This is a genomic window from Faecalicatena contorta (assembly GCF_021531895.1).
GTDB lineage: Bacteria > Bacillota > Clostridia > Lachnospirales > Lachnospiraceae > JAFBIX01.
On the sequence record NZ_JAFBIX010000006.1, the window covers coordinates 57,672 to 108,814 of the forward strand.

Consider the following 51,143-nt stretch of genomic DNA (forward strand, 5'->3'; position numbering starts at 1 on the left):
GAGATCTGTTTCCAGGATTTCAAACAGTTTACGGTAAATGATACAGTGTTTGGAGTGGGTCAGATCAATTCTATGAATAAAGAAGAATTGGCAGAAATCCGGGAAATTATAGAGCCACATCTGCCGAAGGTGTTAGAAGAACAGAATCTGCAGATGATTTATTTTATGCTGACGGATATTCTGGATGAATCTACGGAATTAATCTGCTGTGGCAACAATGCCAAAGAGTATATTATTGATGCATTTGATTTAAAAGAGGGTACAGACAAGATTATATTAAAAGGAGTGGTATCCAGAAAGAAGCAGTTGATTCCAACGTTGGTAGGTGCTTTGCAGCAATAAAACAGAACTCAAAACTAAAAACAGTGAGGGATGAGATATGGGAAGACAGATATGGAGACCTGGCAATATGTTATATCCCCTTCCGGCAGTCATGGTAAGTGCGGCAGACCGTGAAGGAAATTCTAATATCCTGACGGTTGCATGGACAGGAACCATCTGCTCAGATCCTGCGATGTTATATATATCCGTAAGGCCGGAACGCTATTCATACCACATGATCAAAGAAACCGGAGAGTTTGTAGTGAATCTGACTACGGAGAAACTGGCCTATGCTACAGACTGGTGTGGGGTGAGATCAGGAAGAGATGTGGACAAATGGAAAGAAATGAAGCTCACAAAAGGGAAGGCAGAAAAGCTGGAGTATGCTCCGATCATTCAGGAAAGCCCGGTCAATATTGAGTGTAAAGTAACGGAAGTAAAGGAACTGGGATCACATCATATGTTTCTGGCAGAAGTGAAGGCTGTCCAGGTGGATGAAAAATATATGAAGAAAAATGGAAAGTTTGAATTGAATTCTACAGGACTTCTGACATATTCACATGGAGAATACTTGAGTCTGGGAGCATCTTTGGGAACATTTGGATGGAGTGTCAGGAAAAAAGAAATGAAGAAAAAGAAATAAAATACAGGAACGGGACGATAGAGATACATATCGTCCCGTTTGGTGTCTATTCATCTAAAGGTTTGATTTTCTGAAGATAGATATGGCGAAGCAGGATTGTAGACAGAATGACGGAGACAATCTCTGCAATCGGAATCGCCCACCATATTGCAGAAAGCCCGAATAATCTTGCAAATGTATAAGCGACCGGAAGAATCACAAAAAGTTGTCTGGCCGCAGATACGATCAAACTATAGATTCCATTTCCCAGTGCCTGGAATACGGAACCTGCAATGATACAATATCCGGCAAACAGGAAGCTGAGGCTGATAATCCGAAGCGCCGGTACACCGATTGCCAGCATATTTTCTGAGGCATCAAACAGATTCCTAAGCAGAAAATCAGGAAGTGTCTGGAAGATTATGAGTCCAATCAGCATAATGGATATGGCAATCAGAACACTGAGTTGAATTGTCCGAATGATTCTTTTCTTATTTCTGGCACCATAATTATAGGCAATGATCGGAATCATGCCGTTATTCAGACCAAAGACAGGCATGAAAATAAAACTTTGTAATTTAAAATATACACCGAATACAGCAGCTGCTGTTGAAGAGAAGATCAAAAGGATTTTATTCATGCCAAAAGTCATGACAGAACCGATTGCCTGCATGATAATAGAAGGGATTCCGACTTCGTAGATGGTCTTAATGGTCTGTAGATGCGGACGAAATCCTTTCAGGCTTATATTAATTTCCTTATTTTTTCTGATATTAAAGTAAAAAGACATGAATACAGCTGTAATCTGTCCGATAATTGTAGCAATGGCAGCACCTGCAACTTCTAATCTTGGGAATCCAAACCAGCCGAAGATCAGAATTGGATCCAAAATGATATTGATAATAGCTCCAGTGCCCTGGGTCATCATATTGTAAATGGTCTTCCCGGTAGACTGCAATAGCCGCTCTGAAGTAATCTGAAGGAAAATGCCGGCGGAACATAACGTAATAATGGTCAGGTATTGTGTACCATAGGTAATGATCTTTGGGTTATCTGTCTGAATTGTGAAGAAAAAGTGTGAGCCAATTCCGCCAAGCATGGCAAAGATGATACAACTTACGATACCAAGGAAAAGTCCGTTTTTGGCGGCATTATTAGCCCCAGTATAATTCTTTTCGCCGAGATTTCTGGAAAGAAGGGCATTGATTCCCACACCAGTTCCAGATGCAACAGCAATCATCAGAGACTGGATTGGGAAAGCGAGAGATACAGCAGTCAGAGCCTCTTCATTTAACTGCGCTACGAACATACTGTCAATTACATTATAAAGTGCCTGCACCAGCATAGAGATCATCATGGGCAGCGACATGTTGATTAATAATTTTGGAACCGCCATGGTTCCCATCTTGTTCTCCTGTACGGGAGTATCTTTTGTCTTAGTGTCTGACATTATAGAACCTCCTTGTAGACCTGAAACGTAGTGCTTATAGCATAGCATTAACATATATAGAATGCAATGAATTACATACCAGTTTCTGCTGAAACATATAAATAAAGAAAGAATAGATAAACGGGGGAAGGTTTGGTGAAGAAAACCGGATGTAATAAGATAAAGATGTTGTGTGGATTGTTCTATACCTTGTGCCTGCTTCAGGTATTGGGAATATCTGTATATCAGAATCAGAAAGATGAAGAGGAAGAAGAAACGAATAAAGTGGATGATGCAATTGCCTTTGTTAGTTCCTCTATGGTAGAAGAGCCGCCGAAGATAGCGATTACATTTGACGATGGCCCAAGCAGTCAATGTACGGGAAGATTGCTAGACGGATTAAAGGAGAGAAATGTAAAGGCTACATTTTTCCTGATCGGAGAGAATGCCAAAGAGAATCCTGAACTGGTGAAACGACTGGATGAAGAGGGGCATCTGATTGGGAATCATACGTATCATCATGTAGAGATTACAAAGGTTTCTGATGAAGAAGCAAAAAAGGAAATTCTGGATACAAATAAAGTAATCACATCAATTACTGGAAAATCAGTGGAATATATGCGGCCGCCGTTTGGCCTGTGGCAACGTAATCTGGAGATGGAGATCGAGGTTCTTCCGGTCATGTGGACCATAGATCCTCTGGACTGGACGACGGAAAACGTAGATGAAATAGTAAATAAAGTAGTGACGGAAGCAGAAGAAAATGATATTATTTTGTTACATGATTGTTATGATTCCAGTGTGGATGCTGCACTTCGAATCATTGATATCCTGCAGAAAAAAGGATTTGAATTTGTAACAGTGGATCAATTAATTATGAATTAAAAGATCTGTCAGACCAAAGAATAAGAATATAAAAAACAGACGGAACAGGAAGAAGAATATGGCGGTTCATGAATTTTCCAGAACGGAATTATTAATAGGAGAAGAAGGATTACAGAGATTAAGACATGCAACGGTGATGATACTCGGCGTCGGCGGGGTCGGATCCCATTGTATCGAGGCGCTTGCAAGAAGCGGTGTGGGAAAGCTGATCCTGGTGGACAATGATACGGTGTCTCTGACCAATATTAACCGACAGTCCATTGCATATCACAGCACAGTCGGACGATATAAAACCCGTGTGATGAAAGAGAGGATTGCAGATATCTGTCCACAGACGGAAGTGATTACTTATGAAATGTTCGTATTGCCTGAGAATATGGAGCAGATCTTTGAACAGAGACCAGATTATATTATTGATGCGATTGATACGGTCACAGCTAAGATCGCTCTGGTTGAAAAAGCTCTGGAATTGGATATTCCGATTATCAGCAGTATGGGAACAGGAAATAAACTCCATGGGGAGCTGTTTGAGATTACGGATATCAGCAAGACCAGTGTCTGTCCATTATGCAAAGTAATGCGTAAAGAATTGCGTGCCAGAGGGATTTATCATCTGAAAGTCGTGTATTCCAGGGAGAAGCCGATAGATGTGTCACAAAGAACGACGGACGAAGAGAAAGGAAGCAGAAGGTCATTGCCGGGAAGTGTGTCATTTGTTCCTCCAATCGCAGGACTTCTGCTTGCCGGTGAAGTGATCCGAGAGCTGATGGAAGAGGTGGAATAGATGGATTTATTTGATTATGTCAGAGAAAAAAATATGGATAAGGAAGCACCGCTTGCTTCCAGAATGCGTCCCACAACTTTGGAAGAAGTAGTGGGACAACAGCATATTATCGGAAAAGGGAAGCTTTTATATCGTGCGATTAAGGCAGATAAGTTAAGTTCCATTATATTTTATGGTCCTCCGGGAACCGGCAAGACAACACTTGCAAAGGTGATTGCACATACGACCAGTGCAGAATTTACCCAGATCAATGCCACAGTAGCCGGAAAAAAAGATATGGAAGAAGTTGTACTTAAAGCAAAAGAGATGCTGGGCATGTATCAGAGAAAGACGATTCTGTTTGTAGATGAGATTCATCGTTTTAACAAAGGGCAGCAGGATTATCTACTTCCGTTTGTGGAAGACGGAACGATTATTCTCATTGGAGCAACGACAGAGAATCCATATTTTGAGGTAAATGGAGCGTTGATTTCCAGGTCAAGTATCTTTGAGTTATATCCGCTGGAGAAAGAAGATATTAAGACATTACTGCGCCGGGCAGTCTATGATGTAGAAAAAGGAATGGGAAGCTACGAGGCGGTAATTGAGGAGGATGCTTTGGAATTCCTGGCAGATGTCTCCGGGGGAGACGCAAGAAACGCACTGAATGCAGTGGAGTTGGGAATCTTGACGACGGAGAGAAATGGCGACGGAAAGATCCATCTTACACTGGATGTGGCTTCGGAATGTATCCAGAAGCGTGTGGTACGTTATGATAAGACGGGAGATAATCATTACGATACGATTTCCGCATTTATTAAAAGTATGCGGGGATCTGATCCGGATGCCGCGGTGTATTATCTGGCCAAAATGCTGTATGCAGGAGAAGATATTAAATTTATTGCAAGAAGGATTATGATCTGCGCTTCGGAAGATGTGGGAAATGCAGATCCTATGGCGCTCACTGTGGCAGTATCTGCAGCCCAGGCTGTGGAACGGGTTGGAATGCCGGAGGCCCAGATTATTCTGTCTCAGGCAGTGTTGTATGTGGCAACGGCACCGAAAAGTAATTCTGCCTGCAATGCCATCTTCAGTGCAATGGAGAATGTAAAATCCCACAAGACAACGGTTCCGCCGCATTTGCAGGATGCTCACTATAAAGGCTCTCAAAACCTTGGACATGGAATCGGATATAAATATGCACATGATTATCCGGATCATTATGTAAAGCAGCAATATCTTCCAGATGAGATTCAGGATGCAAAATTCTATGAGCCAAGCGATAATGGACATGAAAAAGAGATTAAAGACTGGATGAAGTACCTTCGAAAGGAATGAGAAATAATGATACAAGATGAATATACAGATTCCCAGAGTTTGATTTCCAGCAGGGAAGAGATAGACCATGCATATCTTCATGAGCATGGAATAGAACATTGCCATGAACATAGTCATAGCCATGAGCATATGCATGACCATATGCACGAACATGGTCATGTTCATAGCCCGGAAGAGAAAAAAGCAGTAATAAACCGTCTGTCAAAAGCCATTGGACATCTGGAAGCAGTCAAGCGCATGGTTGAAAAGGATGCAGACTGCAGTGATGTTCTGATCCAATTGGCAGCAGTACGTTCTGCCATCAATAATACCGGAAAAGTAGTACTGAAAAACCACTTGAACCACTGTATTGTAGAAGCGGTAGAAGAAAATGATATGGAAGCCATTGAACGCCTGAATCAGGCAATCGATAAATTTATGAAGTAGAGTCGTTTTGTAGTTGGCGAAAACGGTTGATGACGGTGCGGAGGAATCCTTCTTGGTTGGAAAAGTTTGGCGATTGGGAATGTCAGGCGCAGGGATAGAATCAATCTATCCCTGCGCCTGACATTCCCAATCACAAAACCTACTCAACCAGATTCCCATCAATCCCAATGGTCACGACTTGCCAGGGGATGAATTTTCCGCTTGATTTCAGTGCTTCGGTTGCTGCCCGTTCAATTCCGCCGCAGCAGGGGACTTCCATACGGACGATAGTAAGGCTTTTGATGGAATTGTTTTTTATGATCGCTGTTAATTTCTCTGTATAATCGCCTTCGTCTAATTTGGGACAGCCTATTAAGGTGATGCGGTTTTTGATGAAGCGATTATGAAAATCCCCATAGGCATATGCGGTACAGTCTGCTGCAATTAACAGGTCTGCATTTTCAAAATAAGGTGCATTGACCGGAACCAGTTTGATCTGGACAGGCCACTGACCAAGCTGGCTTGGCGAAGGAGTGCAGGCTGTATTATCAGAGGTGGATGCACTGGAATCGGATGCGGATGGTTCGCTCTGGCGGTTACGGATATTTTGTACCTTTTGACCGGGGCATCCTGCGAATTCTGTTGGCTTTTGCCCTTTTTGTTCCTTCATTTCTGCAATCATTTTCTTGATATTCAGATGCTTTTGTACTGCTTCTTCATCGTATGCTGCGGCCTCTCGTTCTTCCAAAGTGATTGCATTGGTCGGGCATACCGGAAGACAATTGCCGAGACCATCGCAATAGTCATCACGGATCAGCTTTGCTTTCCCGTCTATCATAGCAATGGCGCCCTCATGGCAGGCGGCAGCACAGGCTCCACATCCATTACATTTTTCTTCGTCTATATGAACCATTGTTCTTATCATATAAGTACCTCCTTGATTTGTTGTACCTAATTTACTACAATTATAAAATAAAATATGTTGTTTTTCCAACGATTGGAGGAGCTTATGAAAATAGATATTGATATTTTAAAAAAATCTCCGTTATTTATGGGAATTGAGAAGGAAGAGATAGAGAAGATAATGCCTGTTTTAGAAAGTAAGATGAAAGTATATCAGAAAAATGAGATGATACTGGGAGAGGAGGAGCCGGTAGAGAATCTTGGGGTAATTCTAGAGGGATGTGTACAGATAATATGTGAAGATGTATTTGGCAATCGTTCAATATTGGAACAACTTAGTCAAGGAGAACTATTTGGGGCAGCATTTTCTTGTGCAGGAATCAAAAAAAGTCCAGTCAGCGTTGTGACAGTGACGGATTGTACTGTTTTACAGGTTCCTGTGAAGAAAATATTTGAATTGTCTGCTGAGGGTTCTCTATTACAGCAGAAGTTCTTTATAAATATGGTACAAATATTTGCGAGAAAAAATGTGATGCTGGGAGAAAAGATCCGTCACATTTCAAAACGAACTACTAGAGATAAATTATTATCTTATCTGTCCGAACAATCAAAAAGAGCAGGAAGCAGGCATTTTACCATTCCATTTAATCGACAGGAACTGGCAGATTATCTTTGTGTGGAGCGGAGTGCGATGTCAACGGAACTGGGGAAACTAAAAAAAGAAGGTATTCTTGATATGTGCAGAAGTGAGTTTTGGCTAAAGTAGAAAAAACATTGAGTTTTTATTATTTAAAATGTATAATCAGTTATAGAACGAATTGGGGAATGCTTCACTGGAAGATTCCTAATTTACTTTTTTAGGAGGGAATATCATGAAAGTTTACGATTCAGTAAAAAAGGAAGAATTAGAAGTGGATGGAACAAAAGGATTGATCCAGATCATGAAGGATGGACGTCAGGTAGATTTATATCTGAAAGAAAAGAAATCTGACGCAGATGGTTATATGAGCTGGGATGTAGAACACTGGTCCAGTATCGATCCAAAGAGATTTATCCGTTGCTACTCATTAGAAGGAAGAGTATTGGGTGAATCTACCGGACATAATATCTATGACCTTGAAAATGAGTTTAAGCCAGAAGAAGCAGAAAAAATCGAGCTTAGTTAGGATTTTTGATAATACTTTTCTACTTTTCATCATGCGCAGAATCTCCCTGATGAGGAAGATTAGTGGTTTGGAATGTCAGGCGAGAAGATGGATGGAATGGCTGGCATTCGTTGGACAAGCACTAGAAGCCGTTATAGGAAAAGAAGCAGATATTTTGTGCGAAGATTTGGTTTCCAGCCAAATCTGAGAAGGCTGCTGAGCCTCGAAATCATCAAGATTTCGGGGCGAATCAGCCTGGTCGCCAAATATCTGCTTCTTTTCCTGTTATGGATTCTTAGCGAAGGACTCCGTAATGCCAGCCATTCCATCCATCTTCTCGCCGTCCACATTCCAATCATAACCATTCTCATCTAAATTCATTTTATAAAAAATATGTAAACTATGTTGACAAATGAAAACCATAGTGATACATTAATAGTCGAAGATGTTAGCACTCCTTAAATTCGAGTGCTAACAGGAAATCCGAAAGGAGGAGTACAGATGATAGCGGATCATGGACTTAGTGATCGTAAATTAAAAATTCTGCATGCAATCATTCAGAATTATCTTGAGACCGGCGAGCCTGTTGGTTCCAGAACGATTTCAAAATATACGGATTTGAATCTGAGTTCTGCAACGATTCGTAATGAGATGGCTGATCTGGAAGAACTTGGTTACATTATACAGCCACATACGTCTGCTGGACGAATTCCTTCGGATAAGGGCTATAGACTTTATGTTGATATGTTGATGGAAGAGAAGGAACAGGAACTGAATGAGATGCAGGAGCAGATGCTGGATAAGGCAGACAAGATGGAACAGCTTCTGAAGCAGGCAGCGAAAGTTCTTGCCAGTAATACGAATTACGCAACAATGGTCTCTACACCAATGAATAGCGCGAATAAAATTAAGTTCATTCAGTTGTCTATGGTAGATGAGGAACAGATTATTGCGGTGATCGTACTTGGCGGTAATGTGATTAAGAACAAGATTATTAATATAGATGAACCACTCAGTAATGAAAATTTATTGAAGTTGAATATGCTTCTTAACACAACGTTAAATGGTATGTCTATTGAAGAGATTAATCTTGGATTGATTGCAAGGCTGAAAGAGCAGGCTGGAATACACAGTGCAGTGATTGGAAATGTTCTGGATGCAGTAGCGGATGCCATTCAGATCGATGAAGATATGCAGATCTATACAAGTGGTGCTACGAACATATTTAAGTACCCGGAATTGAGTGATAATCAGAGTGCTCAGGAAATTATCAGTGCTTTTGAAGAAAAGCAGCAATTGACTGAACTAGTGACACAGACGCTGGCAAAAGAAGATAATACAGGGATTCAGGTATATATTGGTGATGAGACACCGGTACAGACTATGAAGGATTGTAGTGTTGTCACCGCAACTTATGAATTGGGAGATGGCATGAAGGGAACCATAGGTATTATCGGACCAAAAAGAATGGATTATGAACATGTATTGAAATCTATGAAACGGCTTCAGAATGAGCTGGATCGGATGTTTCATAAAAAAGAATAAGAAAGGTGGAATAACCCTTGGAAAATAATCAGGAGAAGAGCCAGGAAGAGATGGTAAAAGAAGCAGTTGAGGAGGCAAAGAAAGCTGCTGCAGAGCAGACAGAAGCCGACGAAAAAGCTGCAGAAGAAACTGGCGACGAAAGAGATAATGAAGTAGAATCAGAAGCGGACGCTGCTACAAAAGAAGATGCTGAATCAGATGAAATTGCTGACGAAGCAGAAGCCAAGAACAGTGATGAATCCAAATCTGAAAAAAAGATATTTGGCAAGAAGAATAAAAAAGATAAAAAGGACGAGAAGATCGAAGAACTGACAGACAGACTTACTCGTCAGATGGCTGAGTTTGATAACTTCCGCAAGCGTACAGAAAAGGAAAAATCCCAGATGTATGAAATAGGAGCGAAAGATATCATAGATAAGATTCTTCCGGTAGTTGATAATTTTGAGCGAGGGCTTAATGGTGTCAAGGAAGAAGAAAAAAACGATCCCTTTATCCAAGGAATGGAGATGGTGTATAAACAGTTGATGACTACACTGGAAGGAGTTGGGGTCAAACCTATCGAAGCGGTAGGACAGGAATTCAATCCTGATTTTCATAATGCAGTGATGCATGTGGAAGATGAAAACTTTGGTGAGAATATTGTAGCCGAAGAATTCCAAAAAGGTTATATGTACCGTGACTCAGTAGTGAGACACAGTATGGTAAAAGTAGCAAACTAATCGAACTACATCGAACTATTAAAAAATAAATTAGGAGGTCTTTATAATGGGCAAAATAATAGGTATTGACTTAGGAACAACAAACAGTTGTGTAGCTGTTATGGAAGGTGGCCAGCCAACGGTCATCGCAAATACAGAAGGTGCAAGAACAACACCATCTGTTGTAGCATTTTCAAAAACAGGAGAGCGTCTGGTAGGTGAACCTGCAAAACGTCAGGCAGTAACAAATGCTGAGAGAACAATCTCTTCTATTAAGAGAGAAATGGGCAGCGATTACAAGGTAACAATTGATGATAAGAAATATTCTCCTCAGGAGATTTCTGCTATGATTCTTCAGAAATTGAAAGCAGACGCAGAAGGATATCTTGGAGAAAAGGTAACAGAAGCTGTTATCACAGTACCTGCTTACTTTAATGATGCTCAGCGTCAGGCAACAAAAGATGCTGGTAAGATTGCAGGTCTTGATGTAAAACGTATCATCAACGAGCCTACAGCAGCAGCCCTGGCATACGGTCTTGACAACGAAAAAGAACAGAAGATCATGGTATATGATTTAGGTGGTGGTACATTTGATGTATCTATCATCGAGATTGGTGACGGTGTTATCGAAGTATTGTCTACAGCTGGTAATAACAGACTTGGCGGTGATGATTTCGACCAGAAGATCACAGATTATATGATTGATGAATTCAAGAAACAGGAAGGTGTAGATTTATCTACAGATAAGATGGCACTTCAGAGACTAAAAGAAGCTGCTGAGAAGGCTAAAAAAGAATTGTCTTCCGCAACAACAACGAATATTAACCTTCCATTCATCACAGCAACAGCAGAAGGTCCAAAGCACTTTGATATGAATCTGACAAGAGCAAAATTTGATGAATTGACACATGATCTCGTGCTGAAGACATCTGAGCCTGTACAGAGAGCACTTTCAGATGCAGGCATCACAGCATCTGAATTAGGTCAGGTTCTGTTGGTTGGTGGTTCTACACGTATCCCGGCTGTACAGGAAGAAGTAAAACGTCTGACTGGCAAAGAGCCAAGCAAATCTCTGAATCCGGATGAATGTGTAGCACTTGGTGCTTCTGTTCAGGGTGGTAAACTTGCCGGAGATGCAGGTGCCGGAGACATTCTTCTTCTTGATGTAACTCCATTGTCACTGTCTATTGAGACTATGGGTGGTGTTGCTACAAGACTGATCGAGAGAAATACGACAATTCCTACTAAGAAGAGTCAGATATTCTCTACTGCAGCGGACAATCAGACAGCTGTTGATATCAATGTTGTACAAGGGGAAAGACAGTTCGCAAGAGATAACAAGTCCCTCGGACAGTTCAGACTGGATGGAATTGCACCAGCTCCACGTGGAGTACCGCAGATTGAAGTTACATTTGATATCGATGCTAATGGTATCGTAAATGTATCAGCAAAAGATCTTGGAACAGGAAAAGAACAGCATATTACCATTACTGCTGGTTCTAATATGTCCGATGAAGATATCGAAAAAGCTGTAAAAGAAGCAGCGGCATTCGAAGCACAGGATAAGAAGCGTAAAGAAGGAATCGATGCTAAGAACGATGCAGATGCATTACTTTTCCAGACTGAGAAAGCACTTGGCGAAGTCGGGGATAAGATTGATGCAGCAGATAAAGCAGCGGTAGAAGCTGACTGCAAGGCATTGAAAGAAGTTCTTGATAAAGTAAATATGGATGATATCTCAGATGCGCAGGTTGCAGAGATGAAAGCAGCAAAAGAAAAACTGATGGAAAGTGCACAGAAAGTATTTACAAAGATGTATGAGCAGGCTGGAGCTGCAGCAGGTGCAGGCCCGAATCCGGGAGCAGGCGCAGGTCCAAACCCAGGAGCAGGTCCGGCACCGGATGGTTTCCAGGGAGATGACGTTGTAGACGGAGATTATAAAGAAGTCTAATACACTTGGCAAGATTCTTGCAAGCCTGGTGTGAAGGCTGTTCCGCGGAACTCAGCAATACCAGACAGAGCTGAGCTTCGCGGAACTTCCTTATGTCTTGAAATAAATCTTAAGATTAGAGAAGAAAGGGATAGACGATGGCAGAATCAAAGAGAGATTACTATGAAGTGCTTGGCGTCAGCAGAGATGCGGACGAAGCGACTTTAAAAAAAGCATACAGACAGGTTGCCAAGAAATATCATCCTGATATGAATCCCGGTGATGCAGAGGCTGAAAAGAAGTTTAAAGAAGCTTCGGAAGCTTATGCAATTCTGAGTGATCCGGAAAAGCGTCGTCAGTATGACCAGTTCGGCCATGCGGCTTTTGAAGGCGGTGCCGGCGGAGCTGGTGGTTTTGGTGGATTTGATTTTAATGGAGCAGATTTCAGCGATATTTTCGGTGATATATTTGGCGATTTATTCGGGGGCGGCGGACGCAGAGGCCGTGCCAGCCAGGGCCCAATGAAGGGTATGAATATCCGTAAGAGCGTAAGGATTACGTTTGAAGAGGCAGTGTTCGGATGTGAGAAAGAATTAGAAGTTGTATTGAAAGATCCATGTCCAAAATGTGGCGGTACCGGTGCAAAAGCGGGCACTTCGCCAGAGACTTGTCCAAAATGTGGCGGAAAGGGTCAGGTTGTATATACGCAGCAATCCTTCTTTGGAACTGTTCAGAATGTGCAGACTTGTCCGGATTGTGGTGGAACAGGAAAAATCATTCGTGAAAAATGTCCGGATTGTGGTGGAACAGGATATATTTCCAGCAAGAAAAAGATATCTGTTACTATTCCGGCAGGTATTGATAATGGTCAGAGTGTTCGCATTCGTGATAAGGGTGAGCCTGGAACAAATGGCGGACCAAGAGGAGATCTGTTGGTAGAAGTGGTTGTATCCAGACATCCAATCTTCCAACGCCAGGATATGCATATCTTTTCAACTGTTCCAATTTCATTTGCACAGGCAGCGCTTGGAGCAGATATCCGAATTAAGACAGTGGATGGAGAAGTCATCTATAACGTGAAGCCAGGAACTAAAACGGATACCAAAGTACGCCTGAGAGGAAAGGGTGTTCCATCCGTACGGAATTCACAGGTTCGTGGAGATCATTATGTAACGCTGGTCATCCAGACACCAGAACACTTAAGTGCTGAAGCCAAAGAAGCACTCCGCAAGTTCGATGAGCTGTCAGGAAATTCACTTCATGTAGCAGAGGATCATTCGGAACATAAAGGAACCAAAAAGAAAAAAGGATTTATGGATAAAGTTAAGGAAGCCTTTGATGAATAAGTCATCAAGGGCTTCCTTTTTCTATATTTGCCGTCTGTGGCGTCCAATTACCAGTGCGGCAACGAGGAAGGCTGCCGCAAAGAGAAGCTGGATACCATAACCGGTCAGAAGTGAATGGAACTGACTTTGACTCAGATGCCCATTGGAAGCGAGGAGACTATTGTTGATTTCATACCAGTATGCTGGAAGGAAATGTGCCACTGTTTTAATCCCTTTGCTTAAGATGTCCATACTTACGAAGACACCGCAGAGAAAGGACATGCCCAATGTCAATACATTGACAACGGCGCTTACGGTCTCTTCCCGGTGTACCAGTGTTCCTACAAGAAACGCCATTGTCAATGAGACAAGAGTCATGATCAGGCTGTTGATCAGGTAGTAGGGCAGGTGTGCGTCCTGAAGAAATGCATCACGATATACCAGAACCGGAAGAAATGCACAGATAGCCCACACAGCGAGGCCGATCACCATAAACCCAAGAACCAGCTGAAGATTCTGACTGTTGCTGGAGACAGCAGAACAGAGCATTCGTCTTCGGATATCGGGTTTATTGAAAGCAATCATGATAAAGCTTAATGCATAGCAGAGGATGCTCATCAATATATATGGCATATACTGGAACATAAATGCATGACCAGGCATCTGTCCACCAAGTCCGTTCTTATCTATCATAGAGACGTCTGATTCGATAGAAGCATTGTCCTGGACTTCGCTGATTGCCTCTGTTAATGAAAATCCACTGAATGTCAGAATGCGCACATCATTTAAAAATGTATTGATCTGTTGGTCTACATAATATCCGCTGTTACTTCCGGGAACCTTTGTGACAGAAAGTTTTTCGTCACCGTTTAGACAGAGTTCTTCAAAATTATCCGGAATGGTAACCACATAATAGACTTCCCGGTAGAATAGTCTTTCCTGTAGGATACCCTTATCATCCGGTAATTCCTTAATATTATGATAATGAGACAGGTACTCGGTAAGTCCTTGGGCAAGTGCTTTGCCGTCATGGTCAATGACAGCTATGTCCAGTCTTTCTGCTTCAAAAGTAGTCTGAGTGTCTCCACCGGTTATTTCCTGAATGGTCAGGCAGATGGTCAGAAAGATGGCAAGATACATAACGAGCATGCCGATATTTTGTTTTGCAACGGTTAGAAATCCTTTAAATACTGTCATAACGTTCCCTCCTGACACTGAAAAATGCAACCGCCAAAAGCAGAATACTCATAACGGCAAGTATGAGAATACAGCGAGTAAAACGCTGCATATCGTTGTAGATTCCCATGCAATAGAAGGCATCACTCAATACAGCGGCCGGATTGATGCGGTTTATGATTGGACAGTGAAGTTCGATGATATTCTTCATATTTCCAAACATCAGACCTGCCAGGAATCCCGGGAATAAAGTAATGGCGACTGTGAGCCCGTATTTCAGGTCTATGGATAGCCGGCTGACACATCCCAGTGTAATTCCAATACATACACCAATGATACTTCCCATCAGGTTCACCAAAAGAAGTGCTGGCAGATTATCCCCCAGGCTGATTCCCAGAACTTTTATGATATAGAGATTCAGAATCAGCATATTGATAAAGTGGATGGCAACCAGTACAAACATATCAATGCATATTAATGTCAGGCGATGGGTGGGTGTGATGCTCCGGCGCATACCGAGCGGACTTAAGTTTGCCTGGGAGTCAAAGCTTGACCGGATTCCCAGAAATGCGCCTGACAGGCATGCATAGGCGATTAAAGCAAAGAAATACTGGACAGATGGGTTCATAGATTTACCGCCTAATGAGGTCTCCTTTGTCATCTCTTTGTAGTCACTCATTACTTCTAGTGCGTGTTCTAGATGTTCTGGATGTGAGGAGGTGATTTTCTGAAGCATGGCAGCGCTCTGGTTATAATTATCCAGAAGTGCAGTCAGGATACTTTCATTGATTCCGCTCTTGCTGACCGTCAGTGCAGGTGTTTCGCGTACGTAGAAGATCCCTGTGATATCCCCTTCATTCAATGCATGGAGAGCAGCTGATTCTGATGAAATGTCCTGGATATTCAGTGTTTCCGGATCCAGTTGCTCTAAAAAGGAAAGGAACACAGAAGCATTCTCGGATGAGGAATCTTCTTCAATCACTGCGACTTTCACAGGTTCCCACTCGGCTTCTCCTGTAGATGCAAGACCGGAAGATGCAAAAGCAAAATAGAAAAAGGTTCCAAGAATAATCGGGAAAGCCAGTGCCCAGAACATAGAACTTATATCTCTTAGATTCTGTTTGAATCGATATTTGATCAAATGCAGCATAAAGTACCTCCTAATCTCTGAGTTCTTTGCCGGTGATTTCCAGGAAGACGTCATTCAGCGTCGGTAGTTCGGAAAAAACACGCCCAAAAGAAATGTCTCGTTCTTGCAGGTAATTTAATATACGTACAAGATTGTGCTTGGCGCCGCTTAAACGGATTTTCAGTACCTGGTTATCATAAATCACATCAAATACATGTGGAAGTGTACGGATATCCGTCAGAAGTTCTTCGTCCAATGCAATCGCTTCTATGGTAATCGTCTCTCCTGTCTTAATCATTTTCTTTAATTCTTCGGTTGTTCCGGTTGCCAGAACCCGTCCGTGGTCGATAATTGCTATCCGTGAGCAGATTTGTTCCACTTCTTCCATGTAATGAGAAGTATAAATGATGGTGGAGCCCTGACGATTCAGAGAGAGGATTCCTTCCAGAATCTTGTTACGGCTCTGTGGATCTACGGCGACAGTTGGCTCATCCATGATGATAAGCCGAGGTTTGTGGACGATTCCGCAGGCGATATTCAGCCTTCTTAAAAGACCGCCGGATAGTTTTTTGGGGCGCATTTTCTGGAAATCTTCCAGTCCTGCGAATTCGATGGCTTCTTCTACCAGTTCTTTCCTTTTGGATTTATCTTTGACATAAAGCCCGCAAAAATAATCGATATTTTCACGGACAGTCATCTGGTCAAAGACTGCTACATTTTGCATGACGACACCGATATTTTTCTTGATGTCATAGCTGTTCGGCTGCATCTCTTTTCCGAAAATCGTGATAGTTCCCTTGTCGTATTTCAGTAGGGCAAGCATGCAGTTGATTGCGGTTGTCTTACCGGAGCCATTCGGTCCTAACAGTCCGAAGATCTCGCCCTCTTCAATGTCCAGATTTAAGTGATCTAATGCTACCAGATTCCCGTAACGTTTTACAAGATTTTCAATATGAATCATGGCAATGCCTCCATTTCTCAATGTTTTTCGGATACTTGTAGTATAAGAAAAACTTGTTTATAATGATAGTGTCAAGTGTCAGAAATGACATGTGACAAATGTCATATTATGAATGGAGAAAAGGATGAGACGAATTGTTGATCAGACCTTGTTAATCATATATTGCTTTGTGATACTTCTTCTGGTTCCGGTCAATACGGCATATATCAGCGCGTTTCTTATATCAGTTATCTTCGCCTGTGCCAATGAGTATCTATTTTCAAAGAAATGGAACGGAGTTTTGACGATATTGTATATAGCTGCTTCCTTTTTCTGGCCAGAGTTTCTGTTTTTTACTCCAGTCATCTTGTATGGGGTGTTGAGGGTATCCAATTATTTTCTTGGCATAATATTGATGCTATTATCTATGTATACATATTTCCCTGGGCAGATCAAGATTCTGTGTGTGCTGGGGATTGGCTATGGGATGGCAGGGATATTGCAGGAATATGCGAAAAGACATGAGGCGTTGGAAGAGAAGCTAAAGATGACGCAGGATAGCAGTACTGAGTTGAACATTCTCTTGAAAGAGAAGAACCAGAGTCTTCTGAAGCGACAGGATTATGAGATCTATACGGCTACGTTGCGAGAACGCAATCGGATTGCAAGAGAGATTCACGACCATGTTGGACATATGTTGTCCCGGGCAATTTTGATGGTAGGGGCAATGAAAGCAATTTCAAAAGAAGAGAATATGAAAGAACCGTTAGACCATCTGGAAGACACGTTAAATGTTGCTATGACAAATGTACGTGAAAGTGTCCATGATCTTCATGATGACGCAGTGAATCTAAAAGAAGTATTAGATAATCTGATTAAAGAATATACATTTTGTCCAGTGCAATTGATCTATGATATGGGATATTATGTACCAAGAGAAGTAAAATACAGCTTTATTGCGATTGTGAAGGAAGCATTGAACAATGTAATGAAACACAGCGATGCTACAAAAGTTCAGATCGTAGTACGGGAACACCCTGGGTTATATCAGTTGATTGTGGAAGATAACGGAACTGATTGTTTGAAAAAGGAAGTTGTGGAAAGATCGGAGATTCACAGGGGAATCGGACTTCGTAATATGGAAGAACGAACGAAAGCATTACAGGGAACGATGCAGATATCGGTGAAGCAGGGATTTCGCATATATATTACCATTCCCAAGAAGGAGGAGACGGCGTGAAGATCATAATTGTAGATGATGATGTGTTGGTGGCAGGAGCATTGAAAACTATCTTAGAGATGGATAGCGAGATACAGGTGTGCAGCACTGGACAGGATGGAAAGGATGCAATAGTGTTATATCGGACATTCCGGCCAGATGTACTTTTGATGGATATCCGTATGCAGAATGTAAGCGGACTGGAGGCATCCAGACAGATATTAGAAGAAGATCCTCAGGCAAGGATTCTTCTGCTCACTACATTTTCTGATGATGAATATATTGTGAAAGCCTTGACTTATGGAGTGAAGGGGTATCTTTTGAAGCAGGATTATCAGAATATTCTGCCGGCTATCAAAGCGGTGTATGCCGGGCAGACTGTATTTGGAACAGAGATTGTCTCCAGAATTCCAGAGCTTCTGCAAGAGAAAAAGACCTATGACTGGAAAGCGCATGATATCAGTGAAAAAGAACTTCAGGTCATTGCATTGGTGGCAGAAGGACTGAGCAATCGGGAAATCGCAGGGGAACTGTTCTTAAGTGAAGGAACTGTGCGAAATTATATCAGTAGCATTCTGGATAAAATGGAGTTAAGAGACCGGACACAGCTTGCGGTCTATTATCTGAATACGCAAAGATAAAAGAAAGGAACAAGATATGGAACAAGAAAAATATCTCTCCGGTGAATTAACAGCGATACTTCCTGTCAATGGACAGATCTTGAATATGGAACCACTGGAGCAGGTCAATGGATATCAGATATGTCCGGGATTTTATATGTTTGACGGCGCAACACCGATTCCTGAGGGTGTGAATTTTACGATACATTCCCAGGGAGCGACGGCCTGTGAGTTATTGTTATATCACCGGAAAGCAGAGGAACCCTATGCTGTCATACCATTTCCAGAGAATTATCGGATCGGCAATGTATATTCCATGATCGTCTTTGGATTAAATGTGGAAGAATTCGAGTATGCGTATCGTCTGGATGGTCCTTACGATCCGAAGAAAGGATTGCTCTTTGACAAGGAACATGTTCTTCTGGACCCTTATGCCAAAGCTGTTACCGGGCAGAGTACCTGGGGAAAGCGGGTCAGTCCGGCCGGATACCGCGCCAGAGTAGTGCGTAATAATTTCTACTGGGGAGCTGAGGTATGCCCCAAGATACCAATGGAAGAACTGGTTATCTATGAGCTGCATGTGCGTGGTTTTACGAAGATGGCAAAGGATGTGAATGCCCCGGGAACCTTTGCCGGAATTCAGGAGAAGATTCCTTATCTGAAGGATCTGGGCGTTAATGCCATTGAACTGATGCCGATTTTTGAATTTGATGAATTGAGTGAATGTCGCACAGTGGACGGCAAAGAACTGTTAAATTACTGGGGATATAATACGGTCAGCTTTTTTGCGCCCAATACCAGTTATGCTTCTGCTGTGGAATACAACCGGGAAGGTACAGAGTTAAAACAATTAGTAAAGACCTTGCATGAGAATGGGATAGAGGTCATTCTGGATGTAGTGTTCAATCATACGGCAGAAGGAGATAAGGATGGGCAGTTTATTTCGTTTAAAGGCTTTGACAATAATATCTATTATCTTCTGACTCCAGAGGGGGAATATTATAATTTCAGCGGTTGTGGAAATACCATGAACTGTAATCATCCCATTGTGCAGAATCTGATCATTGACTGCCTTCGTTATTGGGTGACAGATTATCGGATTGACGGGTTCCGGTTTGACCTGGCTTCTATTCTTGGAAGAAATGAGGATGGTTCTCCGATGGAAGTACCGCCGCTTTTAAGAGCTCTTGCACAGGATCCATTGTTAGGAGATACGAAACTGATCGCAGAAGCCTGGGATGCAGGTGGATTGTATCAGGTAGGGAATTTTCCTGCATTTAACCGCTGGTCAGAATGGAATGGAAGATATCGGGACGATATGCGGGAATTCTTAAAAGGCGGTCTGTGGAATGCCCAAGGAGCAGCGGAACGATTGATTGGTTCCCCGGATCTTTATGATCCGGCTGTTCGCGGAAAGAACGCTTCTGTTAACTTTATGACCTGTCATGATGGATTCACTTTGTATGATCTCTATTCTTATAATGTGAAGCATAATGAAGCCAATGGCTGGAATAATACGGATGGAAGTAACGATAATCGCAGCTGGAACTGTGGTGTGGAAGGTCCGACTGATGATTCAGAAGTCTTGCAACTTCGAAAGCGCATGATCTGGAATGCGTGTGCTACATTGATGGTCAGCAGAGGCGTTCCCATGTTTCTTGCTGGGGATGAATTTGGAAACACACAGTTTGGCAATAACAATGCTTATTGTCAGGACAATGAAGTTTCTTGGCTGGATTGGGAATTGAAAGAAAAGAATCAGGATATCTGGAAGTTCTTTCAATACATGATTCATTTTCGTAAGAACCACCCAAGTATACTGGGAATATGTAAACCTGCCAGATGCGGCTTGTCGGAAGTCAGTCTTCACGGAGAACATCCATGGGAAGATCACTATAATGACCAGACGAAAGTGATTGCTGCAATGTATGCTGGATATGATTCGGAAAAAGGGCAGGATGATATCGTATATGTTATCATCAACGCATTTTGGGAACCGGTGGAGGTTACGCTTCCAACACTGCCGGCAGGAATGGAGTGGAAGATGGCAGTAGATACCGGGAATGAGAAGAAGGGATTTTATGAAGAGCCGGTTGTGATTGGACAATCAGAGATAGTGATGAGAGAAAGATCTGTGATGACCCTGTTTGCATCAGAAGTGTAGAGCGGGTAAAATGTGAGGTAATAATAGAACAGATTTTTCAGTTATGATAGGAGATGGAAACGTGACAGACCGAATTCAATTATTAAGAGATGATCGTGAGAAAAATGTTAGTAAAGAAGAAATCCCAGTCAGAGATAGAGCATATCGACAGGCAATGACGGATCACCCGGGGGAGTCTGTCAAGGTACAGTATGCGTATGGATTTGCACAGACGTTGAAAGATAAGTCTATTTTAATTCAGAAAGAGGATGTACTGGCTGGTTTTTTGTACCAGTATACATATAATGTGAATTTTCCAATGAAAGTCAGTGAGAAGTTTGACCCAGCGGGTCGGGCTTCTTTTCATATGGATACTCGAAGAGAAGTTAAAGAATATAAGGAATTATTTGATGTAGATTCAGGTTCGCCGGAAGAAAAAGAATTTATGGAATTTGCAGATGGTTCTGAAGCTTGGCTGTTCAAACACTGGCATTCCGGACACATACTTGCAGGATATCCGATACTTCTGAAGAAAGGTTTTGCAGGTCTGTTGAATGAAGTCGAATCAGAAGAAAAAAAAGATGTGCCAAAGGAAGAAACGGATACGCTAATGGCTTTTCGGATTGTGCTGGAGGCATGCATAGATTATATTGGACGTTATGAAGAGCTTGCCGGAGAAATGGCAGAAACTGCGGTTACAAAAGAAGAGGCTGTGAGGCTGTCAGAGATGAAGAGTAATCTGGCAAGAATCAAGCAAAAACCTCCTGAAACATTTGCACAGGCAATACAGCTTGTGTGGCTTGCGCATGAGATGATGTATTGTGAAAATGTACCTTCCGCAATCTCTTTTGGACGGCTGGATTATTATTTATATCCATATTATCGAAGGGACATAGAAAGTGGAAGATTGAGCAATGAACAGGCAGAAGAATATATAGAAGCTTTTTTTATAAAGTGCAGTTCTCAGAGAAAAGCATATCAGAATCTGACCATCGGTGGATGTGATTCGGAAGGGAAATGTTCAGTAAATCCCTTGACATATCTTTGCCTGAAGGCGTCCAAAGAACTAAAGTTTGATCAGCCTTCATTGACATACCGATGGACGGATGATATGCCGGAAGAAGCCTGGGAAGCTGTACTTTCACTGATTCGGGAAGGCATGGGGTTTCCTGCGTTGATGTATGACGGGTGTTACAGAAAAGCTATGGAAGATCGAGGGGTTTTATCGGAAGAATCTTATAATTACAGTATCCTTGGCTGTGTGGAACCTGCAATGCAGGGAGAAGAATACGCATTAACAGAGATGATGCGCCTGAATCTTCCGAAAGTGATGAATCTGATGCTTCATGAAGGAAAAGATGTAATGACAGGGAAGGTTTTTACGCTAAAAAACCGAAAAAAACTGGATGAGATAGAAAGTTATGAAGATTTTTGGAGGTGGTATCAGGAAGAAATTAAGCATTTTGTAGATATGGGAATTCGTAGTATCCGACGGTGTGAAGAATTATATGAAAAAAAGTATCCCCTCCCTTATTTGTCTGTTTTGACAGAGGATTGTATCCACAGAAGAAAAGATGTATCAGAAGGTGGTGCCAGATATAACAGCGTCGGTGTGAATTTTTGTGGAATCGCTACAGCTGTGGATTCACTTATGGCCATAAAAAGACTGGTGTATGAAGAAAAGAGACTTACATTAAAAGAATTTGCCAAGATTCTGGAAAATGATTATGAAGGAGCAGAAGAAATCAGACAGAGAGCATTAAATCATTGCCCGAAATATGGAAATGATCTGAAAGAACCAGATATGGCAGCTGCGGATATAATTGTAGGTATAAAGAATCATATTGCAGAGTATACAACTTATCATGGTGGGAGGTATTGTCTCGGCTTATACTCTGTAGAAGATCATGCCATTATGGGAATGAATACCGGAGCGACAGCAGATGGACGTAAGAGCGGCGTATCACTTTCTAATTCTATGGGAGCTGTCCAGGGAATGGACAAGGAGGGCCCTACTGCACTGATGAAGTCTGTAACTTATACTGATATGAGAGATTCATCCAATGGAATGGTGCTGGATATCAAATTTATTCCTTCATTTCTGGAACAGCAGACGGGAAGAGATGCTGTCAGAAAGCTGATCAGTACCTATTTTCATCATGGAGGAATGGAAGTACAGATCAGTGTGGTTTCCAGGAAAACTCTTCTGGATGCACAAATGGATCCAGACAAATATAAAAATTTAGTTGTAAGGGTATCGGGATTTAGTGCATATTTTGTTACGCTTCGTAAAGAAACACAGGATGAAATAATACAACGTACGGAATGTGGATAATCAGATATTTATAGATAATGCCTATTAATATATACATATAATCAATTTTACTTGCATAATTGATAGTGCTAAAATATATCACATATAGGAGCTGTCTTGCGACGGTGTACATCGGCCACATGATTTTGCTGATGGCACCGTTTTTTGCTACTGGAATTTTAATTAAAACAGATGAATGGGGAAAGAATATGGACAACAAAAAAAGACCATTTCTAGAGACAAAAGAGATATATAAGAGTTTCGGACATGTTCAGGCCCTTCGAGGTGTTTCTATGAATGCTTATGAAGGGGAGGTTCTGGCTATTGTCGGTGATAATGGCGCTGGAAAGTCCACGTTGATCAAAATATTATCTGGTGTTTTGCATCCGGACAGTGGATTGGTTCGAATAGACGGTAAAGAGTATCAAGATCTTACACCCAGAAAAGCAATCGAGGCGGGAGTATCGACGGTCTATCAAGACCTGGCACTTGGAAATACTATGGATGTGGCATCTAATCTGTTCTTGGGAAGTGAATTGACAAAATATGGGTTTCTCAAAAAGAAGAAAATGAATGAAGAAGCCAAGAAGTTATTAAATAGTCTGGATATACAGATTCCAGATGTAACAGTTCCGGTTGGGAACCTAAGTGGCGGACAGAGACAAGGAGTAGCGGTTGCAAGGCTGGTACATAACGGGGGTAAATTGTTGATATTTGATGAACCTACGGCTGCGATGGGATTAAATGAATCCAATGCTGTTCTAAAGTTAATCAAAAAGCTTGCAGGAGAAGGATTTACCGTAATTATTATCAGTCATAATCTGCCTCAGGTATTCTATATATCGGACAGAATCTGCGTGATGCGTCAAGGAAAGGTAATTAAAGAATTGAAGACGCAGGATACGACAATGGATGAGGTTGTTTCTATGATTACAGGGGCAATTACAACAGATTAGTGAGGGATAGACGTGAAGAAAAAAAGATTACAGGATTGTTCATATACTCTCATTTTGCTGGGAGTTTTGGTATTAGTGGTAGGAGTACTTGCATTAGCTTCCCCGTATTTTTTCACCTGGAAGAACTGTAGAAATATTTTGAATCAGTCAGCGATATATCTTGTACTTTCTGTTGGCATGACCTTAGTTATTTCTGCTGGACAGATCGATCTGTCTGTAGGTGCAATCATAGGGTTTGCCGGGATGAGTATGGGGATGTTGATTAAAGCTGGAATGTCAGCACCGCTGGCTATTTTTTTCGGACTTTTGATTTCTTTTTTGATCGGGATGCTCAATGGAATGTTGATTGCATATGGAAAGATTAATTCTTTTATTGTAACACTTAGTACGATGACGATTATGCGAGGAATCATATTGATTCTGACAAACTCTAATTCGATTTTTGGTTTTGGAAAAGTATTTACTTTTATCGGCAGCGGGAAGATTGGTCCAGTTAATATGCCGATTGTAATTTCTTTGATTATTGCTGCTTTTGGGGCAATGCTCCTTCATAAAACACGTTTTGGAAATTATTGTCTGTTCATTGGTTCAAACGAGATCGCACTAAATCGTTCAGGTGTTAATGTAAAAAGGTATAAAGTAATGATTTTTTCTTTGTGTGGTCTTTGTGCTGGAATTGCAGGGTTGATCGTGACTTCAAGATTGAATTCTGCCGAGCCTCTGGCAGGACAAGGATATGAAATGGATGCTATTGCAGCAACAATTCTAGGCGGAACAAGTATGCAAGGTGGTAAGGGCAGCGTGACCGGAACAATTATAGCATGCTTTATTCTGAATATTATGAAGAATGGTCTTACACTTCTGTCAATTTCCTCACATTATCAGGAGATCCTGACAGGATTGATATTGTTGATTTCAGTTTTGATATCAGAAAGTCGTCAAAGAAAGAAAAGTGAGGTATAAAAAGTATGAAATTATTATCATTGGGTGCGATTGCAATGGATATTGTCATCAATAGCCATGAACTTCCGAAAGATGACGGATTTGCATTGATTCAGCATGAAGAAATGCTCCCGGGAGGAAGTGCTTCTAATGTGTCTGTATCTGCTGCACATCTTGGAATGGAAGTTTATCAGACAGGAAAAATAGGGGATGATAATGTCGGAGAGAAATTTATTCGTACTCTTGTAGCTGATGGTGTGGATAAGCGGTATATTGTTACAAAGGAAAATGGAACTACGCTTCATACTTACATTCTGACGGCGCCGGGAGGAAAGCATTGTATTTTTGCAAATAAAGGTGACAGTGTATGGACACTTGTGCCAGAAGAATTGCCGGAGAATATTATGGATGATATGGATGTGTTTTATAATGATATGTTTTCTCCGAAGGCGGCAATCTGGCTTGCGAAAAAGGCAAAAGAGCAGGGAAAACCAGTACTCTATAATATGCAGTGTGTGCCTTCATTTATGGAAATGTGCGGTACGTCACAGAGAGATATTGATGAGATGATGGGGATTTGTAATGTTTTTGTCAGTGGAAGAGATGGTTATTTTGAACTGACGGGAGAAAAGGATTATCGTAAAGCGATGAAGATTGTGCAGGAAAAGTACCATGTACAGGAGGGAGTCATCTGTACGGCTGGTGGAGAAGGTGCTGTATGGTATGATGGAAATGAGTATGAAGCGTCTGCATATAAGATAGATCCGGTAGATACAACAGGAGCCGGGGATTGCTTTTTGGGAGGTCTTCTCTATGCTTATTTTTCAGAGAAAATGGACAAGAAATCAGCACTTGAATTTTCCAATGCATCCGCAGCAGTGAAATGTCTGCAGGCAGGGCCCAGAAGCCGAGCGGATGTAAAAACTATTTTAGAATTTAAAGATTCTCAATGTAAGAATCTTTAAATATAGTATCTATATTATTTCATAAGGAGGAGATATTTATGAAAAAAAAGATTCTCAGCATACTGCTTTGTACAGCAATGGTTGCAACTATGGCAGTAGGATGCGGTTCATCTTCTGAGGAGGAAAGTACAGAAGATACTGCGACAGAAGAAACTACAGAAGAAGAGGACAAAGCTGACGATGCTTCAGAGGCAGAAACAGAGTTTACAAAGGCTTTGGCACAGGTTGATGAAGATCTTGCACCGCTGCCGGAGAAAGACACAGGTAAGAAACTGGCAGCAATTGAAAGTACATTATCTAACTCTTTCTGGACAGTTATGCAGGAAGGTTATGAAGAAACAGCAGAAGAATTTGGTGTAACGATTGATGTGCAAGCTACAGATTCTGATACAGATACAGCCGGACAGTTAGATATCCTGAATAATATGCTTGTAAAAGATTATGAAGCAATTGCAGTTTCTCCATTAACTGAAGATTGTTTGATTTCTGGTATTGTTGCAGCAAATCAGGAGGATGTGAAGATTATTACAACAGGAAATCAGGTAAATGAAGATGCTCTCGAAGAAGCTGGAGGAAAACTTGACGCTAAAATTACGGTAGATTTTTATAATCAGGGTGTTATGGGAGCACAGTATATTATTGATAAGACTGGTGGAGAAGGTAAAGTTGCAGTCATCGCTGGTAACGAAGGTGGAACCCAGGCAGATGCACGCCGAGACGGTGCAAAAGATACTTTTGAAGATGCAGGAATGGATGTTGTTGCAGTGGAGCAGTGCGATTTTGATGCTCAGAAAGCTTACGATGCAACGACAGCAATCATTGAAGCAAATCCTGATATTGTAGGTATCGCTTGTGCAAATGATGATATGGCACTTGGTGTAGTTCGTGCATTGGAAGAAAAAGATATGAAAGATAAAGTTACAGTTGTTGGTGTTGACTTTACAGAAGAAGCTAAGGCAGCAATCGAGGAAGGTACATATGATGCAACAGTTGCAATGTCTCCATATCTGATGGGAAGAGAAGGCGTTATTATTATGCTGAAAGCATTAGAGGGACAGGATGTATCTGAAGTAGGAGACAGTACACCAATGGTACTTGTTGATTCTACAAATGTAGACCAGATGTCAGACTGGCATTAATTAAGAACCTGTGTTATAGTAATTATTGGTAAAAGAGGGAGATGTATCTGACATCTCCCTTTTTTGCAAGAATGGAGGTTGTAAAATGTATAATCGAATATTGGGAGGACTGATTGGTGCAGGTGCCGGGGATGCGATGGGAGCGGCTACTGAGGCGAGAACGACTGAACAGATACTTGAGTATTTTGGACATGAAGTTACAGATTTTGAGACACCGCCGATGGATACATTTGGAGCTGGGAATGTCCCGGGACAATTGACGGATGATTTCAGTTCGGCCTATTTTGTGGCAAGACATATTGCAGATCATGATGGTATTGTAACAGAAAAGATTGTACAAGAGGCAATGATTGAATGGTCTGAACATAAAGAGTTTTTTGACCGTTTTGCAGGTCCTACCACAAGACTTGCAATTCGGAAGTATAAAGGAGAAAAGATTGAAAAACCAAAGGGCGTTCAGCTTGTGACAAGACAAGCAACTAATGGAGCGGCTATGAAGATATCGCCAATAGGTCTGATAAATGCTGGAAATGTGGAGGGAGCTATTCGTGATGCTGTAACAGTTACAATGGTGACTCATGATAATTACCTCGCAATATCCGGCGGATGTGCGGTGGCAGCAGCAGTCAGCCGTGCAGTGATGCCAGATGCAGATGTATATAATATCCTTCAGGCAGGGCTTTATGGCGCAAAGGAAGGGGAATATATAGGACGGGAGATTGCAAGGGATGTTGCAGGTCCTTCTGTAGTCAAAAGAATGGAGATGGCGATTGATATAGGATTAGGCAGAGGAACTCCTGAAGAAAAGATGATTGAGCTTGGGCACCGGATAGGAGCCGGACTTCATGTGGCGGAAGCAATTCCGTGTGCATTTGGATTCTTTGCAGCGAATCAGGGAGATGCCTTGGGAAGTATTATTGGTGCAGTAAATGTCGGATATGATACGGATACGATTGCAACAATGGCAGGAGCAATGGCAGGAGCATTTCAGGGAGCAGATAAATATCCGAAACATTTTCTTCCTGTTCTGGAAGAGGTCAATCATTTGGAAATTACAAAACTTGCAGAAGACATTACAAGGATTGTAGATAAAAAAGGTTACAGATTGGGAAGGAGGAGAACTAGATGAATCAGAAAATACTGGGAAGTATTCTTGGGGCAGCAGTAGGAGATGCTATGGGAGCAGCCACAGAGACAAAGTCAGCCAGACAGATTCAGAAGATTTTCGGAGGACGTGTGGAAGAATTTAAAACTCCTCCAGAAGATGTCCTGGCCAGGGGAAGAAAGGCAGGGCAGGTGACAGATGCTTTCAGTATCCCTTATATTCTGACGGAACATCTAATTGATGAAAAAGGACAAGCTTCAAAAAAATTAGGAGAAGAGGCCCTGATAGAATGGGGTAAAACAGAATATTTTGAGCCATTTGCTGGAATGACAACAAGAAATGTAGTGAATCGTCTGAATCAAAATGATAAAATGGATATGTGGTCTTATATCGGACATCTTGGCAATAAGTTGTATAAAGGTCATTATTATGCACTTTCTTCTAATGGTGCAGCAAGTAAAGCATATCCGGAAGGGCTTTTTAGCAATGGAGACATAGAAAAAGCAATTTGTGATACAGTAGAGATTACGATGTCTTCACATGATGACCCTTATAGTATATCCGGAGCATGTGCTATAGCAGCGGCGGTCAGCAAGGCAACGAAAGAAAATACATCAGTATATGAGATTATTAAGGCGGCTCATTATGGAAGTATAAAAGGTGAAGAACTTGCAAGGAAAAGAGATGATATCTGGACTTATCCAGGGCCGTCAGTCACTAAGAGAATCGAGATGGCAGTTCAGATTGTCATGCACTGCGGAAGTAATCCAAATGTGATTCAGGATCTGGGAGAAAGAATTGGCAGTGGCCCGGCGATTGCTGAAACAGTTCCAACTGCACTTGGAATCTTTATAGCAAATCAGGGAAAAACGATGCCAAGTATTTACGATGCTGTAAATATCGGAGATGAGACTTGTGCGGTCGCATGCATTGTAGGTGCGGTCGCAGGTGCATATAATGGTGCAGACAGTATTACAGAAGGTTATCTGGATATTATTGAAGAAAAAAATCGGATGAATCTAAAGCGTCAGGCACAGGAAATTGAAAAACTATGGAAATAAAGATATATGAGGATGCATTATGAGTGAATATCTGATAGAGTCAGCACTTCTGACCCATGGATTGAAGAGTATTACAAATGAGATGCTTCTTAGTGTCTGGAAAAAGAGAGAAAAAAGAATTGTATGGATGGAATCAGGAAAGATTCAGACGGGGGAAATACAGGAATACTGCACATTTCGGGAAAAATCGCAGTATTATGCAAGAATTAATTACCAGAATTTTCAACATTTCCAAAGGGAAAAGAAATCGGGGATATTGACGGCATCTGGAACCATGAAGGCGTGTGAGATTCTGGGGATTCCGCTGGCGGTAACCTGTGGGATGGGCGGATTAATGCAAGGACAGCATAAAGAAGACTGTCATGATATTTTGGCGTTAGCAGAAAGTACAGTATCTCTTGTGGCAGTGTCTCCGAAAGATATGTTTGACCTGAAAGTTACATTAGATGGTATCAAATCAGAAGGAATTCAGATTCTTGGATATGATACAGATGTCTGTAGTGGATATATGTTCCGAAATAATGCGATTCCGCTTTCCAGAATCTGGAAGAAGGAACCATTATATCCGAAGACACTTTACCTGAGAGAAATTCCAGATGAGAAGCGTATAAAAAATCATCAGATTTTAGAAAAGGCATGCGCTTATGGAATAGAAAGAGAAAAAGAAGGTCATTATTATCATCCGGCTGTTAATGCAAAAATAGACGAATTGACCAATGGAAAATCATCAAAAATACAGTTGGAGGCATTGATTAAAAATATAGAATGGGCAGAAAAGCTATAATGAAAGACATCTAGAATTACAAAAGTAGTTCTGGATGTCTTTTTTGATAAATTTTACTCCCAGTTCGATGGCTGAACCGGATATTTTTCGCATTGTCTTGCTGCACGCATATAAGCATCGATATTTTCAAGAGGAGCTTTGACCGGAATATCACATCCGGGAGCGATGGTGAACCACGTGGGTTATCCCAACATTTAGCGAAACAATCTTTGACTGCCCGTTCGATGGAAGCCGGTAGTTAACGCTAAGGCCATCCTGTCCAAAACGTCTGTAACTTTCCATCAGCCAGTGTACGCGGAATTTAACTTCTGTAAAGGCTTCATCATATCGATAGAATATTTTTAAAATTCCTATATTTCTTTTGTGTCTTATGTTACAATCTTTACTGGATGTATCAAATGAGAAGAGGATAGAGAGGTTATGACACAACAGGATTCGGCAAATCTGAATATTAACTGGCGAGTTTTTTATCGAAATGTATTTGCACTGGTAGTACCGATGGCACTTCAGAATCTGATTAATGTTGGTGTTACGGCGATTGATGTTGTTATGCTTGGAAAGGTCGGAGAGACGGCTCTTTCAGGTTCTTCGCTGGCAGGACAGATTCAGTTTATTATGATGCTTCTGTTTTTCGGGATTACTTCGGGAGCTACCGTGCTGACTGCGCAGTATTGGGGAAAGAAAGATACCAGAACCATTGAGAAGATATTGGGAATGGGGCTGTCTGTTTCTCTTGTGGTAGCTGCTGTATTTACCATTGCGGCGCTTCTGATTCCAGAGACACTTATGCGGATATATAGTTCAGATGTTGAAGTGATTACAGAAGGTGCAAGATATCTTCGTATTGTTGGACTTTCTTATCTATGTATTGCTGTGACTCAGGTGTACTTGAATATTATGCGAAGCATTGAGAGAGTGTTGATTGCTACTTTTGTGTATTTTATGTCGCTGGTTGTAAATGTGGTTGTAAATGCATTGCTGATTTTTGGTCTGTGTGGTTTCCCAAAGCTTGGGATTGTAGGTGCAGCCATTGGTACTTTGTGCGCAAGAATCACAGAGACCGTGATTGTTCTTGTCTATGCCAGAACAAGGAACCGTGATGTCCGTATCCGTCTGTATGATATGTTTCACATTGATAGAGTATTGCTGAGAGATTACATGGTGTATGCTATGCCGGTTGTGTTAAATGAACTGATGTGGGGTCTGGGAAGCTCTGCCAATACAGCCGTCATTGGACATATGGGCAGTGCTGCGGTGGCGGCTAATTCCGTGGCACAGGTAGCAAGGCAGCTGGCTACGGTTGTTGTGTTTGGAATCTCGAATGCCACGGCAATCTACCTTGGCAAGACGATCGGAGAGAGACAGATCTTACATGCAAGGGCATATGCAAAACGGTTCGTTGGATTAAGCCTTCTGTTAGGGACGATCGGCGGAGGAATTATTCTTCTGGCAGCACCTGTTGCGGGAGCGAATCTTGAACTGACAGAGCAGGCAAAGCAGTATATGAACTTTATGTTTTTTGTCATGTCCTATTTTACAATTGCGCAGTCAGTCAATACGACGATGGTCGTTGGAGTCTTCCGTTCCGGCGGAGATACTCGTTTCGGGCTTATTATGGATGTATCAACTATGTGGGGATGTTCCATCCTGATTGGTGCGGTGGCCGCCTTTGTATTGCATGCAAGTGTGCAGGTTGTATATGTGATACTGATGAGTGATGAGTTGATTAAGATTCCAATCTGTGTATACAGATACCGAACTTATAAGTGGTTAAACAATGTAACAAGAGAAAAAGAAGAGTTGGGAGGAGATTAATGATGATTGTTTTAGGAAAAGAAGAGATTGAGAAAATGGTTGACCTGAATCAGATGATGGATCAGATTGAAGAGGCATACCGCATATTTGGTACAGGAGAATATTATATGCCTCCGCGTCCGACCGTTGAACATGATAATAAGACTTTGATGTACATGCCATGTTATACCAGTGAGATTATCGGAACGAAGATCTTAAGCATTTTCCCAGAAAATGCAAAGCTTGGTCTTCCGTCTATTGATGGTGTTGTGCTGTTAAACGACCAGAAGACAGGTGCTCCGGTTGCATTGATGGATGGGCAATGTGTGACTGCATATCGGACAGGAGCAGTAGGCGGGGTGGCAATCCGCCATCTTTCCAGAAAAGACTGTCATACTGTAGGAATTGTGGGAGCCGGAGTGCAGGGATTTCATCTGGCATTATATGCATGTGCTGCAAGGGATATTCATACCGTATATGTATATAATCACAGTACCCGGGATCTGAGTGAATACATTTCCAGAATGAAAAAATCTATTGATAAGCCAGATGTAAAGGTAGTACAATGTAAGACGATAGAAGAACTGGTGACGAACAGTGAGATTATCTGTACAGCAACGCCTTCCAAGAAGCCGGTACTTCCAGATGACAGCAAGATGTTAGAGGGAAAATGCATCGTTGCCATTGGTTCTTACACGCCTCAGATGCGTGAGATACCGAACGCAATCTGGGAGCTTGTAGATCATGTATACATTGAACTCCCGTATGCATGTGAGGAAAGCGGGGACTTGAGTCAGCCTCTGGCAGACGGAATCCTGAAAGAGGAGCAGACCATTCTTATGGATCAGTTTCTGGCATCAGGAGCAGATGAAGAGGAGATCACCAAAAAGACAACTTACTTTAAGTCAGTAGGTATGGGACTTTTTGATGTGTGCATTGCACAAAAACTATTAGAACAGGCAAAGGAGAGGTAATTATGAAAGCAGTAGCAACAGAAAAAGCACCAAAAGCATTGGGACCATATTCACAGGGATATGTACATGGAGGAATTTTTTATTCAGCAGGACAGATTCCAATCAATCCAGCGACAGATACCATTGAGGCTTTAACAATCGAAGAACAGACAGAACAGGTATGTAAGAACCTGGGCGCTGTTCTGGAAGCTGCAGGAACTTCTTATGACAAAGTTCTTAAGACAACTTGCTTCCTTGCAGATATGGCGGATTTTGCAGCATTTAATGAAGTATATGCAAAGTATTTTACATCCAAACCAGCAAGAAGCTGTGTGGCAGTTAAGACATTGCCAAAGAATGTAAAATGTGAAGTAGAGCTGATTGCAGTTGTTGAATAATACATTTTATGCACAGTGTTTTTCAGATGAACTTAGTAACCAGGAGGTAATGAATTATGGCAGAAGAACAACAGAATGGCTGCTCACCATCTGACTGCGCCGGATGTGCGCATGCAGGTTCCTGCAGCAGCAAACCACAGGATTTTAGAGAACCGGCGAATCCATTTTCACAGGTGAAAAAAGTGATTGCGGTTGTCAGTGGCAAGGGCGGAGTAGGGAAATCTATGGTAACCGCATCTTTGGCAAGAATGATGCGTGAGCAGGGATTCTCCGTTGGAATATTAGACGCAGATATCACAGGACCATCCATTCCAAAGATGTATGGAGTACATGAGAATGCTAAGGGCAGTGATGCCGGTATGTTCCCATGTGAGGCAAAAGATGGTACGAAGATTATGTCCGTCAACCTGCTTCTGGAAAATGAATCTGATCCGGTCATCTGGAGAGGACCGGTTATTGCAGGAGTGGTAACACAGTTCTGGACGGATGTGATGTGGGGAGAATTGGATTATCTTTTCGTTGATATGCCACCGGGAACCGGTGATGTACCGTTGACTGTATTCCAGTCTCTTCCGGTGGATGGAGTTGTGATCGTCACATCACCGCAGGATCTAGTACAGATGATCGTAAAGAAAGCTTACAACATGGCAAAACAGATGAACATTCCGGTACTGGGAATCGTTGAAAACTACAGTTATCTGGTATGTCCGGACTGTGGCAAGAAGATCAATGTATTCGGTGAGAGTCACATTGATGCAATTGCAGAAGAACTGGGAATCCCAGTATTAGGGAAGATGCCGATCGATGCAGCACTTGCGGAAGCTGTGGAGAGTGAGAAATTCTACGAGATCAGCAATGAATATCTTGCGGCAGCAGTAAATAAGATATAGGTTGGCTGTGGCGGAGAATTCGAGGAAGAAGGCGATTTGTGAAGGTAAGCGTAGCGTCGGAACAAACTGCCTCCTCCCTCAAATTCGATCCAATCACTAGATTCCCATCTGCAGATAAATCGCTGAATAAGGCTCCAGATCCAAGATCACTTTTCCATTTTGCAATGGAATATTCATGGTCGTATATTTTTTCGTTCCGGCATATTGTTCCATGTCACTGGCAATCAGAATGGTCAGCTTTTTGGTATCTTTTACTTCGAATTCGTATTTTTCCTGCAACTGGTCTGAGAAGTTGAAGACGGCCAGAATACGTTCCTGGCTGGCTCTTCGTTCGAGGGCATAGATACAACGTTCTTCTTGATGGCAGTCGATCCATTGGAATCCATCCGCAGTATAATCTTTTTGTGAAAGAGCTGGATGTGTCTGATAGATTAGGTTCAGATCTTTCATAAAGTGATGGAATGCATCGTGCAGCGGATATTCCAGGATATCCCAGTCTTGCTCTCGTTTTTCATCCCATTCTCGCAGCTGTCCCAGTTCATTTCCCATAAAATTCAGTTTTTTTCCTGGATGTGCATACATATACATGTAAAATGCTCTTGCCTGTGGGAATTTCATATCGTAATCTCCACTCATTTTCTGCAGAATCGTTGCTTTGCCGTGCACAACCTCATCGTGGGAGAGCGGAAGAAGGAAGGTGTCGTTATAATAATACATCATGGAAAAGGTCAGTTTGTGGTAATCACGGCTTCGATATTCTGGTGCGGTTCGGAAGTAATCCAGGGTATCGTTCATCCATCCCATATCCCATTTGTAATCAAATCCAAGGCCACCTTCGCTGACTGGTTTTGTGACATTAGGAAATGAGGTGGAATCTTCAGCAGACAGAATGGCAGTGGGGTGCATCGTTTTTAATCCGCGGTTCATTTCACGGATGAATTCTACGGCATTATGATTCACACCCCTTGCAGGTTCTCCCTGCCAGTAGATGATTCTGCTGATGGCATCCATACGGATTCCGTCCATGTGATACTCTGTAAGCCAGTAATTGGCGGCGGATTGCAAGAAGCAGCGTACTTCTCCGCGTGAATGCATGAAGTTGCAGCTTCCCCATTCACTGACTCCTACGTCCTGATGAGGGTATTCGTATAAAGCAGTTCCGTCATAATTGGCCAGAGCATATCCATCTACAGCAAAATGAACCGGAACGAAATCTAAGATGACACCGATGTCATTCTGGTGACAAGTATCGACAAATTTCATCAGATTTTCTGCAGTACCATAACGAGAAGTGGGACTGAAAAATCCTGTGTTCTGGTATCCCCAGGACTCATCACAGGGATGTTCGCTCAATGGCATGATTTCTACATAATTGTAGCCATATTCTTTCAGGTAAGGGATGAGAATATCAGCCATTTCCGTATAGGTATACCAGTCATCAGCTTTATCGGATGGCTTTTTAAAAGATCCGAAATGAATTTCATAGATATTTAGAGGTCGCTCTTTGCAATCTGTCCGGTTTCGCATCCATGCATCATCCTGAAAAGCATAAGAAGACAGATCACGGATATATGAAGCAGAATTCGGGCGAAGTTCCATGCCATAGCCGTAAGGATCACAGTGGTCTACATAGGATTGATCCTGCCTATAAATCCGGTATTTATACATCATTCCAGGATGTGCATTCTGTACATAACATTCCCAGAAGTTTCCGTCGTGGACCCGGTTCATTTCCCATTCCTGCCAGCCATTGAATTCTCCAATCAGAGTAATGCGCAAAGCGCCGGGGGCAAATGTACGAAACGTAACCCCCTGTTCTTCTACGTGTGCGCCGAGATAGCGATATGCGTCAAATATTTTCCCAGTATAAAAGCCAAAAAAATCCATAATGTTTCCTCCAATTTTATAAAATAATAGACAGTAGTTGCTTTTTTCGTCTATAATGATTATACAAATCTGATATCGGGCTATCCACCAACAATGTAGACAGATGGATGGATAAGCAACGGATTGCAAAATTTGTCGGGAAATATCAAGAATAGAATGTTTGGAGGAAGCAATATATGGATCTGCGGATTGAAAAGACAGAAAGAGGAATCAAGAATGCATTTATAGAACTGCGTTCCAGAAAACCATTGGAAAAGATTACAGTCAGAGAGTTGTGTGAACTGGCTTGCATTAATAAATCGACGTTTTATTCTCATTATAAAGATATTTATGATCTGTCAGACTGTATGGAAGCGGAAGTAGTCATGTCGATTACGAACAGCATCTCCCATCCTGAGTATATTATGGAGAATCCGGCAGAATTTACCAAGGAGCTGTTTACGGCATATCTGTCACAGAATTCTCTGACTATGATTCTGTTTTCCGGAAAACAGAGGAACCATTTTGCAGATAGGATTGAGACGAGTATTAAGGAAATGATATTTGAAAAATACCCGGAATACAGGGATGATGCAGTGAAAAATATTATCTTAAGTTGCTGTATTCAGGGTGGTTATCATGCATATCAGCGGAATCGGGAGGGGAATATCCATACCCTGATTTCGGTTATCAGTGATATTACGGAGATGCTGCAGCCAATGTACAGTAACCAATACTAGAATGATCTTCCTTCTTGGAACTTATTGACAAAAAGAACATATGTTTGTATAATTGGAAATACAAACATATGTTCTTTTGCGTTCTGTGAAAAGGGAAGGGGGGTTTTATGAGGATTCAGGAATCTATGACGGTCTATGATAAATTGAATATCTTAACGGATGCGGCGAAATATGATGTTGCCTGCACTTCCAGCGGAACTTCGCGCAATAATGATGGAACAGGAATAGGAAGCTGTGAACAGTCGGGAATCTGTCACAGCTTTTCGGCAGATGGAAGATGCATTTCTCTTTTAAAGATTTTATTTACCAACGAGTGTATCTATGACTGCAAGTATTGTGTGAATCGAAGAAGCAATGATGTGGTGCGGACGGCTTTTACACCGGAAGAAGTCTGTACTCTTACGATGGAATTTTACCGAAGAAATTATATTGAAGGACTGTTCTTAAGTTCCGGGATATTGAAGAGTCCGGATCATACAATGGAATTGCTTTATGCTATATTGTATAAACTGCGAAAGGAATGTCATTTTCAGGGATATATTCACGTGAAAGCAATTCCCGGAGCGAATCCAGAACTGATCCAGAGAGTTGGATTTCTGGCAGACAGAATGAGTGTGAATCTGGAACTTCCTACGGCAGAGAGTCTGAAGATTCTGGCACCGCATAAGACAAGAAAAAATATTCTGACACCGATGCGTCTGGTACAGAATCGCATGGATGAGAATAAGCAGGAGATTCAGTTGTATCGGAATGCGCCGCGTTTTGTCCCGGCAGGGCAGAGTACGCAGATGATCATAGGAGCAACTCCGGAGACTGATTATCAGATTATGCAGGTGGCAGAGTCGTTATATCAGAAGTTTGGATTAAAAAGAGTATTTTATTCGGCATTCGTGCATGTGAATGAGGATGCTGCCTTGCCGGCAAGGACGGATGACGGACCGCCTCTTTTAAGAGAACACCGTCTTTATCAGGCAGACTGGCTGCTTCGTTACTATCATTTTCAGGCAGAGGAACTTTTGTCGGAAGAGAATCCGAATTTTAATGTGTTATTTGATCCGAAGTGTAACTGGGCATTGCAGCATCTGGATCAGTTTCCGGTAGAGATTAACCGGGTAGAATATAAGATGCTGCTTCGGGTGCCGGGAATTGGATATAAGTCTGCATCCCGGATTATGAAAGCGAGAAAGTTTGGTACGCTGGATTTCCCAGATCTTAAGAAGATGGGTGTTGTGTTGAAGCGTGCATTGTATTTTATCACATGCAGTGGGAAGATGCTGTATCCGACGAAGATGGATGTGGATTATATTACCAGGAATCTTCTGGATGCAGGAGAAAAACTGCCAAAGGAGATAACGAATATGGGATATCAACAATTGTCTCTTTTTGATGATGTGAGATTTAGGGAGAATGTATATGGAAGCAATGATAAAAACAATCTATGTGTGCAGTGATACGGTCACGGGGATTTTTTCGGGGATATATGATGCGTGGAAGAGTCGGAAAGGGGAAGATGAATGTGGGATTGCATTAAGAGGATTCCTGGAACCTCGTTTATTCTGTGATTATGTTGAGGTGGAGGAGACGGAGCATAAGGCGATTGCGGTGGAAGCACTGATTAAGAAGCATTTGGGACAGAATGCTTACTGGGATATCTACCATGCTGTGCTGTCAGCGGATAGAGAAAAGGCAGATGCTGTACTTGGAACGATGCTGGCAGCACGGCGGCTGCCTGACAGTACAAGAATTATGGAATATCTCAGCCACCCCAAGGTAGAGAAGGTATTTGAACTTAGCAGAAACGTAGGCGGAGAAGCACATTCACTCAAAGGCTTCCTGAGATTTCAGGAACTTGCAAATGGCGTGTTATATGCAGGGATTACACCAAAATCACAGGTTCTTACCTGCCTTGCCCCCCATTTCGCGGATCGCCTTCCTCTGGAGAACTGGATGATACATGATAAGACACATCATATGTTTGTAGTTCATGAATCGGGGAAAAAATGGATCCTTTTATGGGATGAACAATGTAAGATAGAAGAGAATCTTACGTTTTCTGAAAGAGAAAAAGAATTTGAAAAGCTGTGGAAGGAATTTTGCAAGACAATTTCTATTCCATCCAGGGAGAATCCGAAGTGCCAGAGGCAGCATTTGCCGCTCCGCTTCCGGCCGGATATGGTAGAGTTCCGGTAATATCTATGCTATAATAAGAAAAGTTAGTATAGAGAGAAGAAGAGATTATGAATTTAGAACAGCCGGTCATCCGGATATCCGTGCGTAGTCTTGTGGAGTTTATTATGCGCAGCGGGGATATCGACAATAGAATAGCAGGAGCAGATAAGGACAGTATGCTTTTGGGCGGTAAGATTCACCGGAAGATTCAGCGCCGTATGGGGTCGGATTATCATGCAGAGATTGGATTGAAGTTCGAAGTGCCTTGTAAAGGATTCCTTCTTATGATTGAGGGGCGTGCAGATGGAATCATAGAGACGCCGGAAGGAATTGTGATCGATGAGATCAAAGGAGTGCTGAAAGATCTGAACTTGTTGAAAGAACCTGTCGGAGTCCATCTGGCACAGGCAAGATGTTATGCATATATTTATGCCAGTCAGAAGAAGTTAGAAGAGATTGGCATACAGATGACATATTGTAATATGGAGACGGAAGAGATGAAGCGTTTTCAGAGTGTATATTCATTCCAGGAGTTAGATACATGGTTCTGGGAATTGATCGGGAAGTATGAGAAATGGGCAAGGTATCAGATTCAGTGGAAGGGAAAAAGGAATCAATCTATTAAAGAAATTGAATTTCCATTTACATATCGTGAGGGACAGAAGGATTTGGTCGTATCGGTGTACCGGACTATTCTTCGCAAGAAGAAGCTGTTTATCCAGGCTCCTACGGGAGTGGGCAAGACGATGGCTACTGTATTCCCGGCTGTAAAGGCGATGGGGGAAGGACTGGGCGAAAAACTGTTTTATCTGACTGCGAAGACGATTACTCGAACGGTGGCATGGCAGGCGTTTGACACACTGAAAGAACAGGCGCTTCGCATGAAAGTGATTGTTCTGACAGCGAAGGAAAAGATCTGTTTTTGTGAAGAGACAAACTGTAATCCTGATGCATGTCCATATGCGAAGGGACATTATGACAGAGTAAATGATGCGGTATATGAGTTGATTACGACTTCCGATGAGATGAGCAGGGAGATTCTGGAAGAGCAGGCAAGAAAGTGGCAGGTATGTCCGCATGAGATGAGTCTGGACATAGCAGAGTGGGTAGATGCAGTCATCTGCGATTATAATTATGTGTTTGATCCGAACGCATATCTGAGACGATTCTTCGGTGAAGGGAACAAAGGAGAATATCTTTTCCTCATTGATGAAGCGCATAATCTGGTTGAACGCGGTCGTGAGATGTACAGTGCCCAGATTTATAAAGAAGACATTTTAAAGATAAAAAAACTGGTAAAGGACAGAGATGAAAAACTTGCCCGGAAGCTGAATGACTGCAATAAGCAGCTTCTGGCATTAAGGCGAGAATGTGACGGTTTGCAGGTGTTAGACAGTGTCTCCCATATCTATTTAAAATTAATGGCATTAATGACGGAGATGGAGAGATATCTGGAAGACTGTAAAGAAGAAGAGATTCGACAAGAAGTTTTGAATCTTTATTTTTCTGTACGTACATTTCTCAATATCCATGACCGGTTGGATGAGAATTATCTGATCTATTCAGAATTAGAAGACAGTGGCAGATTTAAGCTTCGGCTGTTCTGCGTCAATCCTGCCAATTGTTTACAGGAGTTTTTGGATAAGGGAAATAGTACCATCTTCTTCTCTGCAACGTTACTTCCGATTCATTATTACAAAAAGCTGTTAAGTACTTCGAAAGAAGATTACGCGATATATGCAGAATCTCCATTTGATCCTGCAAGAAGACAGTTGATTCTTGGTACCGATGTCAGTACAAAATATACCAGACGAGGCGAGGACATGTATCGGCGTTATGCCAGATATCTGATACAGGTTGCAAGAACAAGAATCGGTAATTATATTGCGTTCTTCCCCTCTTATCGATTTATGGAAGAAGTTTATGAAGTGTTTGTTGATCTGTTAAAAGAAGATCAGGAAATCGAATATGTGATGCAGTCTCAGTATATGTCGGAAGAGGCGAGAGAGATCTTTTTGGAAAATTTTGAAGAAGACAGAAAGCACAGCCTGATGGGATTCTGTGTAATGGGCGGTATCTTCTCGGAGGGAATTGATCTGGCAGAAGATAAATTAATCGGCGCGATCATTATTGGTACCGGACTGCCTCAGGTGTGCCGGGAAAGAGAATTGTTGAAGAATTATTTTGATGCACATGGATTGCGAGGCTTTGATTATGCTTATCTTTATCCTGGGATGAATAAGGTGCTTCAGTCAGCAGGAAGAGTCATTCGTACAGATGAAGACAGAGGGGTGATCCTGTTACTGGATGAGCGCTTCCGTGATGGAAGATATCAGGAAACATTTCCAAGAGAATGGAAGGAGTATGCGCTCTGTAATGTGGAAAATGTAGAGGATTACCTGGAGACATTCTGGAAAAAATGGGGAGAATAGCTTTCTGAAATATGGAACTAGACAGAGCAGATCATTAGAAATAATTCAGAAATTCTAACACCGCATTTGATACTGGCATATGTTCATCATATGCGATTGCCAGTTCACGTGCAGGGAGTTCCTCCTGAGTCCTAACAATAAACAGTTCTGTAGATTTATGAGGAATGCAGTAATCCGGTATGAATGCAATTCCCAGGCCAATGCTTGCAAGATCGATGAGAAGATCGTTACTGCTCAGTTCGATTTCAGGAACCAGATCCAGCTGATGTTGCTGAAAAAGTGCATGCAAAAATTCGCTGGTCGTACTTTTCTTATCCAGCATAAGAATCGGATATTCTAATAATTGTTTTAAAGATAGTTTTTTCCCTTTTAATTCTGAAAAAGCATTGTTTGCAATGAATACGTCGTGAAAAGTCCGGATTTTCTTTACGTTAGAGACATTTCTAAGATAGGTATTGGGATAGTTGACGACAATGAGGTCAACCTGGCCGCTTTCCAGTAACTCTACACAGCGAACGGAAGTTGCGTTTGTAACCTTGATATGAGTGCCTGGAAATTCCTTATGGAATCTTTCCAGATAAGGAACCAGAAAATAACGGCAGATTGTGTCACTTGCCCCAATGCGAATCTGTCCTCCGCCTGCATTGGATTCCAGAAGCGAAGCTTCACCGTGTTTGATCAGATTGATGGCAGGCTCCACATGTCTTAAGAGGATTTCGCCTTCCGGTGTTAGACGTACTTGTTTTGTACTGCGGATGAACAGAACCTGATTTAACTTTTTTTCCAGAGATTTGACAGACTGACTGACGGCTGACTGAGATATATATAATTTCTTGGAAGCTTCGGAGAAGCTGAGGGTCGTTGCTACATAATAAAATACTTTATATAATTCATAATTGATATCCATTTATAAGTCCTCCTGATAAAGCTAAGCCAATTATAAGTCAAAAAGAAGTGAATTACAATGAGGATTATGTTAGAATGGGGATGGAAGGAGCGAGATATGAATAGAAAACAGAATAAGATTATGAGTGTAACGGCTGTTGTTGCAATGTTCCTTTTCATTATTGCAATGCTGCTGACCAGTTTTCAACTGGTGATATATGGGGATCCGGAATATCGGTTCTATGAGAAGGAATATGAAAAATATACGGTTACGGAAGCCTTGGATATGAAGATTGTAGATGTCATGAAAGTGACGGACTACATGATGGCTTATCTGATCGGAGAAGAGGATGAGTTGTCAATTGTGACAGAGGTAGATGGCCAGACGCAGGACTTTTTCAATGAACAGGACAGACTTCACATGGCAGATGTAAAGAATTTGTTCTTAGGCGGTTTAAAATTAAGGACCGTATGCCTGATCGTTTTTCTCGCACTGCTTGTGTTGATCATAGCACGGAAGGCAGATTGGAAGCGTCTGCTTCCTAAAGCTTATTTTATTGCTGTTGGTGTGTTCCTGGCACTGATTGCATTTCTGGCAGTGGCATTTTCCATTGACTTTACAAAGTGCTTTACAATATTTCATAAAATATTTTTTACCAATGATTTGTGGCTCTTTGATGAAGATACTGACTATATGATCCGGATGCTTCCAGAAGGATTCTTTTCTGATATGGCGGTTCGGATTGGCATGACATTTGTGGGAATGTTATTGCTTCTTTTGATCGTGTTCTTGATCTGGAATAGAAAAGTGAAAAAGAATGATAAGTAATACTTATAAAATGATTAAGATGTATTAATTTTATTAATAAGAAAAATTATGCTACAATGTAACCAGATAATCTAGAATTCATGTGTGGAGGATGATTTATGAGTAATGTAAAACGTGTTTACGTGGAAAAGAAACCAGGATTTGCAGTACAGGCAGACGATTTAAGACACGAGATTAAGAGCTATCTCGGGATTAAAGATGTGGAAAGTGTGCGTGTACTGATTCGTTATGATGTGGAGAATATTTCCGATGAAACTTTCGAAAAAGCTTGCAATGGAATCTTTTCTGAGCCGCCGGTAGATATACTATATCAGGAGGAATTTCCTGTTGCGGACGGATGCAGAATCTTTTCTGTAGAATTCCTGCCTGGGCAGTTTGACCAGCGTGCAGATTCTGCGATTCAGTGTGTACAATTCATAAAAGAGGACGAGCAGCCTGTTATTAAGACGGCGATCACCTATGTGATTGAAGGAAGAGATGGAGTAATCTCTGATGAAGAGTTTGAGGCAATTAAAGCTCACTGCATCAATCCGGTAGACTCCCGCGAGACTGGCATGGAGAAGCCGGATACTCTTGTGACGAAGTTTGATGAACCTGCAGATGTCATTATATTTGACGGGTTTAAAGATATGGCAGAGGAGCAGTTGAAAGAATTGTATTCTTCTCTGGGTCTTGCTATGACATTCAAGGATTTCCTTCACATTCAGAAATACTTCAAAGGAGAGGAAGACAGAGATCCTTCCATGACAGAGATCCGTGTGCTGGATACTTACTGGTCTGACCACTGCCGACATACAACATTTTCAACAGAACTGACAGATGTTACCTTCGGAGAGGGTGATTATAAAGAACCGATCGAGGATACATATAAGCAGTATCTGGCAGATCACAGTGAGATTTTCAAAGGCAGAGAGGATAAATTCGTATGCCTGATGGATCTTGCCTTGATGGCGATGCGTAAATTAAAGAAAGAAGGAAAGCTTGCAGATCAGGAGGAGTCTGATGAGATTAATGCCTGCAGTATTGTTGTGCCGATTAAAGTAGATGGCGTGGAAGAAGAATGGCTTGTAAACTTTAAAAATGAGACCCATAATCATCCAACTGAGATTGAACCATTCGGTGGTGCGGCTACCTGCCTTGGCGGTGCGATCCGTGATCCATTGTCAGGACGTACTTATGTATATCAGGCAATGCGTGTGACAGGTGCGGCAGACCCGACGGTATCTGTGAAAGATACGATGAAAGGAAAGCTTCCGCAGAAGAAGCTGGTTCGTGAGGCAGCTCATGGTTACAGTTCTTATGGTAATCAGATTGGTCTGGCAACAGGAGCTGTAAAAGAAATCTATCATCCAAATTATGTGGCAAAACGTATGGAGATCGGAGCGGTATTAGGTGCGGCACCAAGACGTGCGGTTATCCGCGAAACTTCTGATCCTGGAGATATCATTATCCTTCTTGGCGGACGTACCGGACGTGATGGCTGCGGCGGCGCAACCGGATCTTCCAAAGTACATACCGAAGAATCTATTGAAACTTGCGGTGCTGAGGTTCAGAAGGGTAATCCTCCGACAGAGCGTAAGATTCAGCGCCTTTTCAGAAGAGAAGAAGTAAGTAAATTAATTAAGAAATGTAATGACTTTGGCGCTGGCGGAGTTTCTGTGGCAATCGGAGAACTGGCGGACGGTTTAAAAGTTGATCTTGATAAAGTCCCGAAGAAATATGCAGGTCTGGATGGAACGGAAATTGCAATCTCTGAATCCCAGGAGCGTATGGCAGTCGTCGTTGATCCAAAAGATGTAGATGAATTCATGGGCTATGCAAAAGAAGAAAATCTGGAAGCAGTCTGTGTTGCAGTTGTAACAGAGGAGCCAAGACTGGTGCTTTCCTGGAGAGGAAAAGAGATTGTCAATCTGTCCCGTGCATTCTTGGATACGAACGGAGCACATCAGGAAACTACGGTTGCAGTGGATATTCCGAACAGAAAAGACAGCATTCTTGTCAGAGAAGAAGTTGGAGATGTCAAAGAAAAATGGATGACAACCCTGAAAGATCTGAATGTATGTTCTCAGAAAGGTCTTGTAGAGATGTTTGATGGTTCCATCGGTGCTGCATCCGTATTTATGCCACATGGTGGAAAATACCAGATGACAGAGACACAGGCGATGGTAGCAAAACTTCCAGTATTGACGGGAGACTGCGACACAGTCACGATGATGAGTTATGGATTTGATCCGTATCTGTCCACCTGGAGTCCATATCATGGAGCAATCTATGCTGTGACCGAGTCTGTTGCGAAGATTGTTGCAGCAGGCGGTGACCATAGCAAGATTCGCTTTACTTTCCAGGAATATTTCCGCCGTATGACGGAAGATCCACATAGATGGAGCCAGCCGTTTGCAGCACTTCTGGGGGCTTACGATGCACAGCTTGGATTCGGCCTTCCATCCATCGGAGGAAAAGACAGTATGTCTGGAACTTTCGAGGATATCGATGTTCCGCCGACACTGGTTTCCTTTGCAGTAGATGTTGCTACAGAAAAGGATATTATTACTCCTGAATTGAAGAAGGCAGGTAATAAGTTGGTGTGGCTTCGTATTGAGACAGATGAATATGATGTCCCGGTATATGAGAAAGTCATGGATCAGTATGCGAAGTTTACAGAGGATATTCACAGCGGAAAGATTGTATCTGCATATGCACTTGACAGACATGGTATTGTAGCAGCTGTCAGCAAGATGGCATTTGGTAACAGAATGGGTGTTACTCTGGAACACAATGTAGATGAAAGAGATCTGTTTGCTCCTGCATTTGGTGATATCATTGCGGAAGTTCCTGCAGATAAAGTGGGAGAATTGAGCATCACTTATATGGTAATCGGTGAAGTGACAGAAGAACCTGTTCTTGCATACAAGGATGTAAAGATTACCATTGCCGATGCAGAAGAAGCATGGAAAGGAACACTGGAAAAAGTATTCCCGACTAATTCTGGTGCAGAAGGACAGGATGAAAAGGTTGAAACTGGAGTGTATGAGACCTCAGATATCTATATCTGTAACCACAAGATTGCGCAGCCGACGGTATTTATTCCGGTATTTCCTGGAACAAACTGTGAATATGACAGTGCAAAAGCATTTGAAAGAGCCGGAGCAAAGACGAATGTTAAAGTATTCAAGAATATGAATGCTTCAGATATCATTGATTCTGTCAATGTGTTTGAAAAAGCAATCAATGATGCCCAGATTATCATGTTCCCAGGCGGATTCAGTGCTGGTGATGAACCGGATGGTTCTGCAAAATTCTTTGCAACTGCATTCCAGAATGCGAAGATGAAAGAAGCGGTAGAAAAACTTTTGAATGAGCGTGACGGACTGGTACTCGGTGTATGTAACGGATTCCAGGCACTTGTCAAACTGGGACTGGTTCCAAATGGAGCGATTACCGGACAGGATGCAGATGCCCCGACTTTGACATACAATACGATCGGACGTCATATTTCCAAGATGGTATACACAAAAGTGGTTACCAATAAGTCTCCATGGCTTCAGAAAGCAACGCTCGGCGGTGTATATACCAACCCGGCTTCTCATGGTGAAGGACGTTTTGTAGCCAATAAAGAATGGCTGGATAAACTCTTCGCTAATGGGCAGGTCGCAACGCAGTACTGTGATCCGGAAGGTAATATTACTATGGATGAAGAATGGAATGTTAACGGATCTTATTGTTCAATTGAAGGTATCACCAGCCCGGATGGACGTGTGCTTGGTAAAATGGCACATTCTGAGAGACGTGCACGCTCCGTCGCTATGAATATTTACGGAGAGCAGGATCTGAAGATCTTTGAATCTGGTGTAGAATATTTTAAATAAGCTACAAAGAAAATGAAACTTAGAGAGCACTCTGTTTCAAGAAAAAACGAATTATAGCGTAAAAACTGCATAAAATTAAGGCGTTTTTGAAAGAATAAAAGGAAATAATTGCATAAATTGCATAAAATTGAAAAAAAACCTTGTGTTCTATACGTGAATCCTTTACAATGTTAATTGACAAAAGCGTCACAAACGGGTAGACCTTGTCTGCCCGTTTTTTTATATAAGGCATAACATGGGGTGCATTATATAAAAATGCTTTGAAGGAATTATTTTAGGAGGTAAAAGGTATGTCATATGTAGATGAAGTCCTGGAAAAAGTAGTGGCAAAAAACCCTGCTGAACCAGAATTCCACCAGGCAGTCAAAGAAGTATTGGAATCATTGAGAGTAGTAGTAGAGGCAAATGAAGATAAATTCAGAAGAGATGCCCTGCTTGAAAGACTGGTAGAACCAGAAAGACAGATTAAGTTCCGTGTTCCATGGGTAGATGACAAAGGACAGGTTCAGGTCAACACAGGTTATCGTGTACAGTTCAACAGCGCAATCGGACCTTACAAGGGAGGATTACGTCTTCATCCATCTGTTAATCTTGGAATTATCAAATTCCTTGGTTTTGAACAGATCTTCAAGAATTCACTGACAGGCCTTCCGATCGGCGGAGGTAAAGGTGGTTCTGATTTTGATCCAAAGGGTAAATCAGACAGAGAAGTAATGGCATTCTGCCAGAGCTTTATGACAGAACTTTGCAAATACATCGGTGCTGATACAGACGTTCCGGCAGGTGATATCGGAACAGGTGCAAGAGAGATCGGCTACATGTTCGGACAATATAAGAGAATCCGGGGAACTTATGAAGGTGTGCTTACAGGTAAAGGATTAAGCTATGGCGGTTCTCTTGCAAGAACAGAGGCTACAGGTTATGGTCTTCTGTATCTGACAGAGGAACTTCTTAAGATTAATGGAAAAGACATCAAAGGCATGACAGTTGCTGTATCCGGTTCCGGAAATGTTGCAATCTACGCAACACAGAAAGCACAGCAGTTAGGTGCTAAGGTCGTAACAGTCAGCGATTCTAACGGATGGGTATATGATCCAGAAGGAATTGATGTAGACGCATTGAAGGAAATCAAGGAAGTAAATCGTGCAAGATTAACAGAATACAAGAAATATCGTCCAAATTCAGAATATCATGAAGGACGCGGCGTATGGTCTGTAAAAGTAGACCTTGCTCTTCCATGTGCAACACAGAACGAACTTCACTTAGAAGATGCAAAACAGTTAGTAGCAAACGGATGTGTAGCAGTATGCGAAGGTGCGAATATGCCTACCACTTTGGAAGCAACACAGTATCTGCAGGAAAACGGAGTCATCTTCGCACCTGGAAAGGCTGCTAACGCTGGTGGTGTTGCAACATCCGCACTCGAGATGTCCCAGAACAGCGAACGCTTAAGCTGGTCATTCGACGAAGTAGATGCAAAACTGAAATCCATCATGGTAAATATCTGCCATAACATTGACGATGCTGCAAAACGTTACGGCATGGACGGCAACTACGTTGCCGGAGCAAACATTGCCGGATTCGAAAAAGTAGTAGATGCTATGACAGCTCAGGGAATTGTGTAAATTGTATATGGGGACGGGGGTTTTTTCAATTCCTCCGTCCCAAATTAAAATATCCCTGTCCCTTTTTGAAAGGAGAATTTTATTTACGAGCATGAAATAGCGTATTTTCGGGGATTATAAAAAATATTTTCGGAATTTGCAAAAAAATTAAAAAAACTGTTGACAATTGGTGAGAGTTAATGGTATACTAACGAAGTCGGTTCGAGAGATAAGAACTTGCAAACCAATATGGGATCATAGCTCAGCTGGGAGAGCATCTGCCTTACAAGCAGAGGGTCATAGGTTCGAGCCCTATTGGTCCCATTCAACTCAAGAAGAGTTGTGTTAATTTAATATGGCGGGATAGCTCAGTTGGCTAGAGCACACGGTTCATACCCGTGGTGTCGCTGGTTCAAATCCAGTTCCCGCTACTTGTAAAAAGGGAGACGTTGAATGTTCTCTCTTTTTTTGAATATGAATAGAAGAGATAGGGTTTTATTTTTGTGTCTCCACTATACAAAAAATAAGAAATCATTTATAATATTAAAAATATAGACTACGCTATTATTGAGGAGGAGTACGATAATGACGAAAGGAAGATTAACGATTCGAATTCTTGCAGGGGCATATCTGGTCTATCTTGGATATAGCCTGGTTCGTGATTCTGTTTTAAATAAGCCGGAAAATTTTATTGTTTTTTTACTCATAGGACTTGCATTCCTGATTCTAGGAGCAACATGGTGCATTTTGGGAGTGAAGAAATATATTAAAAAGGAATATACGGACTATGAAGAGTCGAATATAGAGGAAGACGATAAAGTAGATTCTGATCAAGAAGTGGTAAAAGAAGAAGTTGAAAAAATAGAAGAAAAAGAGGAATCATAGATGAGAGTTGGAATGGGATATGATGTTCATAAATTGGTAGAAGACAGGGATCTGATATTAGGTGGAGTTAAGATTTCATACGAAAAAGGTCTTTTGGGACATTCAGATGCGGATGTGCTTCTGCATGCGATTATGGATGCGTTGTTAGGAGCTGCTGCATTGGGAGATATTGGCAGGCATTTTCCAGATACTGATCCCCAATATAAAGGTATCTCTAGTATCAAATTGTTAGAACATGTAGGAAAGCTCATTGAGGATAACTTATATGTGATTGGAAATATTGATGCAACGATTATTGCCCAACGTCCGAAGATGGCGCCACATATCGAACAGATGCGTATGAATGTGGCAGAAGTATTGCATGTGGATATTAGCCAAGTAAATATTAAGGCGACAACGGAAGAGGGGCTTGGATTTACTGGAAGCGGTGCTGGAATTTCCGCTCAGGCGATAGCAGCTCTTGATACGATAGAAAATTGTAGCTATGTCGTAGGACCAGAAGAAGGAAGATGTGCAGGATGCAGTGGCTGTCCGCATATGGAAAGATAGTATGATAGTAAAAGAGAAGCTCCGTACAGGGGCTTCTCTTTCTCAAAGAAAGGATAATAGAAGAATGGATATACGTAACTTAAGTCCCGGGGAAAATGGAAAGACACGGGCATTATATGAAGAAGTTTTTGAGGAAGACAGTAAAGGGTTTGTTGATTATTATTATATGGAAAAGACAAAAGACAATCAAATATATGTCATAGAAGAGGATGAAGCGATTCGTGCCATGCTTCATCTAAATCCGTATCATTTGTATGTAAATGGATCCGAAAAGGAGGTTAACTATATTGTTGCAGTTGCAACACAGAAGGAATATCGTAAAAGAGGATATATGGCTAACCTTTTAAAGCAAGCATTAAGAGATGAATATCGGGATGGAAAGACATTTACTTTTTTGATGCCAGCTTCTGAAAGTATTTATATTCCCTATGATTTTCGGACAGTTTATGAGCAAAATAAAAGGGTGTATTGTGAACAGAAAGAAAATGAGATGCAACAAAAAGATGATTTTTTGGTGGTTGAAGATGCAAAAGAAAAGGATTGCAAAGAGCTGGCAGAGTTTGCCAATTCTTATCTCTTGGGACAATATCAGGTATTTGCTATCAGAGATGCCGCATATTATCAGAGATTGATAAAAGAATATGCCAGTGACGGAGGAAGTCTGAAAATATACCGTAAAGAAGGAAAAATAACAGATTGTCTTGGATGGTATCCTGAAGAAACGGCAGAAGAAAAAGAAAAACCAAAGATTATGGTAAGAATTGTAGATGTTCGCAGGATGTTGATGTCTCTTTCTCTGCGCTCTTTAATGAGTACATGTTTTTGTGTAACCGATCCCATTATTGTAGAAAATAATCGCTGTGTTGTTATAACTGGAACTGAATTTTCCGGAGTAATGCTTATGGACGGGAAACTGGAAAACAGCGAAGGAACTATAACGGTCGCTGCACTGGCAAGTCTGGTATTCGGTGCAAAGACAGTGGAAGAAGTCTGCCAGGAGGAAGGTGTTGAGATGTCCGAAAGGATGAAAGCAGAGATGAAGAAAATCATACCACTTTCTAAGATTTATCTGAATGAGGTTGTGTAGGAATTTAGTTGAGTTAGTTGGTAATTGGGTGTGTACGGCGAGAGGATGGATGGGATGGTTGCCATTGCGAAGTCCTTCGCTAAGAATCCATAACAGGAAAAGAAGCAGATATTTTGTGACCAGGCTGATTCACCCCGAAATATTGATAATTTCGAGGCTCAGCAGCCTTCTCAGATTTGGCTTGAAGCCAAATCTTCGCACAAAATATCTGCTTCTTTTCCAGTAACGGATTCTAACGCTTGTCCAACGAAAGGCAACCATTCCATTCGTCTTCTCGCCTGACATCCCCCAAGTCCGCAACTTCCTCATCTGGGAGAATTCCTGCGCGTCATGCAGAGGGAAAGATCATAGTAAAGATATTGTCAAAAAACTGGCAGAATAACTAACTGATTCT

At 41.8% G+C, this 51,143-nt stretch carries 45 protein-coding genes and 2 tRNA genes (1 of these 47 only partly in view); 40 read left to right on the forward strand and 7 right to left on the reverse strand.

All coding sequences use genetic code 11. From position 1 onward, the window contains the following. Together JQM81_RS03100 and JQM81_RS03105 are read left to right on the forward strand one after the other, a co-directional pair. A protein-coding gene (locus JQM81_RS03100; RefSeq protein ID WP_235232069.1) for a putative manganese-dependent inorganic diphosphatase crosses the window boundary here: on the forward strand, positions 1 to 342 show its 3' end. It extends 1,305 nt beyond the left edge of the window; the window shows 342 of its 1,647 coding nt (coding positions 1,306-1,647); the start codon falls outside the window, past its left edge; its stop codon occupies positions 340 to 342. Positions 343 to 379: 37 nt separating this feature from the next. Continuing rightward, positions 380 to 964, forward strand: a complete 585-nt coding sequence (locus JQM81_RS03105) for a flavin reductase family protein (protein ID WP_235232070.1) — start codon at positions 380 to 382, stop codon at positions 962 to 964. A gap of 46 nt (positions 965 to 1,010) precedes the next feature. Here the strand turns inward: JQM81_RS03105 and JQM81_RS03110 are convergent, their stop codons facing one another. Continuing rightward, positions 1,011 to 2,393, reverse strand: coding sequence for an MATE family efflux transporter (locus JQM81_RS03110; protein ID WP_235232071.1), 1,383 nt, complete (start codon positions 2,391 to 2,393; stop codon positions 1,011 to 1,013). A gap of 165 nt (positions 2,394 to 2,558) precedes the next feature. Between JQM81_RS03110 and JQM81_RS03115 the strand changes: the two genes are divergently transcribed. Genes JQM81_RS03115 through JQM81_RS03130 form a run of 4 tightly spaced genes read left to right on the forward strand, consistent with a single transcriptional unit; the run spans position 2,559 to position 5,784 of the window. Continuing rightward, positions 2,559 to 3,257 carry a polysaccharide deacetylase family protein gene (locus JQM81_RS03115; protein WP_268826434.1) on the forward strand — a complete coding sequence of 233 codons (699 nt, stop codon included), beginning with the start codon at positions 2,559 to 2,561 and terminating at the stop codon, positions 3,255 to 3,257. Between the two features lie 58 nt (positions 3,258 to 3,315). Continuing rightward, on the forward strand, positions 3,316 to 4,041 hold the full coding sequence (locus JQM81_RS03120) for a tRNA threonylcarbamoyladenosine dehydratase (RefSeq protein ID WP_235232073.1): 726 nt from the start codon (positions 3,316 to 3,318) through the stop codon (positions 4,039 to 4,041). Continuing rightward, entirely contained in the window at positions 4,042 to 5,358 is a 1,317-nt protein-coding gene (locus JQM81_RS03125) for a replication-associated recombination protein A (protein WP_235232074.1), read from the forward strand. It begins immediately after the preceding gene. Positions 5,359 to 5,364: 6 nt separating this feature from the next. Further along, the gene (locus JQM81_RS03130; RefSeq protein WP_331473037.1) at positions 5,365 to 5,784 is read left to right on the forward strand and encodes a metal-sensing transcriptional repressor; all 420 of its coding nucleotides are present in this window, start codon (positions 5,365 to 5,367) and stop codon (positions 5,782 to 5,784) included. A 139-nt stretch (positions 5,785 to 5,923) separates the two neighbouring features. Here JQM81_RS03130 and JQM81_RS03135 read toward each other — a convergent pair whose 3' ends face one another. After that, positions 5,924 to 6,688, reverse strand: coding sequence for an ATP-binding protein (locus tag JQM81_RS03135; protein WP_235232075.1), 765 nt, complete (start codon positions 6,686 to 6,688; stop codon positions 5,924 to 5,926). Between the two features lie 84 nt (positions 6,689 to 6,772). Between JQM81_RS03135 and JQM81_RS03140 the strand changes: the two genes are divergently transcribed. From JQM81_RS03140 to dnaJ, 7 genes are all read left to right on the forward strand, one after another. Next, positions 6,773 to 7,432, forward strand: a complete 660-nt coding sequence (locus JQM81_RS03140) for a Crp/Fnr family transcriptional regulator (RefSeq protein ID WP_235232076.1) — start codon at positions 6,773 to 6,775, stop codon at positions 7,430 to 7,432. A 106-nt stretch (positions 7,433 to 7,538) separates the two neighbouring features. Continuing rightward, positions 7,539 to 7,832 carry a hypothetical protein gene (locus JQM81_RS03145; protein ID WP_235232077.1) on the forward strand — a complete coding sequence of 98 codons (294 nt, stop codon included), beginning with the start codon at positions 7,539 to 7,541 and terminating at the stop codon, positions 7,830 to 7,832. Positions 7,833 to 7,904: 72 nt separating this feature from the next. Further along, complete coding sequence (locus tag JQM81_RS03150; RefSeq protein WP_235232078.1) at positions 7,905 to 8,186, forward strand: hypothetical protein; 282 nt, start codon at positions 7,905 to 7,907, stop codon at positions 8,184 to 8,186. A 126-nt stretch (positions 8,187 to 8,312) separates the two neighbouring features. After that, complete coding sequence (gene hrcA / locus JQM81_RS03155) at positions 8,313 to 9,356, forward strand: heat-inducible transcriptional repressor HrcA (RefSeq protein WP_235232079.1); 1,044 nt, start codon at positions 8,313 to 8,315, stop codon at positions 9,354 to 9,356. Between the two features lie 17 nt (positions 9,357 to 9,373). Next, positions 9,374 to 10,075: a nucleotide exchange factor GrpE gene (gene grpE, locus JQM81_RS03160; RefSeq protein ID WP_331473038.1), complete on the forward strand. Its 702-nt coding sequence runs from the start codon at positions 9,374 to 9,376 to the stop codon at positions 10,073 to 10,075. Between the two features lie 46 nt (positions 10,076 to 10,121). Further along, the gene (dnaK, locus tag JQM81_RS03165) at positions 10,122 to 12,005 is read left to right on the forward strand and encodes a molecular chaperone DnaK (protein WP_235232080.1); all 1,884 of its coding nucleotides are present in this window, start codon (positions 10,122 to 10,124) and stop codon (positions 12,003 to 12,005) included. A gap of 137 nt (positions 12,006 to 12,142) precedes the next feature. Then, complete coding sequence (dnaJ, locus tag JQM81_RS03170) at positions 12,143 to 13,330, forward strand: molecular chaperone DnaJ (RefSeq protein WP_235232081.1); 1,188 nt, start codon at positions 12,143 to 12,145, stop codon at positions 13,328 to 13,330. 21 nt (positions 13,331 to 13,351) lie between these two features. Here the strand turns inward: dnaJ and JQM81_RS03175 are convergent, their stop codons facing one another. Genes JQM81_RS03175 through JQM81_RS03185 form a run of 3 tightly spaced genes read right to left on the reverse strand, consistent with a single transcriptional unit; the run spans position 13,352 to position 16,575 of the window. Continuing rightward, complete coding sequence (locus JQM81_RS03175) at positions 13,352 to 14,506, reverse strand: ABC transporter permease (protein WP_235232082.1); 1,155 nt, start codon at positions 14,504 to 14,506, stop codon at positions 13,352 to 13,354. Continuing rightward, positions 14,493 to 15,635 (reverse strand): ABC transporter permease, encoded by a 1,143-nt coding sequence (locus tag JQM81_RS03180; protein WP_235232083.1) that lies wholly within the window; start codon positions 15,633 to 15,635, stop codon positions 14,493 to 14,495. The genes JQM81_RS03175 and JQM81_RS03180 overlap by 14 nt, the downstream gene beginning before the upstream one ends. A 10-nt stretch (positions 15,636 to 15,645) precedes the next feature. Continuing rightward, a complete protein-coding gene (locus tag JQM81_RS03185) occupies positions 15,646 to 16,575 on the reverse strand; it encodes an ABC transporter ATP-binding protein (protein WP_235232084.1) in 930 nt (309 codons plus the stop codon). 124 nt (positions 16,576 to 16,699) lie between these two features. Between JQM81_RS03185 and JQM81_RS03190 the strand changes: the two genes are divergently transcribed. The 15 genes from JQM81_RS03190 (at position 16,700) to JQM81_RS03260 (ending at position 33,837) form a co-directional block, all read left to right on the forward strand. After that, on the forward strand, positions 16,700 to 17,794 hold the full coding sequence (locus JQM81_RS03190) for a sensor histidine kinase (RefSeq protein ID WP_235232085.1): 1,095 nt from the start codon (positions 16,700 to 16,702) through the stop codon (positions 17,792 to 17,794). Then, complete coding sequence (locus tag JQM81_RS03195; protein WP_235232086.1) at positions 17,791 to 18,414, forward strand: response regulator; 624 nt, start codon at positions 17,791 to 17,793, stop codon at positions 18,412 to 18,414. Before JQM81_RS03190 ends, JQM81_RS03195 begins: the two co-directional genes overlap by 4 nt. A 16-nt stretch (positions 18,415 to 18,430) precedes the next feature. Then, positions 18,431 to 20,557, forward strand: coding sequence for a glycogen debranching protein GlgX (gene glgX / locus JQM81_RS03200; protein ID WP_235232087.1), 2,127 nt, complete (start codon positions 18,431 to 18,433; stop codon positions 20,555 to 20,557). 61 nt (positions 20,558 to 20,618) lie between these two features. Continuing rightward, positions 20,619 to 22,871, forward strand: a complete 2,253-nt coding sequence (locus JQM81_RS03205) for a pyruvate formate lyase family protein (RefSeq protein WP_235232088.1) — start codon at positions 20,619 to 20,621, stop codon at positions 22,869 to 22,871. A gap of 188 nt (positions 22,872 to 23,059) precedes the next feature. Beyond that, positions 23,060 to 23,806 carry an ATP-binding cassette domain-containing protein gene (locus JQM81_RS03210; protein WP_235232089.1) on the forward strand — a complete coding sequence of 249 codons (747 nt, stop codon included), beginning with the start codon at positions 23,060 to 23,062 and terminating at the stop codon, positions 23,804 to 23,806. Between the two features lie 12 nt (positions 23,807 to 23,818). Then, on the forward strand, positions 23,819 to 24,769 hold the full coding sequence (locus JQM81_RS03215) for an ABC transporter permease (protein WP_235232090.1): 951 nt from the start codon (positions 23,819 to 23,821) through the stop codon (positions 24,767 to 24,769). 5 nt (positions 24,770 to 24,774) lie between these two features. Beyond that, positions 24,775 to 25,713 (forward strand): carbohydrate kinase family protein, encoded by a 939-nt coding sequence (locus tag JQM81_RS03220; RefSeq protein WP_235232091.1) that lies wholly within the window; start codon positions 24,775 to 24,777, stop codon positions 25,711 to 25,713. 38 nt (positions 25,714 to 25,751) lie between these two features. Beyond that, a complete protein-coding gene (locus JQM81_RS03225) occupies positions 25,752 to 26,852 on the forward strand; it encodes a substrate-binding domain-containing protein (protein WP_235232092.1) in 1,101 nt (366 codons plus the stop codon). Positions 26,853 to 26,937: 85 nt separating this feature from the next. Then, positions 26,938 to 27,981 carry an ADP-ribosylglycohydrolase family protein gene (locus JQM81_RS03230; protein ID WP_235232093.1) on the forward strand — a complete coding sequence of 348 codons (1,044 nt, stop codon included), beginning with the start codon at positions 26,938 to 26,940 and terminating at the stop codon, positions 27,979 to 27,981. After that, the gene (locus JQM81_RS03235) at positions 27,978 to 29,018 is read left to right on the forward strand and encodes an ADP-ribosylglycohydrolase family protein (RefSeq protein WP_235232094.1); all 1,041 of its coding nucleotides are present in this window, start codon (positions 27,978 to 27,980) and stop codon (positions 29,016 to 29,018) included. Before JQM81_RS03230 ends, JQM81_RS03235 begins: the two co-directional genes overlap by 4 nt. Before the next feature lie 19 nt (positions 29,019 to 29,037). Then, entirely contained in the window at positions 29,038 to 29,802 is a 765-nt protein-coding gene (locus tag JQM81_RS03240; protein WP_235232095.1) for a pseudouridine-5'-phosphate glycosidase, read from the forward strand. A gap of 420 nt (positions 29,803 to 30,222) precedes the next feature. Continuing rightward, positions 30,223 to 31,617, forward strand: coding sequence for an MATE family efflux transporter (locus JQM81_RS03245; protein WP_235232096.1), 1,395 nt, complete (start codon positions 30,223 to 30,225; stop codon positions 31,615 to 31,617). After that, the gene (locus tag JQM81_RS03250; RefSeq protein ID WP_235232097.1) at positions 31,617 to 32,570 is read left to right on the forward strand and encodes an ornithine cyclodeaminase family protein; all 954 of its coding nucleotides are present in this window, start codon (positions 31,617 to 31,619) and stop codon (positions 32,568 to 32,570) included. The genes JQM81_RS03245 and JQM81_RS03250 overlap by 1 nt, the downstream gene beginning before the upstream one ends. Before the next feature lie 2 nt (positions 32,571 to 32,572). Continuing rightward, a complete protein-coding gene (locus JQM81_RS03255; protein ID WP_235232098.1) occupies positions 32,573 to 32,947 on the forward strand; it encodes a RidA family protein in 375 nt (124 codons plus the stop codon). Between the two features lie 56 nt (positions 32,948 to 33,003). Further along, positions 33,004 to 33,837 carry an Mrp/NBP35 family ATP-binding protein gene (locus JQM81_RS03260; RefSeq protein WP_235232099.1) on the forward strand — a complete coding sequence of 278 codons (834 nt, stop codon included), beginning with the start codon at positions 33,004 to 33,006 and terminating at the stop codon, positions 33,835 to 33,837. A 96-nt stretch (positions 33,838 to 33,933) separates the two neighbouring features. Here JQM81_RS03260 and glgB read toward each other — a convergent pair whose 3' ends face one another. Continuing rightward, positions 33,934 to 35,724: a 1,4-alpha-glucan branching protein GlgB gene (glgB, locus tag JQM81_RS03265; protein ID WP_235232100.1), complete on the reverse strand. Its 1,791-nt coding sequence runs from the start codon at positions 35,722 to 35,724 to the stop codon at positions 33,934 to 33,936. Between the two features lie 176 nt (positions 35,725 to 35,900). Here glgB and JQM81_RS03270 point away from each other — a divergent pair, with 176 nt between their 5' ends. From JQM81_RS03270 to JQM81_RS03285, 4 genes are all read left to right on the forward strand, one after another. Next, positions 35,901 to 36,443, forward strand: coding sequence for a TetR/AcrR family transcriptional regulator (locus JQM81_RS03270; RefSeq protein WP_235232101.1), 543 nt, complete (start codon positions 35,901 to 35,903; stop codon positions 36,441 to 36,443). A gap of 107 nt (positions 36,444 to 36,550) precedes the next feature. After that, entirely contained in the window at positions 36,551 to 37,894 is a 1,344-nt protein-coding gene (locus JQM81_RS03275; protein WP_235232102.1) for a putative DNA modification/repair radical SAM protein, read from the forward strand. Continuing rightward, positions 37,869 to 38,633 (forward strand): TIGR03915 family putative DNA repair protein, encoded by a 765-nt coding sequence (locus JQM81_RS03280; protein WP_235232115.1) that lies wholly within the window; start codon positions 37,869 to 37,871, stop codon positions 38,631 to 38,633. Before JQM81_RS03275 ends, JQM81_RS03280 begins: the two co-directional genes overlap by 26 nt. A gap of 47 nt (positions 38,634 to 38,680) precedes the next feature. Beyond that, the gene (locus JQM81_RS03285) at positions 38,681 to 41,044 is read left to right on the forward strand and encodes an ATP-dependent DNA helicase (protein ID WP_235232103.1); all 2,364 of its coding nucleotides are present in this window, start codon (positions 38,681 to 38,683) and stop codon (positions 41,042 to 41,044) included. A 34-nt stretch (positions 41,045 to 41,078) separates the two neighbouring features. Here JQM81_RS03285 and JQM81_RS03290 read toward each other — a convergent pair whose 3' ends face one another. After that, positions 41,079 to 41,951: a LysR family transcriptional regulator gene (locus JQM81_RS03290; RefSeq protein WP_235232104.1), complete on the reverse strand. Its 873-nt coding sequence runs from the start codon at positions 41,949 to 41,951 to the stop codon at positions 41,079 to 41,081. Between the two features lie 96 nt (positions 41,952 to 42,047). Between JQM81_RS03290 and JQM81_RS03295 the strand changes: the two genes are divergently transcribed. The 8 genes from JQM81_RS03295 to JQM81_RS03330 all read left to right on the forward strand — a co-directional run bounded on the left by JQM81_RS03295 (position 42,048) and on the right by JQM81_RS03330 (position 50,749). Beyond that, a complete protein-coding gene (locus JQM81_RS03295) occupies positions 42,048 to 42,758 on the forward strand; it encodes a TIGR01906 family membrane protein (RefSeq protein ID WP_235232105.1) in 711 nt (236 codons plus the stop codon). Between the two features lie 98 nt (positions 42,759 to 42,856). Beyond that, positions 42,857 to 46,624: a phosphoribosylformylglycinamidine synthase gene (locus JQM81_RS03300; protein ID WP_235232106.1), complete on the forward strand. Its 3,768-nt coding sequence runs from the start codon at positions 42,857 to 42,859 to the stop codon at positions 46,622 to 46,624. Between the two features lie 290 nt (positions 46,625 to 46,914). Further along, positions 46,915 to 48,249, forward strand: a complete 1,335-nt coding sequence (gdhA, locus tag JQM81_RS03305) for an NADP-specific glutamate dehydrogenase (protein ID WP_235232107.1) — start codon at positions 46,915 to 46,917, stop codon at positions 48,247 to 48,249. 230 nt (positions 48,250 to 48,479) lie between these two features. After that, a tRNA-Val gene (locus JQM81_RS03310) sits at positions 48,480 to 48,552 on the forward strand. 33 nt (positions 48,553 to 48,585) lie between these two features. Then, positions 48,586 to 48,659 (forward strand) — tRNA-Met (locus tag JQM81_RS03315). A 154-nt stretch (positions 48,660 to 48,813) separates the two neighbouring features. Continuing rightward, a complete protein-coding gene (locus JQM81_RS03320) occupies positions 48,814 to 49,113 on the forward strand; it encodes a DUF2892 domain-containing protein (protein ID WP_235232108.1) in 300 nt (99 codons plus the stop codon). Beyond that, positions 49,114 to 49,662 carry a 2-C-methyl-D-erythritol 2,4-cyclodiphosphate synthase gene (ispF, locus tag JQM81_RS03325; RefSeq protein WP_235232109.1) on the forward strand — a complete coding sequence of 183 codons (549 nt, stop codon included), beginning with the start codon at positions 49,114 to 49,116 and terminating at the stop codon, positions 49,660 to 49,662. A 64-nt stretch (positions 49,663 to 49,726) separates the two neighbouring features. Further along, complete coding sequence (locus tag JQM81_RS03330; RefSeq protein ID WP_235232110.1) at positions 49,727 to 50,749, forward strand: GNAT family N-acetyltransferase; 1,023 nt, start codon at positions 49,727 to 49,729, stop codon at positions 50,747 to 50,749. Positions 50,750 to 51,143 lie beyond the last annotated feature (394 nt).

Bases quoted from the DNA above. Each gene is read 5' to 3' on its own strand.
- JQM81_RS03105 (WP_235232070.1), top strand. From the start codon at position 380: ATGGGAAGACAGATATGGAGACCTGGCAATATGTTATATCCCCTTCCG.
- JQM81_RS03110 (WP_235232071.1), bottom strand. From the start codon at position 2,393: ATGTCAGACACTAAGACAAAAGATACTCCCGTACAGGAGAACAAGATG.
- JQM81_RS03115 (WP_268826434.1), top strand. From the start codon at position 2,559: ATGTTGTGTGGATTGTTCTATACCTTGTGCCTGCTTCAGGTATTGGGA.
- JQM81_RS03120 (WP_235232073.1), top strand. From the start codon at position 3,316: ATGGCGGTTCATGAATTTTCCAGAACGGAATTATTAATAGGAGAAGAA.
- JQM81_RS03125 (WP_235232074.1), top strand. From the start codon at position 4,042: ATGGATTTATTTGATTATGTCAGAGAAAAAAATATGGATAAGGAAGCA.
- JQM81_RS03130 (WP_331473037.1), top strand. From the start codon at position 5,365: ATGATACAAGATGAATATACAGATTCCCAGAGTTTGATTTCCAGCAGG.
- JQM81_RS03135 (WP_235232075.1), bottom strand. From the start codon at position 6,688: ATGATAAGAACAATGGTTCATATAGACGAAGAAAAATGTAATGGATGT.
- JQM81_RS03140 (WP_235232076.1), top strand. From the start codon at position 6,773: ATGAAAATAGATATTGATATTTTAAAAAAATCTCCGTTATTTATGGGA.
- JQM81_RS03145 (WP_235232077.1), top strand. From the start codon at position 7,539: ATGAAAGTTTACGATTCAGTAAAAAAGGAAGAATTAGAAGTGGATGGA.
- JQM81_RS03150 (WP_235232078.1), top strand. From the start codon at position 7,905: ATGTCAGGCGAGAAGATGGATGGAATGGCTGGCATTCGTTGGACAAGC.
- hrcA (WP_235232079.1), top strand. From the start codon at position 8,313: ATGATAGCGGATCATGGACTTAGTGATCGTAAATTAAAAATTCTGCAT.
- dnaK (WP_235232080.1), top strand. From the start codon at position 10,122: ATGGGCAAAATAATAGGTATTGACTTAGGAACAACAAACAGTTGTGTA.
- dnaJ (WP_235232081.1), top strand. From the start codon at position 12,143: ATGGCAGAATCAAAGAGAGATTACTATGAAGTGCTTGGCGTCAGCAGA.
- JQM81_RS03175 (WP_235232082.1), bottom strand. From the start codon at position 14,506: ATGACAGTATTTAAAGGATTTCTAACCGTTGCAAAACAAAATATCGGC.
- JQM81_RS03180 (WP_235232083.1), bottom strand. From the start codon at position 15,635: ATGCTGCATTTGATCAAATATCGATTCAAACAGAATCTAAGAGATATA.
- JQM81_RS03185 (WP_235232084.1), bottom strand. From the start codon at position 16,575: ATGATTCATATTGAAAATCTTGTAAAACGTTACGGGAATCTGGTAGCA.
- JQM81_RS03190 (WP_235232085.1), top strand. From the start codon at position 16,700: ATGAGACGAATTGTTGATCAGACCTTGTTAATCATATATTGCTTTGTG.
- glgX (WP_235232087.1), top strand. From the start codon at position 18,431: ATGGAACAAGAAAAATATCTCTCCGGTGAATTAACAGCGATACTTCCT.
- JQM81_RS03210 (WP_235232089.1), top strand. From the start codon at position 23,060: ATGGACAACAAAAAAAGACCATTTCTAGAGACAAAAGAGATATATAAG.
- JQM81_RS03220 (WP_235232091.1), top strand. From the start codon at position 24,775: ATGAAATTATTATCATTGGGTGCGATTGCAATGGATATTGTCATCAAT.
- JQM81_RS03225 (WP_235232092.1), top strand. From the start codon at position 25,752: ATGAAAAAAAAGATTCTCAGCATACTGCTTTGTACAGCAATGGTTGCA.
- JQM81_RS03230 (WP_235232093.1), top strand. From the start codon at position 26,938: ATGTATAATCGAATATTGGGAGGACTGATTGGTGCAGGTGCCGGGGAT.
- JQM81_RS03235 (WP_235232094.1), top strand. From the start codon at position 27,978: ATGAATCAGAAAATACTGGGAAGTATTCTTGGGGCAGCAGTAGGAGAT.
- JQM81_RS03240 (WP_235232095.1), top strand. From the start codon at position 29,038: ATGAGTGAATATCTGATAGAGTCAGCACTTCTGACCCATGGATTGAAG.
- JQM81_RS03245 (WP_235232096.1), top strand. From the start codon at position 30,223: ATGACACAACAGGATTCGGCAAATCTGAATATTAACTGGCGAGTTTTT.
- JQM81_RS03250 (WP_235232097.1), top strand. From the start codon at position 31,617: ATGATGATTGTTTTAGGAAAAGAAGAGATTGAGAAAATGGTTGACCTG.
- JQM81_RS03255 (WP_235232098.1), top strand. From the start codon at position 32,573: ATGAAAGCAGTAGCAACAGAAAAAGCACCAAAAGCATTGGGACCATAT.
- JQM81_RS03260 (WP_235232099.1), top strand. From the start codon at position 33,004: ATGGCAGAAGAACAACAGAATGGCTGCTCACCATCTGACTGCGCCGGA.
- glgB (WP_235232100.1), bottom strand. From the start codon at position 35,724: ATGGATTTTTTTGGCTTTTATACTGGGAAAATATTTGACGCATATCGC.
- JQM81_RS03270 (WP_235232101.1), top strand. From the start codon at position 35,901: ATGGATCTGCGGATTGAAAAGACAGAAAGAGGAATCAAGAATGCATTT.
- JQM81_RS03275 (WP_235232102.1), top strand. From the start codon at position 36,551: ATGAGGATTCAGGAATCTATGACGGTCTATGATAAATTGAATATCTTA.
- JQM81_RS03285 (WP_235232103.1), top strand. From the start codon at position 38,681: ATGAATTTAGAACAGCCGGTCATCCGGATATCCGTGCGTAGTCTTGTG.
- JQM81_RS03290 (WP_235232104.1), bottom strand. From the start codon at position 41,951: ATGGATATCAATTATGAATTATATAAAGTATTTTATTATGTAGCAACG.
- JQM81_RS03295 (WP_235232105.1), top strand. From the start codon at position 42,048: ATGAATAGAAAACAGAATAAGATTATGAGTGTAACGGCTGTTGTTGCA.
- JQM81_RS03300 (WP_235232106.1), top strand. From the start codon at position 42,857: ATGAGTAATGTAAAACGTGTTTACGTGGAAAAGAAACCAGGATTTGCA.
- gdhA (WP_235232107.1), top strand. From the start codon at position 46,915: ATGTCATATGTAGATGAAGTCCTGGAAAAAGTAGTGGCAAAAAACCCT.
- JQM81_RS03320 (WP_235232108.1), top strand. From the start codon at position 48,814: ATGACGAAAGGAAGATTAACGATTCGAATTCTTGCAGGGGCATATCTG.
- ispF (WP_235232109.1), top strand. From the start codon at position 49,114: ATGAGAGTTGGAATGGGATATGATGTTCATAAATTGGTAGAAGACAGG.
- JQM81_RS03330 (WP_235232110.1), top strand. From the start codon at position 49,727: ATGGATATACGTAACTTAAGTCCCGGGGAAAATGGAAAGACACGGGCA.